Below are 55,499 nucleotides of genomic sequence, written 5' to 3'. Positions count from 1 at the left end.
CGTATGCAGGCAAAAAACGTCATCTACCCTGGTATCTGTTGGCGGCCAAATGCCTGGCGCAAAACGGCGTTCGTATTCTGATGCACGGCGGCGGCGCACATACCGCCGGGCGCCTGTACACCGAACAATTGCTGGGCGAACTTGGCATCCCGCTGTGCCGTGATTGGCACAGCGTTGAAACCGCGCTAAACACCACTCACTTGGCGTTTATCCCGTTGCAGGATTGGGCGCCGCAATTACAGCGCATGATTGATCTTCGCAACACTCTGGGCCTGCGCTCACCTATCCACTCATTGGCGCGCGTGCTCAACCCGCTTGGCGCCCGCTGCGGTTTGCAAAGCATTTTCCATCCTGGCTATCAGAGCGTGCACCGTGAGGCCAGTGGTTTGCTGGGCGACACCAGCATCGTGATCAAAGGCGACGGCGGCGAGATTGAAATCAACCCGGACACCGCCAGCCATTTGTATGGCACGACGGCAGGCGTCAATTGGGATGAAGAATGGCCAGCGCTGTCGGCCCGGCGCCATGTAAAGCCCGCCTCACTTGACCCGGAGCATCTCAAGGCGCTTTGGCGGGGCGACATCGAAGACAGTTACCCGCAATTGGCCCTGCTCTCGACTATGGCTCTGGCTTTGCGTGGGCTGGGCACTGCGCGAGAACAAGCGCTCGAGCTGGCTCAGCAGTATTGGGATAACCGCGACAAATCGATTTAACCGATCGTTAACCCCGAGGTTTTGCACTATTCGTCCGAACTCAGGCCCTTAGACTGGGCTCCAACGCACAATTGCCAAGGAGCACACTATGGGCCTGTTGATCGATGGACACTGGCATGACCAGTGGTACAAAAGCAGCAAAGACGGCGCCTTCGAGCGTGAACAAGCACAACGCCGCAACTGGGTGACAACCGATGGGGCTCCGGGCCCAACCGGCACGGGCGGTTTTGCGGCGCAAGCCGGCCGCTACCATCTGTATGTATCACTGGCCTGCCCATGGGCCCACCGCACGCTCATTACTCGCAAGCTCAAAGGCCTCGACGCCCTGGTCGATGTTTCGGTGGTCAGTTGGCTGATGCTCGAAGACGGCTGGACGTTCGATAAAGCGCATGGGTCAACGGGCGATAAACTGGACGACCTGCGCGTCATGTATCAACGCTACACCCGCGACACGCCCGACTACACTGGCCGCGTAACCGTCCCGGTATTGTGGGATTCGCAGCGCCAATGCATTGTCAGCAACGAATCCGCCGACATCATTCGTATGTTTAACAGCGCATTCAATGAGCTGACCGGCAATACGCTGAATCTGTATCCGCAGGCATTAGCCGTTGACATCGACCGTTGGAACGCCAGCATTTACCCGGCACTGAACAATGGCGTCTATCGCGCCGGCTTCGCCACGTCGCAATCTGCTTACGAGCAAGCCTATGATGATGTGTTTCATGAGCTTGAGCAGCTTGAGCGATACCTGGCAACTCATCGCTACCTGGCAGGTGAGTATCTGACCGAAGCTGACGTACGACTCTTCACAACGCTGATTCGCTTTGACGCGGTGTACTACAGCCACTTCAAATGCAATGAACGCCGCGTTGTCGATTATCCAAACCTGTGCAACTGGTTGCTTGAACTCTATCAATGGCCCGGGGTGGCGCAAACTGTGGACTTCACTCACATCAAAGGGCACTACTACGCCAGTCATCGCACGATCAACCCTACCGGGATCATTCCTAAAGGCCCTGCACTTAACTTCGACAAACCCCATGATCGTGCTCGACTCACGGGCAAAGGCATCTGGCAGCGCTAGCCAGACAGACACAATCAGCAGTGCAACGATGCTACAGGGCTAGCCGTACAGGCCTCAGGCCAGTAGCATCGCCCGGACTGTTTACGAGATCGCCCCATGCTTATTCCTTACGACCAGCTTGAACCAGACACCCTTACCCGCCTGATTGAAGACTTCGTCAGCCGCGATGGCACTGACAACGGTGATGACACGCCACAAGAGACCCGCGTCCTGCGGGTGCGCCACGCTCTGAGCAAAGGGCAAGCCGTTATTTTCTTTGATCTGGAAAGCCAGCAATGCCAATTGGTACCCAAGCATGCCGTACCCAAAGAGCTCTTTGATTAACGTTTGAGTAAAGGCTCGATGGTCAAATGACCAGCAAACTTGTTTTTGATCCGTTCAAAAATTTCGGCCCGGTGCACACTGACGTTCTTGGGGGCTTCAACCCCAAGACGCACGTGGCTGCCACTGACGCAAATGACATGAATGATAATGTCTTCGCCGATACAGAAATGTTCTCCGCTAACGCGTTTAAGTATTTGCATGGCTCTCATCCTTAAAGGTATGTGGCCACGAAGACTGAACCGCGCAAAACGCCACTTCAATCCCTACACAACAATTCAGTTGTGGCTTACTTTTATCGGAATTACACCCTACGCAATAAAGTTAAATGTCCTACAAGACACCTGTCGAAAATTCCTCATCAAAGGCACATTGTCCTACTGGGCGGAAAAACGTGGCCCCAGCAAAATGATCGTTGCTCCAATGACGCACAGCACCAGGCCAATCCAGTCAGACCCTAATGGTCGGACTCGTTCAACCACCGCCAGCCAGGCGATAGACGTTACGATGTAGATCCCGCCGTACGCGGCATAGGCCCGTCCCGCATAAGCCGCTTCGACCTTGGTCAAAAGCAGTGCAAACACCGCCAGGCTCAACACAGCCGGCACTACCCACAACACACTCTTGCCTTGGCGCAGCCACATCCAGAACCCGTAGCAGCCTGCAATCTCAAACAGGGCCGCTAAAAAAAACCAAACGTAATTAAGCATCGATATTTCCCTCCCTAGACAAGCGCGCCACCCTACCCGGCCGACTTTGGCCAGGCAATACCCCACGCTTAACAAGCCGCGCCAAATAAAAAGTTGAATTTTCCTCGCTCCATGCAAGTCGGACTTATTAAGAGCGTACGTAGCAGTGGATACAACGCCCACTGAGCGCCGTCCTTACTGACATCCATCAATGAGGAAATAGTCATGACCCTGATTCTTCTGATCATCCTGATCTTGCTGCTGGTGGGCGGACTGCCAGTTTTCCCTCACTCAAGAAACTGGGGCTATGGGCCCTCCGGCCTTATCGGCACGGTGCTGGTTGTGCTGTTGATACTGCTTCTGCTTGGAAAGATATAACGGCGCGACCACTGAAATACGCGCGAAAAAAAGAGGCCATAAGGCCTCTTCTTTTTTACATCGAGTTACTTCGGATCAACTACACCGGCTGTGTTATCCAACAAGCTCTTGGTCGCCGTCTGCAAGAAGGATTCGAGCTTCTTCTTGAGTTCGGCTTCGTCTGGCGAGTCGGTCACGACTTTAGCCCCCGGGTTAGGCCCCAAATTGTATTGCCAAACCTTGGCGGGCATGTCTTTAGGCTGAACCAGCAGATGATCGCCACTGATGATGGCCACGGTCTGATCGTTGCCCGACGGCTTGATCACGCCTGAACCCTTGTCGCCTTCCGGCAGGTTCAACAGGTCACGGCCCCAGCATTGCTGACGGAACTCGCCACCCAGACGGCCCATGATGGTCGGCACAATGTCGATCTGAGTGCCCACGGTATCAACCCGTGCACCGAACTTCTCCTGGATGCCCGGCCCGATCAACAACAGCGGAACGTTGAAACGTCCAAGGTCCATTTCCGAGATCTGTTGTTCGTTGCCAAAACCGTGGTCACCCACGATCACAAACAGGGTTTCCTTGAAGTACGGCTCTTTGCGCGCCTTCTCGAAGAATTGACCCAACGCCCAGTCTGAATAACGCATGGCGGTCAAATGTTCGTTCAACGAGCCACGGTCGGTTACGCGCTCAACAGGCAATGGAGTCGGCAAGGCGTATGGCGTGTGGTTGGACAGGGTTTGCAGCAATGCATAGAACGGCTCTTTGCCTTCACGCTTTTTCAGCTCCTCGAGGCCACGGTTGAACATGTCCTGGTCGGACACACCCCACGTAGGATCCGAGAACACAGGGTTCACGAAGTCGTTACGCCCTACGAAAGTGGTCATACCCTGGTTGCTGAAGAAACCAGACTGGTTGTCCCAGGCAAAATCGCCGTTGTAGACATACACATCATCGTACTTACGCGCACTGAGCAGTTCCGGCAGACCGGACAGCTTGTGGCTGCCTTCCGGGGTCTGCATCAGGTATTCAAAACCCGGCAGGTTCGGGAAGCACGCCATAGTGGCGAACATGCCCTGGTGCGTGTGCGTACCGTTGGAGAAGAAACGCTCGAACAGCAAGCCTTCCTTGGCCAGGTTGTCGAAGTAAGGTGTCACATTGCCCGGGCGGCCCAGTGCACCCACTGAGTGGCCGGCGAAGCTTTCCATCAGGATGACCACGACGTTCTTGATCGGCAGGGTCTTTTCTTCTGGCGGCGTGGTATCACGGCGCACAGGTGCCGTATCCGGGTCGACCAGTTTGTCGTTCTCGGTCAGCAGCATGTCACGCACGGTCTGCTGAGCCTCTGGTTGCGGCAGGTTGGCCTTCCAGATATTGCTGCGCTCGTCAGAGAAACGGCTCTGCGCTGCGGAGATCAGCGACAAGGAACCATTGAGGCCCAACTGGTTGGCGAAGTTGGAATCGGTTGTGTAGGCATCACCCCAGCGAAGTGGAGGACCTTGACGCAGCGTGCCACGAGCAGCGACCACACACACCACCAGAATCACCATGAACACGGCAATGCGCGCGTACCACGGGGCAACCGCACGCTTGGCGTCGGATGTCGCAGCGCCCTGGCTGGCCTGTGTACGGGTCAGACGGTCTGCACCTTTGAAGGCAAAATAAAGGATCACTGTACCCACGGCCCAGGCCAGCAGATAACGCACCACCGGGAAGCCGTACCACAGCATGCTCATCACGGTTTTCGGATCTTCCTTCACATACTGGAAGACCAGACCGTTGAGGCGCTGGTGAAACTCGCGGTAGAAGTCCAACTCCATCAGGCCCAGAAAAAACGCCAGGCTGGAGGCTGCAGTGAGCCAGAAACGCATGGTGCCGCGCAGGCGCATGGCATGCGCGCTGAGCAACGACAGCAGCAACGGAATGCTGAGATAAACCACGATGCGCAAGTCAAAGCGCAGACCATTGAAAAAGGCTTCTAGGAAAGTCGAGGCCGGGGTATCCAGGATCATTTCCCGGTTGTAAACCAGCAATGCCACCCGCAACAGGGTAAACATCAGCATCATGATCAAGGCGCTGAGCAGCGTAAACGCCAGATGCGATTTGACGGTCGGTTGCAACACTCGCTTGGCAGCGTTCTGTTGTTTTAAGGCGTCCGGGTTTGCCATGTCGTTAAAGGACCCATTGGTTCAAGTTGAAGTGGCTTTTCTGTGCACGGCCAGCACCTGCGCCAAGAAGGCACACATGCAGGGAGCTCATGCGCGGGCGGGCAAATGTTGCACGATCACCGGTGGTTTACCACTGATACTGCACCCTTAAATGCACAGGGTTTGGCTCGACATCTGAATGGGAAATCCAGATGGGTGTCTTCTGAGAAGCCATCGAGCCGAAATTTTGCACGCAAATTGTCAGGCACGGCACGTGAAAATTTTGTGCAAAAGCATAATTTGAAACATAAGAAAGGGCCTTTCGGCCCTTTCTGGTAGTTGCTGTGCGTTACGTGTTGCTTGGCTTGTTAATCGCCTGCAATACATATTGCGGCAAAGCGAAAGAGCCAATGTGCACTTCCGGATTGTAATAGCGGGTCACGATGCCACTGCCGGCGAAACGCTGACGCAAGGTTTCGAGCGGCAACTTACGGTAATCGCTGTGGGTCGAGCCCCAGGCAAACGTCATCGAACCACCGATATAAGTCGGTACGGCTGCTTGATAGAAGTGCCAGTCGGCAAACAGACCGCGCATGCGCTCGGCGGTAGTTTTAACTTCTTCCAGTTGCATGAACGGCGTACCGTTCTGGGTTACCAGAACACCGCCTTCATTCAGGCAGCGGTGACACGCCTGATAGAAGTTTTCCGAGAACAGAACTTCCGCCGGCCCGATAGGGTCGGTGGAGTCCGAGATGATCACGTCGAACTTTTCTTCAGTGGTCGCGACAAAACGCATGCCGTCATCGATCACAAGGTTCAGACGCGGATCGTCATAGGCCCCTTTGGAATGGTTGGGCAGAAACTCTTTGCACATCTCTACGACGGTACCGTCGATCTCGACCATGGTGATGTGTTCAATGTCAGCGTACTTAGTGACTTCACGCAGCATGCCACCATCACCGCCCCCGATGATCAGGACCCGCTTGACCGCGCCGTGAGCCAGAATCGGCACGTGGGTCAGCATCTCGTGGTAAATGAACTCGTCCTTTTCGGTGGTCTGAATGACCCCGTCCAGCGCCATCACCCGGCCCATCACCGGGTTTTCGAAGATCACCAGACGCTGGTGCTCAGTGCGCACTTCGTGCAGCAGCTTGTCCATACGAAAACGCTGGCCATAACCTTCATAGAGCGTTTCGAGATAGTCGGTGCTAAGTACTTCAGTCATGAGAAGTCCCTTTGAATGCTGATGGCAACGGACGGTCACCCGCCCATGATCGACAGTTGAGCTACGCACCACTTGCACGGCACATAGATTCAACTGCCCAAGAAAGGCGCGCATTCTACGTCGAGGAGCATGACAGGTCGAACCTTGACACTGACAAACTCAGTGGGTGACGACAATTCGGGGCATCACCACCCACTGATCGACGGCCTAAATGCGTACATTGCCCCGCGGCCCGGCGATGGCCCAAATAATCAGCCCAAGCACCGGCAAGAAGATAATCAACAGCACCCACAGGATTTTCATCCCGGTTTCGGCATTACTTTTGAGCACATTGATGATGGCCCAAATATCCAGCGCCAGAATAATCAGACCGATCAGACCATTAAACGTCGAACCCATGATGTTGCTCCTGAGTGAGTGCGTGTTTACTTAGGATAGTCAGCTCTACCAAGGGTTCCGTTTTTTATTGCATGCGCCCACCCATCAGACGTGAACAGCGACTTTCAACGCTTCCAGCGCCGGCGCGGCACTGATCCCTACTTCGGCGCACAACGCCAGCACCCGCGGCACGTCATTGCCATACACCAGCACCATTTGCAGCTCGTCATCAAGCGGCTGGCTCAGGTTAACCAGCACGTAGCCGCCGTTTTCACGGTTCATGCTGCCCATCTGGATCTGGATACGGTTGAGCGCAGTCAACGCTTCGGTTTTAGCGAGTTGCTTGGGTTTGATATTGAAAGGAACGTCAGGGCCGAACGAGGCCACAATCTGGGTAAACAACTCGACATAGGTGTCGGCCTGGAACAGCACCGTGTCCGGCAGGCTGCCGATCACCACCCATTCTCCCAGCGGAATAGGAAAAGTATCGTCGTAGTTGATGTCCGGATTGGCAGTTAGAAAAGCGTCCTGATCGGCGTAGGCCTGCGCCGCCTCATCAGCGATCTTCAGTATCTCGTCATCGCCCATGCACCCAGAGCTGATTTTGCTGATGAGTTCAACGAGAGTGTTTTTCATGGGCAAGGCCTGTCACAAGGAAAATTGAGGGCGCGCAGGATATATCAAATGCGCGCCTCAAGGGCATGTAATCAGCCCAGCAGCTCATCCAACAACGCGATGCTTTGCGTAGCACCCATGGTCTTGGCCGCATCCAGCGCAGTGATGCCGTTGGCATCCTTGGCTTTGGGATCAGCACCTTTGCTGACCAGGTACTTGATGATTTCTGTGCGATTGAACATCGCCGCCATCATCAGCGCTGTGCGGCCATCAGCCGAAGCACCCTCGACGTTCGCCCCACCCTCGACCAAGGTTTTAGTCATCGCCAGATCGCCCTTGAAGGCAGCGCCAGCAATGGGGCTTTGACCATTGTCATTGCGCATTTCAGGGTCAGCCTGGTGCTCAAGCAGCACCTTCACAGCTTCAACATGCCCGTGGTAACTGGCCAGCATCAACAAGGTATCGCCCTTGTGATTACGCAGGTTGGCCGGCAACCCCTTGCTCAACAGCGCTGCCAGCATGGCGGCGTCGCCTTCGCGAGCCTTGTTGAACACCTGCTCGGCAAAGTCTGCCGCTTCCTCGGGGGTCATCTGCCGCGATTGATCGACTGGCTTTTGGTCTGACATTTGAGGCTCCAGATTGACTACACAAAGCCCTAGTTTCCTGAGAGCAACTAAATGTGTCATCCCTTTTTTGCTCAAGGCCGTCATAGATACAATCAATCAACGTCACCGCTGACCTCAGTACGCTCAAACCATGATGCAAGTGGGCAAAATGCAGGATGCATGATGGCTATTCATGCAAAATGCACGAAATCCGCATTTTCAAAAACATACAAATCATTGATTTATAAGGAATTTTTCAAAACTGGATACTGGCACAATCGCTGCTACCTTTACTCCATGCAAGCACTTGATGAGCTAATGGAGCCTAATCACATGAGCCTGATCCAAGAAAAATTCGCGTCCCTGTTCTCGAACTACACCGTCAACGTAAAACCTCGCCCGGATGGCGGTGTGTTGCTGACGCTGTGTGACAGCGAAGGCAAACAGACTCAGCGCGTTATTTCATACGCGCAGCTGCACACAGCTGAACAGTTGACGTGGGTGATCAGTGCTATTCGACGCGATCTGGCGGGCACTGCCGATGAACTGCCAACGATTTCTCTGCTACAAAGCCAGCACCGTTTTGCCCTGCCGACCTATCACACCCGCTAATAAGCCTTTAGCCGCCTGCAGGAGCGAGTCTGTCTCGTGATCTTTTGGTTTTAAAAAGATTGCGAGACAAGTTCGCTCCTGCAGCGTTATGGATTAAATGTCCGTGGGATCAATCTCGGCAAAGCTACTCACGGTGAGATGATCACCCAGCTTCTTCCCACCGTCTCGCGCCAGCCCGCAGGTTTGCATTCCGGCTTCTTGCGCCGCATCCAGCTCCTCTACGATGTCGGACAAAAACAGGATCTTGCCCGCCGGGCAACCGATGGCTTCGCTAATGTGCCGATACGACTGGGCCTCACGCTTGGGCCCTGAAGTGGTGTCGAAGTAACCATTGAACAACGGGGTCAGATCGCCCGCCTCAGAGCAGCCAAAGATCAGCTTCTGCGCCTGGATCGAACCTGACGAATACACGTACAAGTCATACCCTTGCTCATGCCAGGCTTTAAGCGCCGCCACGGCATCCGGGTAAACGTGCCCTTTGAGCACGCCCGCTTCGTACCCCTGTTTCCAGATCAAGCCTTGCAGCGCCTTGAGTGGCGTAGCCTTGCGATCCTCGGCGATCCATTGCAGCAAAATCTTGATCACCCGCTCAACATCCGCCTCGGGCTCGCCACTGTCCAGACGCACCGCGCCCAGTTGCACTGCAACCTCAGGGTTATCCGCGTGTTTACGAATGAAGTCGGGTAGATGCTTGACCGCAAATGGAAACAACACGTCAATCACAAAGCTGACAGCGCTGGTGGTGCCCTCAATGTCGGTAAGGATGGCTTTGATCGGCATAGAGATTCCTTAGTCTTCCAGGCGCGGGAAACGGTTGGCGATGTCTTCACCGGTGAAATTGGCAACCCAGCCTTCAGGGTTGTTGAACAGGCGAATGGCCACGAAATGCGGATGCTCACCCATGTCAAACCAGTGCGGAGTGCCCGCCGGGACTGAGATCAGATCGTTTTTTTCACACAGCACTGCATACACATAGTCGTCGATGTGCAGGGTAAAGAGCCCACGACCAGCAACGAAGAAACGCACTTCATCTTCGCCATGACGGTGTTCATCGAGGAACTTGGCGCGCAACTCGGCTTTTTGTGGGTGATCGCTGTTCAGGCTGATCACATCGACGGTCACATAGCCGTGCTCTGTCATCAGACGGTCAATCTGCGTGCGATAAGCGTTGATGACTTCTTCCTGGCTGGCGCCTGGCTGGATCGGCACAGCGGCCTGCCAGCGTTCAAAGCGAACACCCTGCTCGGCCAGCGTGGAGGCGATGTCATCGACGTGGGTCAATACCTTGTTCGGTAGATCAGGGCTCGACACGTGGTAAACGGAAAGGCTGCTCATGGATCTAGTTCCTCAGCTTCGGCGTGCACTTTCGGCCTTTTCCAGGCAGTTCAGGCAGACCGTTCTAATCAGGCGGTGAGCTTCTTCGAAGTGAAGTCAGCGTTAACGGTTGAGCACGGCGCGAGTTTTCAGCTCACATTCAAATAGAAACTCGAAGGCTTCGATCTGCCGCAAGGCATCGCTCATGCGCGCCCCCCAGGTATACAAGCCATGGCCGCGAATCAGATAGCCCACACAGTCAGGGTGCGCATCCAGCCACGGCTGAACCTTGGCAGCGAGACGCTCGATGTCCTGGTCATTGTCAAAAATCGGCACCAGCACCTTCGACTCATGAGTCGAAATGCCACTGAAGGCCTTTTGCAGCTCGTAATCTTCAAACTCGATGCTGTCACCGGGCGTCAAACGCGACAACACCGTGGCATTCACCGAATGCGTATGCAACACCGCTCCGATCTCCGGGCGCCAGCTGTAAAGCTGAGTGTGCAACAGCGTTTCTGCAGATGGCTTCTTGCCAGGTTCCAGACTATTGCCTGACAAATCCGTGGCCAGTACATCGTCCATGCCCAACTGGCCTTTGTGCTTGCCGGAGACCGTCAGCAGCGCTTCGCTGGCCGATAGCCGAGCCGAATAGTTGCTGCTGGTGGCCGGCGACCAGCCGCGGCCATATAAAAAACGCCCGGCTTCAATGATTTCCAGGCTCAAGTGTTCACGGGTAAGGCTCATGCCCTGTCCTCTTGCAGTCGAGTAGCGATGATAACGGCTGCAGCCAGTGCTGCGAGGCTTGCAATACTAAAGGTGATAGTCGGCCCGAGGGTGTTCCAGCTGTAACCGGCATACAAGGCGCCAGCCGCCCCGCCCATACCGGCGAGAGTGGCGTACAGCGCCTGCCCCTGCCCTTGCTGACCGGGGCCAAAACTGCGCTGCACGAAACTCATGGCAGACGCATGGAAACTGCCGAAAGTGGCTGCGTGAAGCAACTGCGCCAGCAGCAACACCCACAGATATTCGGCAAACGATCCCAGCATAAGCCAGCGCAAGGCAGCCAGGGCAAAGCTGGCCATCAACACGCGACGCACCGAGAACGTCAGCAAAATGCGGCGCATGGCCAGGAACATCAATACTTCGGCCACCACCCCCAAGGCCCACAGCATGCCGATCACGGCGCGGCTGTAGCCCAAGTCTTCAAGGTGCAAAGTGATAAAGGTGTAATACGGGCCATGACTCATTTGCATCAGCGCAACGGTGACGTAAAAAGCCAGCACGCCGGGGCTGCGCAATTGCTTGAAAAAGCCGCCTTCGAGTGGTTTTCGGCCCTGGCTGGAAGGTTGCGCATTGGGCACCCACAGGCTGCACAACACAATGCCGGCCATGATCACCACCAGCGCTACCGGGTAAATGTCCAGGCTCAGCCCTTCAAACAGACGCCCTAGAATGACCACGGTGAGAATAAACCCGATCGACCCCCACAACCGCACCTGGCTATAACGCTCGGGCTGTTCGCGCAGGTGGGCGAAGGTAATGACTTCAAACTGCGGCAGCACGGCGTGCCAAAAGAACGCATGCAATGCCATGACCAACGCCAGCCAAGCGTAGCTCTTGCTGATGAAGATCAGGCTGAAACCGAGCAAGGTACAAAACGCCCCCAGCCTTACGATCAGCAGGCGCTTGCCGGTGTAGTCCCCCAACCAGCCCCACAGGTTGGGGGCTACGCAGCGCATCAGCATCGGAATGGCGACCAACTCGCCGATACGCGCACTGGAAAAACCGAGGTGATGGAAGTACAGCGCCAGAAAAGGCGCTGTAGCACCGAGTAATGCGAAGTAAAAAAGGTAGAACCCTGACAAACGCCAGTAAGGAAGAGGCGCCATCGTCGTCAGACCATGGCGCTCAACGGCCACTGAATCACAGCTGACCCAATACAGGCGTGCTCACGCGCACATCAGCGTTTTGCCCGCGGTGGCGCAGCAAGTGGTCCATCAGCACGATGGCCATCATGGCTTCGGCAATCGGGGTTGCACGAATGCCCACACACGGGTCATGACGCCCCTTGGTGATGACGTCCACCGGATTGCCCTCTTTATCAATAGAGCGACCCGGCGTGGTGATGCTGGACGTTGGCTTGAGCGCCAGGTGCGCAACAATCGGCTGGCCTGACGAGATACCACCCAGAATGCCGCCCGCGTTGTTGCTTAGGAAGCCTTGGGGGGTCAATTCGTCACGGTGCTCGGTTCCGCGCTGGGCAACGCTGGCAAAGCCGGCGCCGATCTCGATGCCCTTGACCGCGTTGATGCTCATCAATGCGTGAGCCAGGTCGGCATCCAGCCGATCAAAAATAGGCTCGCCCAAACCAGGAATCACGCCCTCGGCGACCACGGTGATTTTCGCGCCCACGGAATCCTGATCACGACGCAGTTGATCCATGTAGGCCTCAAGTTCTGGCACTTTGTCGGGATCGGGGCTGAAAAAGGCGTTTTCTTCCACCGAATCCCAAGTCTTGAACGGGATTTCAATCGGGCCCAACTGGCTCATGTACCCGCGAATCACGATGCCCTGGGTAGCCAGGTATTTTTTCGCGATGGCTCCTGCGGCTACCCGCATGGCAGTTTCACGTGCAGAACTGCGCCCGCCTCCGCGATAATCGCGTTCGCCGTACTTGTGATGGTAGGTATAGTCGGCGTGGGCCGGACGGAACAAGTCCTTGATCGCCGAATAGTCCTTGGACTTCTGATCGGTATTGCGGATCAACAAACCGATGGCGCAGCCTGTGGTGCGGCCTTCAAACACACCGGATAGAATCTCGACTTCGTCGGCTTCCTGACGCTGTGTGGTATGGCGGCTAGTACCCGGTTTGCGGCGGTCCAGGTCACGTTGCAGGTCTTCAAGAGACAGCTCGAGCCCGGGTGGACAGCCATCTACAATAGCGACCAACGCCGGACCATGGCTTTCGCCTGCGGTGGTAACAGTGAACAGCTTGCCGAAGGTATTGCCGGACATTCAGGGAGCTCCGTGAAAATCAGCCTATAAACTAAGCTTGGATAACTAAGCGCGCCAGTATACGCAGGCTGCCTCTGTAGTTCATCCTCCAACCTTACTCATCCGGTTTTGTGCGACCGGCACTTTAAACAATGATGGCGTGACGATGCTGCGAATACTCCTTCTGCTTCTAACCCTGTTTGGTACTCAGGCCTTTGCGGCTATTCAGTCCAACGTCTTGTTGCGCCCCATTGAGCTGGATACCGGGTCCGGCACTCTTTATGGCTCGTTGGTGTTGCCAAAAAGTGACAAGCCAGTGCCGGTGGTGCTGCTCATTGCGGGCTCAGGCCCCACTGATCGCGATGGCAACAATCCGATTGGCGGGCGCAATGACAGTTTGAAAAAACTCGCCTGGCGCCTGGCGCAAAACAACATTGCCAGCGTTCGCTTCGACAAACGCGGCATTGCCCAAAGCCAGCCTGCCGGGCCGGATGAGCGGCAGTTGAGCCTGGATCAATACGTCAACGATGCCGTGGCCTGGGGCGAAAAGCTCAAGGCAGACCCGCGTTTTGGCAAAGTGTTTCTGCTGGGGCACAGTGAAGGCGCACTGATCGCAACCCTGGCCGCACCGCGCATCGAAGCCGCTGGGGTGATCTCCATTGCAGGTTCCGGGCGCCCGGTCGGTCAAGTGCTGCGCGAGCAACTGCAACGCAACAACCTGCCGCCTGCCCTGCTCAAAAGCAGCCTTGAACTGATCAGCAGCCTGGAAGCCGGACACACCGACGACAACGTGCCGCCGGGCCTTGAAGCGATTTTTCGCCCGAGCGTGCAGCCATACCTGATCAGCCTGCTGCGCTACAACCCGGCCAAAGCTTTTGCTGCGTTGAAGATGCCGGCCATGATCATTCAGGGCACCCATGACATTCAGGTCGACGTCAAGGATGCACGCCTGCTTAAAGCCGCCAAACCGGACGCCTCCCTGACCCTGGTACATGGCATGAACCACGTGATGCGCATTGTGCCCATGGACATGAAGCGCCAGGTACTGTCCTACAACGACCCGAACCAGCGCCTCGCAGGTGAAGTCGGTGACCGGATTGTGCGCTTTATCGCAAAAGTGAATGCCAGTCAGCCCTCCAGTCCTGCGCATAACGGCCGATAAGTCATTGTCGGCCGTCTGAATTGAGCCGACATACCGGGCTTGCACAGGATTCTGCCGTTATGAGCGACACCCCAACACAACCGGCCGACTCACCCGAGTCGGCAACGCCCGAGGTACCGCCGCGGCCTTGGGCTGATGTGCAGCCCGAGCATTTCAAAATGCTGCGTCTGGCACCGTTGCCAACCGATCGCAGCACCGGCGCGCGGCCTTTACGGTTCGTCCAGTTCGGCTATGCCGAACGTCACAATAAAGAACTGAGCCTGCTTCGTCTGAGCGTTTCGTTGCCCGGACAACACCTGCGCAAAGAGCAGAACCAACTTGATGTGTGGCTGGACCACAGCACCCAGCGCGTGAACATCAGCCCCGAACGAGGCCTGCTGGTAGAGCCATTGAATCGGGGGATCGGGCGCTTTCTCATGGCCCAGGCCGCACAATGGATACAAAAAAGAGCGTCGCGCTATCGCTTTGACAGCCTGGACCTGCCGACCAAGGACGCCCTGCACGAAGACATGCGCCTGCGCCGCGATCACTGCCTGCGCACCCAAGGGTTTGATGTGGTCTATGAAGATGCTCTGCATCGCAAGGCGCGGATTGAAGCGGGTCTGGCTGCTGACTTGTACAACACCTGGAACAACGAAAAAATTCAGTTTATCGAGATCCTCGACGCCGCCCAGATGCTCCAGCAGGCCGAGCAGCACCTGCAGGAACAAGAACAGAAACTGCGCGAAAAAGATGAAAAGATCAGCAAGTTCCAGCGCGAAGACACTGGCTTGCGCTTTACCATCACCTGCCTGGTGGCGTTTGCCGTGTTTCAGGCCGGATTATTGATCTGGATCGCCACCCATCGCTGAAGGCAGGCACACTGGCAGTGCCTGCCGGGTTCCACCCTTTAAACGCGTGCAGCAAACAGCGCCTGATGCTCGCGGCACTGCTCAGCGGTCAGCATAAACACGCCGTGGCCGCCCCGTTCAAAGTCAAGCCAGGCAAAATCCACTTCCGGGTACAGTGCTTGGACGTGCACCTGGCTGTTGCCCACCTCAACAATCAACAAGCCTTTTTCGGTCAGGTGATCAGCAGCTTCGGCCAACATCCGGCGAACCAGGTTCAAACCGTCTTCCCCGCAGGCCAGCCCCAGCTCGGGCTCATGCTGATACTCAGCAGGCATATCGGCGAAATCTTCAGCGTCTACATACGGAGGGTTCGACACGATCAGGTCAAAACGCTGGCCAGGCAAACTGTCGAAGCCATCGCCCTGCACCGTGTACACGCGCTCATCCACACCGTGGCGCTCAATGTTCTGATTGGCCACTTCCAACGCTTCAAACGACAGGTCAGCCAGCACCACCTCGGCGTTCTGGAACTCATCGGCGCACGCGATACCGATGCAACCCGAGCCGGTGCACAGGTCAAGAATCCGTGCAGGCTCGGCGGCCAACCAAGGCTCGAAGCGTTTTTCGATCAACTCACCGATCGGTGAACGCGGAATCAGCACGCGCTCATCGACAATAAACGACATGCCGCAGAACCACGCCTCGCCCAGCAAGTAAGCGGTCGGCACGCGCTCTTCAATGCGGCGCTTGAGCAAAAGTTGAAGATTTACCAGCTCGTCGTCTTCGAGGCGGCAATCGAGGTAACTGTCAGCAATTTCCCATGGCAGATTCAACGCGCCCAACACCAACTGACGGGCCTCGTCCCAGGCGTTGTCGGTGCCATGGCCAAAAAACAGATCTTCCCTGTGAAAATGGCTAACGGCCCAGCGAATATGGTCACGCAGTGTGCGCAGTCGGGAAGTGATCAACGGTCTTACTCCTCTAAATCGACCCACGATTCTAACAGCCAATTTCCGACGCGGCCAAAGTTGTGCCCAGAGGTCATCGAGGGCGCAGATTTCTGTTCGTCGAAATACATTGTAAAAATCTTAAAATCGTTACATTTCGTAGGTTTATGCGCGCATGCAATCTTTCTTGACATCGCTGTAGGCCAACAACGACGTGGCTTACACGACTAGCCATTCACATAAACGCTCTGCCAGTGGAGAATGTCGCAAAAGCCCCACTCAAAGGAGCCCCCGAATGTCCGCTTTAAAGACGATGTTTCAACTCACTGGGCGTGGTTATGCCGCAGCTAATCTGAGCAATGCCAGCCTGCTGATCATCGATGCGCAAAACGAATACCTGAGCGGCCCGCTGGCACTGTCCGGGATGGACGCGGCGACGGCCAACATCGCCAAGCTGCTGGAAGCTGCCCGCAAGGCCAAGCGCCCCGTGGTGCATGTTCGCCACCTGGGCACCGTCGGCGGGCTGTTCGACCCCCAAGGTCCGCGCGGCGAGTTCATCACCGGCCTTGAGCCAATCGGTGACGAGGTGATCATCGAGAAGCGCATGCCCAACGCCTTCAACGACACCGGCCTGCAACGCGCGCTGGAAAAACTCGGCCCTCTGGATTTGATCGTCTGCGGCTTCATGAGCCACTCCAGCGTCAGTACTACCGTTCGCGCGGCCAAGGACTATGGCTTTCGCTGCACCCTGGTCGAAGACGCCTGCGCGACCCGCGACCTGCCGACCGCCAACGGCGTCATCAGCGCGGCAGACGTACAGAGAACTGAAATGGCGATCATGAATGACAACTTCGCCAGCCTGACCCGGACTCAAAATCTGATCTGAGCCCGCCACTGATAGGCGGCACCCTGCGACCGCCTATCTGCAACCTTGCTGTACGCTTGCTTGAACGCCGATTTAAGAGCACCTCAGGAACAACCCGCCCATGTTCCTGTCTGAAGGGCCGATACCCAATAAGGAAAAATCGGAATGAAGATCTCCGATGGTTTTGATGCACGACGCTTGCGCCCCAAAGAACACCGAAACTGGCGTGCGTGGCTGGTTCTGAGCCTCGCAGCACTGATTACACTGGCTGGCGTTGTAGTGTTATTGGCAGGCGCCAGCAGCCTGATTGGCCACCCGGCAGCCCTGGGTGACCTCAACGCCAACCCTACCGCCGCAGTGCTGGTACTGATTGCGGGGTTACTGGTTACCTGGTTGGGCGTCTGGATGTGGCGCCGCAGCCGTCGGCGCATGCGCGAGCCGTTTGGCTTGAACATGGCGCCCCATCTGATGAAAAAACGCGACTAAGGCACATCAGCCTGCCGATTGTCGTCGACTTGGGTAAACTGTGCGCCCTTCGCGGAGGCTGACATGCAAGACGACGACTTTTCCCTGTTCAAAAACGAGATTCGCGGTGTCAAACCGATCAAACACGATCGCGCTGACACCGGCAAACCCAAGACTGATCGCGCGCAACTGGCCAAATTGCGGCAAAACGCCATTGTGCGCAGCAACACTACGATCATAGATGGGTTGTCAGACCAATTTGTGATTGATGTCGGCCCCGAAGACCAATTGCACTGGGCACGTGACGGCGTCCAGGAAAGCCAGATGCGCAAACTCAAGCTGGGCCAGATCAGCTTCGAAGGCAGCCTGGACCTGCACGGCATGACCGTCGAAAAGGCCCGCGAAACACTGTGGGAGTTCCTCGGCGAAGCCACCCGCCTGGAAGTACGCTGCGTCCGCGTCACCCACGGCAAGGCCGTGCGCCTGGACGGTAAAAAACCCATGATCAAAAGCCACGTCAACACCTGGCTGCGTCAACACGCTCAAGTCCTGGGTTTCTGCTCTTGCCAGGCCAAACATGGCGGTGCCGGCGCGGTGTATGTGATGCTCAAACGCACCATGATGGAAGGCCGAGACGAGTAACCGCGCATCGTCCCACTTGCAGCGCCGAGTCAGCCCCCGTACCCTTGCCCTTTGCGAAAAATCCCACAGGTAGATTAATGTCCCTGGAACAAAACTACACCGCCATCCTCGGTCAGCTTGGCGAAGACGTCTCCCGTGAAGGTCTGCTGGACACGCCAAAGCGTGCCGCCAAAGCCATGAAATACCTTTGCCGCGGTTATGAGCAGACCCTTGAAGAAGTCACCAACGGTGCCTTGTTCAGTTCAGACAACAGCGAAATGGTGCTGGTCAAGGACATCGAGTTGTACTCGCTGTGCGAACACCACCTGCTGCCCTTTATCGGCAAGGCTCACGTGGCTTACATTCCGAGCGGCAAAGTACTGGGCTTGTCGAAAGTCGCACGTATTGTCGACATGTATGCCCGTCGCCTGCAGATCCAGGAAAACCTGAGCCGTCAGATCGCTGACGCGGTGATGCAAGTCACTGGCGCCCTGGGCGTTGCCGTGGTGATTGAAGCCAAACACATGTGCATGATGATGCGTGGTGTCGAGAAGCAAAACTCTTCGATGATCACCTCGGTGATGCTGGGTGAGTTCCGCGAAAACGCAGCCACCCGCAGTGAGTTTCTCAGCCTGATCAAGTGATCCGGGCACAAAAAACCGGCGTTCATCGCCGGTTTTTTTTCGCCCGCGCCTTTGAGCTAAGCTCGACCTTTATTTATTCGCCCGTGAGGCTTTTTACTGTGTTTATCAAAGCGCTTCGTATCGGTTTGGGTCAATTGATCATTGCCGGGGATTTCATTACCCGCCCGAGCAAAAAACAGCGCCCCGCCGCTGCCCAGGCCCAGGTTGACCAAGCGGCCAAAAGCCTGACCCTGTATCAGTTCCACGCATGCCCATTCTGCGTCAAGACCCGTCGCAACCTGCGCCGCCTGAACGTTCCCGTGGCCTTGCGTGACGCGAAAAACAACGAGCAAGACCGCAACACCTTGCTAGAGCAAGGCGGCAAGATCAAAGTGCCATGCCTGCGGATCGAAGAAGACGGCAAGACCACCTGGATGTACGACTCCAAAGTGATCATCGACTACCTGAATCAACGCTTTGCCAACATTTAATCGCTTAGAGCCAGCACAGGCTGCGATCTGTTGATCCTGACCATCAAAAGATCGCTGCCTGCGGGGGCACTCGCGGCTTAATCCAGCATCCCGACATACCGTGGCTGACTCGCCACCCGCTGTATCCAGGCCTGGATCCCCGGGTATTTCCCCAGATCAAACCCGCCTTGATGTGCCACGTGGGTGTAGGCATAGAGGGTCAAGTCAGCAATGGAAAAGTGCTCACCCACCAGGTAGGGCGTGCGGGTCAGTTGCTGCTCCATCACATCCAGCGCCTTGTACCCGCTTTTCTGCAGTTTGCGGTACTCCTCCAGGCGCTTATCCGGCAACCCCAGGTAAAACTGGATAAACCGCGCCACCGCGATGTAGGGCTCGTGGCTGTATTGTTCGAAAAACTGCCATTGCAGCACTTGGGTGCGCAAACGCGGCTCGGCCGGCAAAAACTCTGTGCCGTCCGCCAGGTAGTTGAGAATGGCGTTGGACTCCCACAAATAGGTGCCGTCTTCCAGCTCCAATACCGGCACTTTGCCGTTGGGGTTCTTTGCCAGAAATTCCGGGGTTTGTGTGTCGCCGTTAAGAATGTCTACCGAATGCCACTCATAGTCGCGGCCCAGCAAATGCAGCATCAGTTTGATCTTGTAGCAATTGCCCGACTGGTAATCGCCGTAAACCTTGAGCATCGCAACTCCCTAAACCGCCTCTGCGGCTTGTGCTTGACGGATAACGTTGGCCAGACGCTTGAGCCCTTCGTGCAGGCGCTCTGGATCGATGTGGCTGAAGTTTAGACGCAGACTACCAAGGTTCTGGTCCGGATTGGCGAAGAACGGCTCACCCGGCATAAACAGCACATTTTGCTCCAGTGCAGGCTTGAGCAAGGTCCGGGTATCCACCGGTTGCTTGAGCGTCAACCAGAAAAACAACCCGCCCTGTGGCACCTGCCAATCCGCCAGATCCGAGAAATGTTCTTCCAGCACAGCCTGAAAGGCATCACGACGCGTGCGATAAAAATCTCGCAACTGCGCCAGATGGCTGGCCATTTTCTCGGTACCGATCCATTGCAGCGCCTGCCACTGCCCCACACGGTTGGTGTGCAAGTCCGCCGACTGTTTAAGGCGCAGCAGGTGCTGAAACAAATCCGGGCTGGCGATCAAAAACCCCACCCTCAGGCCCGGCAGCAGGGTTTTCGACACAGTACCGGTGTAGATCCAGCTGGCCTTTTTCAACCGGCTGACAATTGGCGTGGCACTGCCGCCGTCGAAATTCAGTTCGCGGTACGGCTCGTCTTCAATCAAGGTCACACCAAACTCGTCCAGCAACGCCGCCACCTGGTCACGCTTGGTTTCGCTGTAACGCACGGCAGACGGGTTCTGGAACGTCGGAATCAGATAGATAAATGCAGGGCGGTGTTTGTCCAGTTGAACACGCAAGGCCGCCAGATCAGGGCCATCAGCCTGTAGCGGGAACGTCAGGCACTCAGCGCCAAACAGCTGGAATATCTGCAGCGCCGCCAGGTAGGTCGGTGCTTCGAGCATGATTTCAGTGCCCTTGTCGATGTACAGCTTGGCCGCCAGATCGAGCGCCTGTTGCGAGCCGCTAAGCACCATAACCTGGCTCGCATCACAGTGAACACCCAACGCGCGGGCTTGTGCGGCCAGCGCTTCACGCAGGGCTGGCTCGCCCTCGCTCATGCCGTATTGGCCGATGGCAACAGGCATGTCAGCCCAGTCAACCTTGGGCAACATCGCCTCGGCCGGTAGACCACCGGCGAAGGACATGACTTCCGGGCGCTGAGCCTCAGCCAGAATTTCACGGATCAAAGAGCTTTTCAGGCGGGAAACACGTTCAGCGAAGGCCATATTGATCACCGGTGGCAGAAGGCATTGAAAATAAGTCAAACTGATTGACCAAAATTACGCCGGCCCGACTGGATACGTCAATATGCTTGACCTTAAAAACCCGACCACTCAGCGTGACGCCATGCAAGCCTTCTTCTTTGGCTATCAGGCGTTTACCGCCAAGGCCGACGAGATGCTGGGCCGCCGGGGCCTGAGTCGGGTACACCAGCGCATCGTGTTCTTCATCGCTCACTACCCCGGCGCCAGCGTCAAGGAGTTGTTGGGCCTGCTGGGCGTGAGCAAACAAGCCCTCAACACACCGCTGCGCCAGTTGATCGAGATGAATCTGGTCCTCAGCGTGGCGCCACCAAGCGACAAGCGTAAGCGCCTGCTGGAGTTAACGCCCGAGGGCGTGCGCTTCGAAGCCAGCCTGCGCCGCGAGCAGGTCAAGTTGTTGCAACGGGTGTTCGCACAAGCAGGCGAAGAGGCCGTCAACGGTTGGCTGACGATCAATCAGGCCTTGGGTCAAAGTCGCTAGCCTCGCACAGCAAAATTGAAAACAATACTTGCTTTATTTGTATACAAACAGGTAAATCAACAGACCCCCGGTCGTGCACCGGCAAGCGCTTGTACCTGCCTATGGAGAGAGTGATGAGTCTGGAAACCTGGCTGCTGTTCAGCAGCGCGGCATTAATAGTGATCCTGATCCCGGGTCCGCTGTCGTTATTGATGATCAGCAACAGCCTGAACTATGGCTTGCGCCGTTCTTATCCGGCGTTTTTGGGCGGCGTGTTTGCCTCGATTTGCCTGCTCAGCGCCTCGGCACTAGGGCTGGGGGCTTTACTGCTGGCGTCAGAAAAGCTGTTCAGCGCACTGAAAATCGTCGGCGCGCTGTACCTCTTTTACCTGGCCTGGCAAAGCTGGCAGCAATCGCGGCAACCGGCCAGCGCTGCGAATGTCCCTGAGGCTGCGCCAAAACCGCGCTTCAGCGCACTGTTTGGGCGCGCTTTTGTGCTGGGCGCCAGCAACCCGAAAGACATTCTGTTCTTTGCCGCCTTCCTGCCACAGTTCCTTACCCCTGAGCAGCCCTTGCTCGGGCAACTGCTGGTGATGATCGCCACCTGGACCGTGCTCGACCTGCTGTGCAAGCTGGCCTACGGCCTGGGCGCCCATGGTGCAGCGAGCTACCTGCGCAGCGGCAAGGGCCAAAGCTGGTTCAACCGGATCAGCGCCGGTCTGTTCGGTGTGGCGGGTAGCGCGTCATTGTTGAGCCGTTAAGTTTCCCTGCCTCTGGAGCGAGCCAAGCTCGCTCCTAAACTGTTTTGCTCAAATCGCGGGCGAAAAAAAGCCCGCAGTGTGCGCGGGCAAACCATCTACCACGATGCGAACCTATAAACCCTAGCTGCCACGGTACGTCGAGTAACTGTATGGCGAGATCAACAACGGCACATGGTAGTGATCCTGCTCGGCACTGATCCCGAACCGCAGCACCACCACATCCAAAAAGGCCGGCTCCGGCAATGTCACACCCCGCGCGCGGTAGTAATCACCGGCACTGAACTGCAACTGATACACCCCGGAACGGTAGGCATCGCCCTGCAACAGCGGTGCGTCGCAGCGCCCGTCATCGTTGGTCACGGCGTTCGCCACCAGGGTCAGTTGAGCACCTTCAACCCGGTACAACTCGACCTTGATCGAGCTACCCGGACATCCGTGTGCGGCATCCAAAACGTGCGTAGTCAAACGTCCCATTGATTCTGCGACCTCCCCCAGCTCGGTAAAAAATTGGTTGGCCGTGCCTTTTTGATGCGTCTGAAAGGCACGCCGACGCAAGAATTAAGACACTAATTTAAAAAATTGTACACAATTAAAAATGCAGTTTTAAGCAACGCGTCTAACCTGAGGTTTGTGGAGCGCGAATGTTCGAAGCCATAGCATTTCGAGACTTTGTGTTCGCAAGCTGACTGATCAGGCAGGTTTTTTGCAAGTACCCATTCAACACAAAGCATGATAAAAATGCATAAATTTAGGGTTACAAATAGAATATTAAGTTGTATACAATCAGGTCATCGCAGTGACGCCAAGTCTGGCCAATCGACTGTTAACACCCACAATAAGGAAGACTGTAGTGAGCGCTGACTACCCACGCGACCTGATTGGTTACGGTCCCACCCCTCCCCATCCGCACTGGCCGGACAACGCCCGTATTGCCCTGTCTTTTGTGCTCAATTACGAAGAAGGCGGCGAACGCAGCATCCTGCATGGCGACAAAGAGTCCGAAGCCTTCCTCTCGGAAATGGTGTCGGCTCAGCCCCTGCAAGGCGAACGCAACATGTGCATGGAGTCGCTCTACGAATACGGTAGCCGTGCAGGCGTATGGCGCGTGCTCAAGTTGTTCAAGGCGTTCGACATTCCGCTCACCGTCTTTGCCGTGGCCATGGCTGCGCAACGCCACCCGGACGTGATCCGCCAGATGGTTGCCGCCGGCCACGAGATCTGCAGCCACGGCTATCGCTGGATCGACTATCAATACATGGATGAGGCGCTGGAGCGCGAGCACATGCTCGAAGCGATCCGCATCCTCACCGAAATCAGCGGTGAACGACCACTGGGCTGGTACACCGGGCGTACCGGCCCCAATACCCGGCGGCTGGTGATGGAAGAAGGCGGTTTTCTGTACGACAGCGACACCTATGACGACGACCTGCCCTACTGGGAGCCGAACAACCCGACAACCAGGCCGCACCTGGTGATCCCTTACACGCTGGACACCAATGACATGCGCTTCACCCAAGCGCAGGGCTTCAACACGGGCGAGCAGTTTTACCAGTACCTCAAGGACGCATTCGATGTGCTGTACGCCGAAGGCGCAGAGTCGCCGAAAATGCTATCGATCGGCCTGCATTGCCGCCTCATTGGCCGCCCTGCGCGTCTCGCCGCCCTCAAGCGATTCATCGAGTACGCAAAAAGCCACGAACAGGTCTGGTTCGCCCGCCGCGTGGACATCGCCCGCCACTGGCACGCCACCCACCCTTTTGTTGCCGAGACCGACCGATGAGCACCTTCAAGACTCTCAAGCCTTCAACCCTGAGCCGTGAAGCCTTTGTGGCGGCCTTTGCCGATATTTACGAGCACTCGCCCTGGGTTGCTGAAAAGGCCTACGACTTGGGCGTGGATGCCAGCGTCGACCAGATCGACACCCTGCACCAGCGCATGAGTGACCTGCTATTGAGCGCCGATCACGACCGCCAATTGGCACTGATCAACGCCCACCCGGACCTGGCCGGCAAAGCGGCCGTCCAGGGCCAACTGACCGAAGCCAGCACCCATGAACAAGCGGGCGCCGGTATTCACCACTGCACGGAAGAAGAGTTCCAGCGCTTCACCGAGCTGAACGAAGCCTACAAAGCCAAGTTCAAGTTTCCCTTCATCATGGCGGTAAAAGGCAGCGACCGGCACCAGATCCTCGCCGCGTTCGAAACCCGCATCCACAACCCGGCAGCCGCCGAGTTCAAGTGCGCGTTGGCAGAAATCAACAAAATAGCCCTGTTCCGATTACGCCAGCTCTAAGCCGAGCCGGCAGGTGCCGGTGACGTATCTCCAGCCACTTATTTAAAGGCAGATCAGAAGAATGAAAGCTTACGCCGTACCTTTCGAGAAGTTCGTCAACCTGGCCGATGCCCGTCTTGGCACCAAAATTGTTTCGGTGACCGATGACTGGTTCGCAGATGCCAACCGCCTGTTCCAGCCGACACCGGCCGTGTGGAAGGAGGGCGTTTTCGATGACAACGGCAAGTGGATGGACGGCTGGGAGTCCCGCCGCAAGCGCTTTGAAGGCTATGACAGTGCCGTCATCCGCCTCGGCGTGCCGGGCTCGATCAAAGGCGTAGACATCGATACGTCATTCTTTACCGGTAACTTCCCGCCATCGGCCTCACTTGAAGCCTGCTTTTTGGCCGAAGGCGAACCGACTGAAAACACCCAATGGGTTGAAGTGCTGTCGGCAGTCGAGTTGCAAGGCAACAGCCATCATTACCACGAGATCAATAATGACCAGGCATTCAGCTACTTGCGCTTCAACATCTACCCCGACGGCGGCGTAGCGCGTCTGCGTGTGTATGGCGTGCCTTTCCGTGACTGGTCTGCGCTGGGTGACAACGAACAGGTCGACCTGGCCGCCGCCCTCAATGGTGGCCGCGCCCTCGCCTGCTCCGACGAACACTTCGGCCGCATGAGCAACATTCTCAACCCGGGCCGCGGCATCAACATGGGCGATGGCTGGGAAACCGCACGTCGTCGTACCCCAGGCAATGACTGGGTCATCGTTGCGTTGGGTCACGCCGGTGAAGTTGAAAAAATCATCGTCGACACGCTGCACTTCAAAGGCAACTACCCAGACAGTTGCTCGATCCAGGGCGCGTTCGTCAAAGGCGGCACCGACAGCCAGATCGAAACCCAGAGCCTGTTCTGGCGTGAATTGCTGCCGAGCCAGAAGCTCGAAATGCACGCCGAGCACAGCTTCAGTGAACAGATCAAAGCCCTGGGCCCGATCACTCACATCCGCCTCAACCTGTTCCCGGACGGCGGTGTAAGCCGCCTGCGCGTACTGGGCAAGGTCGCCAAGTAACGCCACAACTGTAGTCGCTGCCCAAAGCTGCGATGGATTGCGCAGCGGCTCTGCTGTTTAAGGCCCTCGACCTTAATCCAGCCTGCGGCAGCGGCTACAAAAGCAAAACGGACAACTGACAGTCATTGAGAAAAAGAAGACCAACATGCGCACATTACAGATTGAACCGCTGACTAAAGAAGCCTTCGCCCCATTCGGTGACGTGATTGAAACCGATGGCAGCGACCACTTCATGATCAACAACGGTTCAACCATGCGCTTTCATCGTCTGGCCGAGGTGCAAACCGCCACGTCGGACTGCAAAGCGATCATCAGCATCTTCCGCGCCCAAGCGCAGGACATGCCGTTCACTGTGCGTATGCTGGAGCGCCATCCGCTGGGCAGCCAGGCCTTTATTCCGCTGCTCGGCCACCCCTTTCTGATCGTGGTCGCGCCACTTGGCGATGCACCTGTATCAGGCTTGGTCCGCGCCTTTGTCACTAATGGCAGGCAGGGCATTAATTACCATCGCGGCGTCTGGCACCACCCGGTGCTGACGATCGAAAAGCGGGATGACTTCCTGGTGGTTGATCGCAGTGGCTCAGGCAATAACTGCGATGAGCATTTCTTTAAAGAGGATGAGTACTTGATCCTAGCGCCTGTTGACGTTTGATTGCGAGCCGCGTCGCGGCCGCAATGAAACATCAACAGACCCTTGCCCCCCACCAATAAGAGAAGGTCTGATCATTCACACAAGAGTGACAGGCAAGAGGTAAAGACCGTGCAAGCACATCTGATGGAATGGCTGAATCTGAGCGTGCGCTGGATTCATATGATTACCGGTGTGGCCTGGATTGGCGCGTCGTTTTATTTTGTCTGGCTGGAGAACAACCTCAATCGAGCTAACCCCAAAGACGGCCTGTCCGGCGATTTATGGGCCATTCACGGGGGCGGTATTTACCACCTCGAAAAGTACAAACTGGCCCCGCCGACCATGCCGGACGATCTGCACTGGTTCAAATGGGAAGCCTACTTCACCTGGATGTCCGGCATCGCCCTGTTGTGCCTGGTGTTCTATTTCAACCCGTCGCTGTACCTGATTGCCCCCGGCTCCAGCCTGAGCGGCCCTGAAGCCGTTGCCATCGGCGTCGGCTCACTGGTAGCCGGCTGGTTTGTCTACGATTTTCTGTGCGACTCCGCCCTGGGCAAACGCCCGGCACTGCTGGGTTTTATCTTGTTTGTGTTGCTGGTGGCGGCCGCCTTCGGCCTGAGCCGAGTGTTCAGCGGGCGCGGCGCGTACCTGCATGTCGGCGCCATTATCGGCACCATCATGGTCGGCAACGTGTTCCGCATCATCATGCCCGCCCAGCGTGCACTGGTCGCAGCCATCAAAGAAGGCCGCACGCCCGATCCAAGGTTGCCAGCCAAAGGCCTGCTGCGTTCGCGTCATAACAACTACTTCACCTTGCCGGTGCTGTTCATCATGATCAGCAACCACTTCCCGAGCACCTACGGCAGCCAGTACAACTGGTTGATCCTGGCCGGGATTGCCGTGCTCGCGGTGCTGGTGCGCCATTACTTCAACACTCGCCACGACAGCCATAAATATGCCTGGACCTTGCCGGTCGCGGCGTTGGGCATGGTCTGCCTGGCCTATGTCACGGGCCCCAAACCTGCACCTGCGACGCCTGACGTGGCCAAGGTCATCAAATACCAACCGCTGCCAGAAACCGCTGTGGGCGGGGTTAAAGCAGCAGATGCCCCGCCAGCAGCAGCGCCCGCCCCTGCCGCTCCTGCAGCCCCGGTGGCCAGCATCGACTTTGAAAAAGTCCACGCGGTGATCCAGGAACGCTGCACGGTTTGCCATTCCGCCAAGCCCACCAGCCCGCTGTTCAGCGTGGCACCGGCCGGGGTGATGTTCGATACCGCGCAGCAGATCCAGCAGATGGCACCGCGGATTCAGGCACAAGCCGTCGCCACTCCGATCATGCCGCTGGGCAACATCACTCAGATGACCCAGCAAGAACGCGACCTGGTCGGTGCCTGGGTCAATTCAGGAGCCCAAATCAACTGATATCGACCCGTTGTGGCCGCAGCCGTGGGCGGCCACACCTCTTTTGACTCACAACAATAAAAAAGACCGAGGTGATGCATGTCCGACTTAACCGAACCGCGCATACCCGCTGTAACCGCGCCACCGCCCATCCAGCGGCTGCCGTTGTTGCAATTGATTCTGGTCGGTTTGCAGCACGTGCTGCTGATGTACGGTGGCGCCGTCGCCGTCCCCCTGATCATCGGACAAGCAGCAGGTCTGAATCGTGAGGAAATCGCCTTTCTGATCAACGCCGACCTGCTGGTGGCAGGCGTTGCCACCATCGTCCAGTCATGGGGCATCGGCCCCATGGGCATCCGCATGCCAGTGATGATGGGCGCCAGTTTTGCCGCCGTTGGCAGCATGGTGGCGATGGCCGGGATGCCGGGCATTGGCATGACCGGCATTTTTGGTGCAACCATTGCCGCCGGTTTCTTCGGGATGATCATTGCGCCGTTCATGTCCAAGGTGGTGCGCTTCTTCCCGCCGCTGGTCACCGGCACCGTGATCACCTCCATTGGCCTTTCACTGTTCCCGGTCGCCGTAAACTGGGCGGGCGGAGGTAGCGCGGCAGCGCAGTTCGGCTCACCCATCTACCTGTTTATTGCGGCGCTGGTGCTGGCCACTATTTTGCTCATCAATCGTTTTATGCGCGGTTTTTGGGTCAACGTTTCGGTACTGATCGGCATGGCGCTGGGCTATGCCCTGTGTGGTGCCATCGGCATGGTCAACTTGCAGGGCATCGGCCTGGCGCCGTGGTTCCAGATCGTCACGCCGCTGCACTTCGGCATGCCTGAGTTTCATCTGGCACCCATCCTGTCCATGTGCCTGGTGGTGGTGATTATTTTTGTCGAATCCACCGGGATGTTTCTGGCACTGGGCAAGATCACCGACCAGGAAGTCACCCCCCGGATGCTCCGTCGCGGCTTGCTGTGTGACGCCGGGGCGTCGTTTCTGGCGGGCTTTTTCAACACCTTCACCCACTCCTCATTCGCCCAGAACATCGGCCTGGTGCAAATGACTGGCGTGCGTTGCCGCTCGGTAACCATCGTGGCAGGGATCTTCCTGATCACCCTCAGCCTGCTGCCCAAGGCCGCGTACCTGGTAGCCTCGATTCCGCCGGCGGTATTGGGCGGCGCGGCGATTGCGATGTTCGGCATGGTGGCGGCGACGGGAATCAAGATTCTTCAGGAAGCCGACATTGCCGACCGCCGCAATCAATTGCTGGTAGCGGTAAGCATCGGCATGGGCCTGATCCCGGTGGTACGCCCGGAATTCTTCGCCCACTTGCCGGCGTGGATGGGCCCGATCACCCACAGCGGCATCGCCATGGCAGCGGTCAGCGCCGTGTCCCTGAACCTGCTGTTCAACGTACTGGGCGGTGCCGAGCGTGCTGCCATGAGCGGTCACGTGCATCAGCATTGATCATGCCCTCAATCATCCCCCTCTCCCGGCGGGAGAGGTTGGGGTGAAGGGCTTGTGATTCTCTGAACCGCATCAAAACAATAATAAAAAAGGAAGCATCCCATGCACTGCAAACACTGGGGCGTTACGCTCGCGGGTGGGCTTTTGGCTGCCGGTCAGGCCGTGGCCGGTGACCTGTTTTTATGGCAAACCAACAGCCTCACTTACCTGTACGGCAAGAACTTCGCGATCAACCCATCTATCCAGCAAACCCTTACGTTTGAGCACGCGGACAAATGGAAGTACGGCGATAACTTTCTGTTCGTCGACCGCATTTTCTACAACGGCAAACCCGACCCCAATAAAGGGCCGCACACCTACTACGGCGAGTTCAGCCCGCGTCTGTCATTTGGCAAAATATTTGATCGCACGCTCGCCTACGGCCCCGTCAAAGACGTACTGCTGGCCATGACGTACGAGTACGGCGAAGGCGACAGCGAGGCCTACTTGATCGGCCCGGGCTTTGACCTGGCGGTGCCCGGCTTCAATTACTTCACCCTCAACGTCTATCGCCGCCACACCGAAGGGCCCCGGCCTGGCACCGGTGTGTGGCAGATCACACCGTCGTTCTCCTACACGATCCCTCTAGGGAGGTCCAACCTGCTCATTGATGGTTACATGGACTGGGTGGTCGACAATGACCAGAACTCACGCGGCACGTATCACGCCAACCTGCACTTCAACCCGCAGATCAAATATGACCTGGGCAAAGCCCTTAACCTGGGCGAGAAACAGCTGTATGTCGGCGTTGAATACAGCTACTGGAAAAACAAATACGGCATCCAAAGCAGCAGCCGTCTGGACACCCAGCAAAACACCGCCAGCGCGCTGATTAAAGTTCACTTTTAAGCCAGTCCACATTGGCGTCATGACAGCGCACTTGAGTAGCGACGCAAGAGCCAGTATTCTCCGCGGCCGCTCAAAGATGGGCGCTGTTTTAAAGCTGACTTTGAAGCCAACTTTCAAGCATTTACGGCCTGTTACAGTCTTCTGTCACTCAACTGTCCACGGACAGCCGAGCGATGTTTACTTTCCGTTAAACAGGCCTTTTTAACGTTTTGAAGTTGACCTAAAAGACAAGTTTTAAAACAAAAGAACCAAGGCGCCACACAGAGTGCCGAGTTCTTACACATGCAGCATTGATTAATTTCTGGAGCAACCGAATGAAGCGCATTCTTACCAGCCTGGTGCTTGCGGGGAGCCTGCTGGGCGGGACAACGGCAGCCGCCGAAGACTTGCTGCAATGGCAAACCAACAGCCTGACGTACTTGTATGGCAAGGACTTCCAGGTCAATCCCAAGATCCAACAAACGCTGACGTTCGAGCACGCCGACAGTTGGAAATATGGTGATAACTTTCTCTTCGTCGACCGTATTTTCTACAACGGTAAAGAAGACAGTAACTTTGGCACCAACACGTACTACGGCGAGTTCACCCCGCGCTTATCGTTCGGCAAAATCTTCGACCAGAAGTTTGAATTTGGCCCAATCAAAGACGTGTTGCTGGCCCTGACCTATGAGTTTGGCGAAGGCGACTCGGACTCTTATTTGATCGGCCCCGGTTTCGACCTCAATGTGCCAGGCTTCGATTTCTTCCAGTTGAACTTCTACAAACGGTATCCGGAAGGCAATCGCCCGGGCCGCGGTGTCTGGCAGATCACACCCGTGTGGTCCTACACCTTGCCCGTGGGCAATTCCGACGTGCTGATCGACGGCTACATGGACTGGGTGGTCGACAACGACCAGAACGCGCGCGGCACTTACCACGCTAACCTGCACTTCAACCCACAGATCAAATATGACTTGGGCAAGGCGTTGCACTGGAGCGCGAAACAACTGTACGTCGGCATCGAATACGACTACTGGAAAAACAAATACGGCATCGAAGACAGCGGTTCTTTCAAAACCAACCAGGACACCGCGAGCCTGTTGATCAAGTACCACTTCTGATACACCCGCCTCAGCCACAGACACCCACGTGGCTGAGGACCTCCCCCCTCCCTGCTCTGTATCGTGTGCGCCCTGGCCACCTTTATTTGACATACGCAGCGCATGTGTATATTTCTACATACGGCGTGTATGTAAAGTATCTTTCTCACCCGACACGTTTCGGAGCTTGTATGGCCAACCCTTATCGCGAGATTTTCAGCGCCCCGGGCAGCAAAGCATTTTGCGCCGCCGGCATGATCGCCCGTATGCCAATATCCATGGCGGGTATCGGCATCATCACCATGCTGTCGCAGTTGAACGGCTCTTACTGGCTGGCGGGCGCGGTAGCGGCCACCTTTGCGATGGCGATTGCTCTGCTGGCTCCACAAATTTCCCGCGCGGTTGATCGTTACGGCCAAAGCCGGGTACTGCCCGGTGTCGCCGCCGTCGGCGTCTGCGGCATGCTGGCACTGCTGCTGTGCAGCCACTTGAACGCGCCCGACTGGACCCTCTTTGTGTGCGCCATCTTTGCCGGCTGCATGCCCAGCATGCCGGCGATGGTGCGGGCCCGCTGGAGCGAGCTGTATCGCGGCTCGCCCAAGCTGCACACCGCGTTCTCCTTCGAATCGGTGCTCGACGAAGTGAGCTTTATCGTCGGCCCGCCCATTTCGGTGGGCCTCAGCGTGGCCCTGTTCCCTCAGGCCGGACCGCTCGCCGCAGCGATCTTGCTGGCAGTGGGTGTAACGGCCTTTGTGCTGCAACGTAAAACCGAGCCGCCCGTCCACCCGCGCACACTGGAGAACGACGTCACGGTCTTGCGCCAAGGCGCGGTCCTGCTGTTGATGATTGCGCTGATCGGCCTGGGCGCCATTGTCGGCACCGTCGACGTGGTCAGCGTGGCCTTTGCCCAGCACCAGGGCGAACCGGCTGCCGCGAGCATCGTGCTGTCGGTCTACGCGCTAGGCTCGTGCATTGCCGGGCTGGTCTTCGGCAGCCTCAAACTGAACATGCCATTGCCCCGCCTGTTCCTGCTGGGCGCGCTGGCCACGGCCATCACCATGGTCCCGCTGATGTGGGCCAACAGCATCTTCACCCTGGCGACCGCCATGTTTGTCGCCGGGCTGTTCTTCGCACCTACCCTGATCACCGCCATGGCGCTGGTGGAAAACATCGTCGCCCCGGCCAAGCTGACCGAAGGGCTGACCTGGATGATTACCGGCCTGGGCATAGGCGTGGCGCTGGGCGCCGTAGTCGGCGGCTGGGTGATCGACGCCTACGGAGCACCGGCGGGCTTCCGAGTGTCGCTGGTAGCAGGCCTGAGCATGTTGCTGTTTGCCGTAATGGGCTATCGCTTGCTGTCCAACAGCACCTCACAACCCGCTGACGCCTTGGCTTAGCGCCCGCACCCTGCAATCTTGAGCCGTTTGCAAGCACGGTGCTACCATGCCCGACCGCCAAAACAGGCAAGGAAATACCGGGTTTATGAGTAGCATCCGCGAGCGCAATAAAGAACTGATTTTGCGAGCCGCCAGCGAGGAGTTCGCTGACAAAGGTTTCGCCGCCAGCAAAACCAGCGACATTGCGGCCAAGGCGGGGGTACCCAAGCCCAACGTCTATTACTACTTCAAGTCCAAGGAAAACCTGTACCGCGAAGTACTCGAAAGCATTATCGAGCCGATCCTGCGGGTATCCACACCGTTCAACGCCGATGGCGAGCCCAACGAGGTATTGAGCAACTACATCCGCTCGAAAATCCTCATCTCCCGCGAGTTGCCGTTTGCTTCGAAAGTGTTCGCCAGCGAAATCATGCACGGCGCCCCGCACTTGAGTGAACAGCAGGTTGAACTGCTCAATGACCAGGCCAAGCACAACATCGCCTGCATCCAGACCTGGATCGACCGCGGCCAGATTGCCCCAATCGACCCGCACCACCTGATGTTCAGCATCTGGGCGGCGACCCAGACCTATGCCGACTTCGATTGGCAAATCTCGGCTATCACCGGCAAGGCCAAGCTCGACGACATCGACTACGAAGCCGCAACCCAGACCATTATTCGTCTGGTACTCAAAGGCTGTGCACCGGACTGACTCCTGTCGCAAAAACCGTAGGCGCTTGCCTCGCGGTCTTTTAAAAGCTCAAAAGATCGCGAGGCAGTTGGCTCCTACCGTAAAACGTGATTAAGCCGCCACTCCCGCATCCGCCCGCAACCCTTGCCCTTCTATCGCACTGATGGCGCACTGCTCATCGATGTCTGAGGTATCGCCGCTGATACCGATTGCACCCAGCACCTTGCCCTGCTCATCGCGAATCAACACACCACCCGGCACCGGCACAATATCGCCCTGTCCCATGCCATTGAGCGCCGCGAAAAATGTCGGGCGCTGCTGCGCGTCCAGCGCCAACGCACGCGAGCCCTTGCCCAGGGCAATCGCCCCCCAAGCCTTGCCAATCGCAATGTTTGGTCGCAACAGACTCGCGCCGTCTTCTCGCTGCAACGCCAGCAAATACCCACCCGAATCGAGTACCGCGACTGTCAGTGGGGACGCATTGATGCTGCGCCCGGCATTCAAGGCTTGAGTCGCCAGGGTTAAAGCGATTTTCAAGGTTAAAGCACTCATGGTTGCCGTCCTTTTGTTGTTATTGAAAACCTTTTGGCCATTGGGCAAGGATTTTTAGATCGACAAATAGAACACAATAAATAATTAACTTGTATACAATTTTATCGATCAGAAAATCAAAAAACCGCAAAATCGTTCAAAACTGGGCATCCTAAGCACTCAATTATTGATTCATCAAAACCCATTGACCTGAGTGTCGAACCATGAATACACTCAGCACAAAGCCACTTGTATACAATTATAAAACGTAAGAGGCACAATCGCATGAGCAGAATGAGAGCAATCGAAGCCGCCGTCTTGGTGATGCGTCGTGAAGGTGTCGACACCGCCTTTGGGATTCCGGGCGCCGCCATCAACCCACTGTATTCAGCCTTGCAAAAAGTGGGCGGCATCGATCACGTCCTGGCTCGCCACGTGGAAGGCGCTTCACACATGGCCGAGGGCTACACCCGTACCCGAGCCGGCAACATTGGCGTGTGCATCGGCACCTCAGGCCCGGCCGGTACCGACATGGTGACCGGTCTGTACAGCGCCTCGGCCGACTCCATCCCGATTTTGTGCATTACCGGCCAGGCACCTCGGGCTCGGCTGCACAAAGAAGACTTCCAGGCCGTGGACATCACCAGCATTGTCAAACCCGTGACCAAATGGGCGACCACTGTGCTCGAGCCAGGCCAGGTGCCTTATGCCTTCCAGAAGGCCTTCTACGAAATGCGTTCCGGGCGCCCCGGCCCGGTATTGATAGACCTGCCATTCGATGTGCAAATGGCTGAAATCGAATTCGACATCGACGCTTACGAACCATTGCCGCTGGCCAAGCCTTCGGCCACCCGCATACAAGCTGAAAAAGCCCTGGCCATGCTCGATCAGGCAGAGCGGCCGCTGTTGGTCAGCGGCGGTGGCGTGATCAACGCTGACGCCAGTGGGTTGCTGGTGGAGTTTGCCGAACTGACCGCAATCCCGGTGATCCCTACGCTGATGGGCTGGGGCACCATCGCCGACGATCACCCGCTGATGGTGGGCATGGTCGGCCTGCAAACCTCGCACCGTTATGGCAACGCCACCCTGCTCGAGTCCGACCTGGTACTGGGCATCGGCAACCGCTGGGCCAACCGCCACACCGGCTCGGTCGAGGTCTACACCAAAGACCGCAAGTTTATTCACGTAGACATTGAGCCTACGCAAATCGGCCGTGTATTCACCCCCGACCTGGGCATCGTGTCCGACGCAGGAGCAGCCCTCGAGGTGCTGCTAGAAGTGGCTCGCGAATGGAAAACCGCTGGCAAACTGAAAGACCGCAGTGCCTGGCTGCAAGCGTGCCAGCAACGCAAAGCCACTCTGCACCGCAAGACCCACTTCGACAGCGTGCCAGTCAAGCCCCAGCGCGTGTATGAAGAGATGAACCAGGTGTTCGGCAAAGACACCTGCTATGTCAGCACCATCGGTTTGTCGCAGATTGCCGGGGCGCAGTTCCTGCACGTCTACAAGCCACGCCACTGGATCAACTGCGGTCAGGCCGGGCCATTGGGCTGGACCATTCCAGCGGCATTGGGCGTGGTCAAAGCCGACCCGAGCCGTAACGTGGTAGCCCTCTCGGGTGACTACGACTTTCAGTTCATGATCGAAGAGTTAGCCGTCGGCGCGCAGTTCAACCTGCCGTACATCCACGTAGTGGTTAACAACTCCTACCTGGGACTGATCCGTCAGGCACAGCGTGGTTTCGAAATGGACTACTGCGTGCAACTGTCTTTCGACAACCTCAACGCTCCCGAACTGAACGGCTATGGCGTCGACCACATCGCGGTGGCCGAAGGGCTGGGCTGCAAGGCCTTGCGCGTGTTCGAGCCAGATCAGATCCAGCCTGCGCTGCGCAAAGCACAAGCGCTGATCAAAGAATTCCGTGTACCGGTGGTGGTGGAGATTATTCTGGAACGCGTGACCAATATTTCGATGGGCACCGAAATCAACGCCATCAATGAGTTTGAAGATCTGGCGCTGGTGGGTAACGATGCACCGACTGCCATTTCCATGCTCGATTAACCGAGAAGCCTTAGGCCCTTTCTGCGGGAAAGGCCCTATAACAAGCAGGAGTCCACCATGCCGCGTTTTGCCGCCAACCTGTCCATGCTGTTCACCGAACAGGATTTTCTTGTCCGTTTCCAAGCGGCTGCCAACGCTGGGTTCCACGGCGTTGAATACCTGTTTCCGTACGACTACAGCCCTGAAGAAATCAAAAGCCACCTGGATGCCAACAAACTGACCCAAGTACTGTTCAACCTGCCCGCAGGCGATTGGGCCAAGGGCGAGCGCGGGATTGCCTGCCACCCAGACCGGGTCGAGGAGTTCCACGCAGGCGTCGACAAGGCCATCGCCTACGCAAAAGTACTGGGCAACACGCAGATCAACTGCCTGTCCGGAATCCGCCCACAAGGCGTAGACGAGGCTACCGTCGAAAGAACCTTCATCAGTAACCTCAAGTACGCCGCCGACAAACTGCAAGCGGTGGGTATCAAGCTGGTGATGGAAGCAATCAATACCCGCGACATTCCGGGCTTCTACCTCAACAACACCGCGCAGGCACTGGCGATTCAGGACAAGGTCGGCAGCGCCAACCTGTTCCTGCAATACGACATCTATCACATGCAAATCATGGAAGGCGACCTGGCGCGCACCATGCAAACGCACCTGGCGCAGATCAACCACATCCAGCTGGCCGACAACCCCGGCCGTCATGAACCGGGGACCGGCGAGATCAACTACCGCTTCCTGTTCGACCACCTCGACAGCATCGGCTATGAGGGCTGGGTGGGCTGCGAGTACAAGCCGCTGACCAGCACCGAAGCCGGGCTGGTGTGGCTCAAGACGCATAACGCGGTGTAAGACGTTGCTGGCTATTCAATAAAAACAAGAGGATTTGTCATGGCTAAAATCGGATTTATCGGCACCGGGATCATGGGTTCGCCCATGGCCAGCAACCTGCAAAAGGCCGGGCACAGCCTGTTCTTGTCGATCCATCGCGGCGCAGCACCTGCCGATCTGCTGTCTGCTGGCGCCATCGCCCTGGCCAGCCCGAAAGAAGTCGCTCAGGAAGCCGAATTCATCATCATCATGGTTCCCGACACCCCGCAGGTGGACGAGGTACTGTTCAGTGAAAACGGTATTGCCGCAGGCCTGAGCCCGAACAAAGTGGTGATCGACATGAGTTCGATCTCGCCCACGGCGACCAAAGCCTTCGCGGAAAAAATCAACGCCAAAGGCGCGCAATATCTCGACGCGCCGGTGTCTGGCGGTGAAGTCGGCGCTAAGGCCGGCACCTTGAGCATCATGGTCGGCGGCGACGAAAAAACCTTCGCCCGCGCCCTGCCCCTGCTGCAAAGCATGGGCAAGAACATCACCCTGGTGGGCGGCAACGGCGACGGTCAAACCGCCAAGGTGGCCAACCAGATCATCGTTGCGTTGAACATCCAGGCCGTGGCCGAAGCACTGGTCTTTGCCGCGAAAAACGGCGCAGATCCGGCCAAGGTTCGCGAAGCCTTGATGGGCGGGTTCGCATCTTCGAAGATCCTTGAAGTACACGGCGAACGCATGATCAAAGGCACCTTCGACCCGGGCTTTCGCATCAGCCTCCACCAGAAAGACCTCAACCTGGCCCTGGCGGGCGCCCGAGAACTGGGGATCAACCTGCCCAACACCGCCAACGCCCAGCAAGTCTTCAGCACCTGCGCCGCCCTGGGTGGCAGCAACTGGGACCACTCGGCGCTGATCAAAGGCCTGGAACACATGGCCAACTTCTCTATTCGCGACAAATAACCTCCCCCGCAACGTGTGTAGTCGCTGACGAGGCTGCGAAGCAGGCCGCATAGCAGCCCATCGCAGCCTCATGCCTCGTCAGCAACTACATGGGTGCTGCAAAACCCAAAAGCGGTGTCGATAGCGTGGTCCCTGCGGGGCATTTGTTCATCCTCAAAAAAGTTGAATGCGCCATGACTCATTGCTCCGACTGGGCCACGGCCCTGTGCAATGGTTTCAGCCAAATCTTCCTGCAACGTCATCCGCTCTGCGGCGTGCTGTGCCTGCTGGCTATTGTCGTCAGCGCACCGGCGCTGCTCGGCGGGGCGTTGCTCGGTGCGGTTGCAGGCTTGCTGACCGCGCAACGTCGCGGCTATGCCAAAACTGAACGTCAGGCCGGGCTCTACAGCTACAACGGTGTACTGCTGGGGCTGCTGCTGAGCCATCAACTGCCGTGGTCAGCCATGCTGCCACTGCTAATCATCGCCAGCGCCGGGCTCAGCAGCATGGTGGTCCATCAATGGCTCAAGCGTGCCACTCATCCCCACAGCCTGATGATTTACACCGCGCCCTTTGTCGCCATCGGCTGGGTGCTGCTCTGCCTGCAAGGAACGCCGGAGTACAGCGTTGAGCCGTACCCCCTCAACGCCTGGACGTTGCTGCAAGCCCTGTTCAAAGGGATCAGCCAAGCCATGCTGCTGAACCACCCCATCGCTGGGCTGCTGATTGTCATCGGCTTGTGCCTGAGCCACTGGCGGTCGGCCCTATGGGCGCTGACCGGCTCACTGGCGGGGCTGCTATGGAGCCTCTACCAACAAGACACCGGCGCCGCACTCAACGGGCTGGCGGGCTACAACCCGGCGCTGGCAGCATTGGCCTTGAGCCAGCAAGGGAGTCGGATCTGCAAACCATTGCTGGGCATCGTCGTGACCTTGGCGCTAGCGCCAGGCTTGAGTGCGCTGGGGTTGCCTCTGCTAACCGCGCCCTTTGTGCTCGGCTGCTGGCTTATCGGGGGCAGTGCTCGTCTATCAAGCCGCAAGAGCGCTGCCAGCGAAGCGCAAAGCAGGTTGCGCATCGAGCGCTAATACCCGAATCTTCTGTGTTTTGGGTATCGAGCAACCGACATGAAGAATCAGGATTGGCGTCAGCGCCTGTACGTGATGGTGTTTCAGTCCGACACACCTGCCGGGCGCCGTTTCGACACCACCCTGCTGCTGATCATCATGGCGAGCCTGGTGGTGGTCATTCTCGACAGCATCAACAGTATTCACCTTAAATACGGCGATCTGCTGGCCTACATCGAATGGGGCTTCACCTTTGTGTTTGCCGTCGAATACGGCCTGCGCCTGTACTGCTCGCCCAAACCCCTGCGCTACGCGTTCAGCTTCTATGGGCTGGTGGACTTGCTCGCCATCGTGCCGGGCATTCTGGCGATTTATTACAGCGACGCGCAGTACCTGTTGATTATTCGCGTCATCCGCATGCTACGGATCTTCCGGATCCTCAAACTGTTGCCCTACTTGAGCCAGGCCAATTACCTGCTCTCGGCCTTACGCGGCAGCAAACAGAAAATCATCGTGTTCCTGGTTGGGGTTTCTACTCTGGTTACCGTGTTCGGCACCTTGATGTACGTGGTCGAAGGCCCGGATCACGGTTTTACCAGCATCCCGGTCAGCATCTATTGGGCCATCGTGACCCTGACCACCGTCGGCTATGGCGACATCGTCCCGCAGACCATTCCCGGGCAAGTCATCTCGGCCATGGTCATGATCACCGGCTACTCAATCATTGCCGTACCCACCGGTATTTTCACCGCCGAACTGGCCAACGCCATGCGCGGCGAGCAGTTGGACCACACCTGTACCACCTGCAAGAAAGCCCAACACGAGGCCTCGGCGTCTTTTTGTTCTCGGTGTGGTAATGCGCTGTTCGTCAAAAACGTATAAACAAAGTGCTTTTTAATCTTTTAAGGACTATGCAGCACCCGCTATAGTCGCTGGCATATTGCCTCTTTTGCCCCCTATAACAAGGAATACGCAGTGAAAAAACTCTTTAGCGCCTCCTTACTGGTCGCAGGTCTTGCACTCAGCAGCCTGGCCCACGCCGACAACAAACCGTTGCTGAACGTGTCTTATGACGTGATGCGCGACTTCTATAAAGACTACAACCCTGCGTTCCAAAAGCACTGGGAAAAAGAGCATAAAGAAAAGCAGCCTGTGCAGATGTCCTTCGGCGGCTCGAGCAAACAGGCCCGTGCAGTGATCGACGGCCTGCAGGCTGATGTGATCACCATGAACATGGCCACCGACATCAACGCCCTCGCCGACAACGGCAAGCTGGTCCCTGAAAACTGGGTCACCCGCCTGCCGGACAACAGTGCGCCGTTCACTTCGGCCACCGTATTTATCGTGCGCAAGGGCAACCCGAAAGGTCTGAACGACTGGCCAGACCTGCTCAAGGACGGCGTACAAGTGATCGTGCCTAACCCGAAAACCTCGGGTAACGGCCGCTACACCTTCCTCTCGGCCTGGGGCTATGCGCAAAAACACGGCGCCGACGAAGAAAAAGCCAAAGAGTTTGTTGGCAAACTGTTCAAGCAAGCGCCCGTGCTGGATACCGGCGGCCGTGCCGCGACCACCACGTTCATGACCAACCAGATCGGCGACGTGCTGGTGACCTTCGAAAACGAAGCCGAAATGATTGCCCGCGAGTTTGGTCGTGACCAGTTCGAAGTGATCTACCCAAGCGTTTCCGCCGAAGCCGAACCGCCGGTTACCGTGGTCGACAAAGTTGTCGACAAAAAAGGCACCCGTGCTGTCGCCGAGGAATACCTGAAGTTCCTGTGGTCGCCTGAAGGCCAGGAAATTGCCGCGAAAAACTACCTGCGCCCGCGCGACCAGGCGATCTTGGCCAAATACAACGACCGTTTCCCGAAAGTCGACTTCCTGTCGGTTGAGAAAACCTTCGGCGACTGGCGTGAAGTGCAGAAAAAATACTTCAGCGATGGCGGCGTATTCGATCAAATTTACAGCGGTCAATAACCCCATCCCCGCGTAGGAGCGAGCTTGCCTCGCGATCTTTTGACGTTCTAAAAGCTCGCGAAGCAAGCCCGCCCTCACCACCTGTACAAAAACACAGTAAAAACGCTTGATCTCCAGCCAATGACTGCCCATGCTGCAGCTCTTCTGCGATGCATGAATGAGTGGAGCTATGCGGCTGTTTCTGTGTGAAAAACCTTCCCAGGCCAAAGATATTGCGGCCGTGCTCGGCGCCAGCCGACGCGGTGATGGCTGCTGGGTGGGCCCCAATGCAACTGTCACCTGGTGCATTGGCCACCTGCTCGAAACCGCCCCGCCAGACGCCTACGACGAGCGCTACAAGCGCTGGGTGCTGGCCGACCTGCCGATCATCCCGGAAAAATGGAAGATGCGGGTCAAGCCTAAAACTGCCAGCCAATTCAAAGCCGTCAAACGCCTGCTCGGTGAAGCCAGTGAACTGGTGATTGCCACCGACGCCGACCGCGAAGGCGAAATGATCGCCCGCGAACTGGTCGAGCATTGCCGCTATCGCGGGCCCATTCAGCGCCTGTGGCTGTCCGCACTGGACGACGCCTCCATTCGCAAGGCCCTGGCGGCACTCAAGCCCGGCGCCGAAACCTTTAACCTCTACCATTCGGCCTTGGGCCGCTCGCGGGCTGACTGGTTGATCGGCATGAACATGAGCCGCCTGTTCACTCTGCTCGGGCGCCAGTCCGGCTATCAGGGCGTGCTGCCGGTTGGCCGGGTGCAAACCCCGACGCTGCGCCTGGTGGTCGACCGTGATCGCAGCATCAGCGACTTTGTGCCGGTGGCATATTGGGCGATTGACGTGCAGCTCAAGCACGATGCCCAACTGTTCACCGCGCAATGGCGGGCCGATCCCGACACCTGTGACGACCAGGACCGTTGCCTCAACCAGCCGCACGCGCAACAGGCTTGCGCCGCAATCAGCAACGCCAGCCACGCGCGAGTCACCAAACTGCACACCGAGCGCATGCGTGAAGTCGCACCCTTGCCCTTCGACCTCGGCACCCTGCAAGAGGTGTGTTCCAAAAAGCTCGGCCTTGGTGCGCAAGAAACCCTCGACGTCGCCCAGGCACTGTACGAAACCTACAAGGTTGTGACCTACCCGCGCAGTGATTGCGGCTATTTGCCTCTGAGCCAGCACAGCGAAGCCAGCGCCATTCTGGCTGCCTTGCGCCAGGCCGACCCAAGCCTTGCGCCGCTGGCCGAACACCTCGACCCCAAGCGCCGCTCACGGGCCTGGAACGATGCCAAGGTCAGCGCCCACCACGGCATCATCCCCACGGCGGCGGCAAAGAACCTCGAACGCCTTAGCGGCAAGCACCGCGCGGTGTACACCTTGATTCGCGCACGCTATCTGGCGCAGTTTCTGCCCAACCATGAATACGACCGCACCCAGGCCGACTTCGATTGTGCAGGCCAGCACCTGCGCGCTGTCGGTAAACAAATCGTCGAGCCCGGCTGGAAGCGAGCCCTGCCCGAAGCACTGGCCCCGGCCAAAGGGCGCGAAGCCCCGGCCCCGCAACCCTTGCCCGCCTTGCGCGAAGGGCTCGACTGCGCCGTGGCCAACGTCAACCTCAAAGACCTGTGGACCCAGCCACCCAAGCCGTTCACCGAAGGCGACCTGATCAAGGCAATGAAAAACGTCGCCAAACTGGTCCAGGACCCGCGACTCAAACAAAAGCTCAAAGACACCACCGGCATCGGTACCGAAGCCACCCGCGCCGGGATCATCCAAGGCCTGATCGATCGCGGCTACCTGATCAAAAACGGCAAGGCGCTGGCCGCCACGCCACCGGCGTTCAGCCTGATCGACGCTGTGCCCCGAGCCATCGCAGACCCCGGTACCACCGCCATCTGGGAACAGGCATTGGACATGGTGCAAAGTGGCGAAATGTCTCTGGAGATCTTCGTCGCCAAACAGGCCGCATGGATGAGCAAGCACATTGAGCGCTGCAGCACCCTGAGCATGACCATCAGCGGCCCGGCCAGCCCGGCAGGGGTGGCACCGCCCTGGAAGAAAAAGCGCAAGAGCCCGGCCGGTAAAGCCAAACCCAAGCGCGTGACAAAAGCCAAAAGCGCTTAAAGATTAACCGTCCCCGAAATACAGGTCAGCGCGGCACCGCCGACCCAGATTTCCTGGCCAACCTGCTCGACGAATACCCGCCCTGCCCGGCCCATGGCCGTGCCCTGGCTAGCCACATAGCGTGAAGGGGCCAGGCCGTCGGCGATCAACCATTGCGCCAACCCGGCGTTCAAACTGCCGGTGACCGGATCTTCCTGCATCCCGTCACCTGCCAGAAACGCACGGACTTCAAACTGCGCCTCATTGCCATCGCGCTCAGGAGCCCAGGGCGCGACCACCCCTATGGCCAGGCCGCGTAACTGTGAGTAATCGGGTTTCAACGCCAGCACTTGCTCGCGATCAGCCAACAGCAAGGCCAGCCAGCCTGGACCGTTATCCACCCAGCGCGCCTGCTGCACGTCGTTGAGCTCAACCCCCAAACCCTGGCATACGCGGTGCAATACAGCATCGTCAACCGGCCCGGACCGTAACAACGGCGGCGCGGTAAACGCCAATTGCCCAGCACTACGACGGACCCGGATCAAACCCAGCGCACACTCCTGAATAATCTCCTCACCTCGCGGCTGACCACCAGCTTCCAACCAGGCATGGCAACTGCCCAGCGTCGGATGCCCGGCAAAAGGCAACTCACGCAGCGTGGTAAAAATCCGCAGCCGATAATCCGCCTTGGGGTTTAGTGGCTTTAGTACAAAAGTGGTTTCACTGAGATTGGTCCAGCGCGCGAAATCGGCCATTTGCTCATCGCTCAAACCGTCGGCATTCAACACCACAGCTACCGGATTGCCCTTGAGGGCCACCGTGCTAAACACATCAACTTGCTTGAAATCGAAGAGGCTCATCGCGGATTCCTTGGATAGTGAGTGGGCCATCCTACCGCTATGCAGGCACTTTTTTAAAAACATCAAAACATCGCAGCCTGCGGCAGCTCTTATTGGTTCCTAAGGCCCTGTAGGAGCGAGCTCGCCTCGCGATCTTTTGATCTTGATCGGCTCTTGATTTAAGAGCCCCCCTTAAACCACGCAGGCCGAACACAGGTTTTGAGCAATGGCCCCTCACCCTAGCCCTCTCCCGAAGGAGAGGGAACCGATTGGGGGATGCTGAAGATACTCGGTGGCCTGCTTGCTGCGCGACAGCGCGGCGTCGGGGCAATCGATCGGGTTACTTGAACTGCCGGCTCAACCCCGGCGGTACGCCGCTGGTATCGGTTTCTTCCCACGGCCCGTTCGGGCTGATCCCACGGCTCCAGCCGTTGTCCCAGCGATAGTAGGTACGCTGGCGATAGAAGATGTTGCTCTGGTCATCCAGCACATACACACCCAAGCGGGCGTCCCAGTGGCTGGGGCCGCCCGGTGGCGGGGCGAAGGTGGCCGAGGTGCGCGGCAGCGGTTTGGGCGGCTGCGGGATAGGCATGTCCGGCAACGGCTTGTCCGAAGGCTGCGGCTGCGGAATCGGGCTGGGCGGCGTGGGGGACGTGGATTCGTAAGGTTGATGAACCGAGCAGGCACTCAGGCCAATGGCCAGACTAAGCAGGGTGATTCGAGCAAGTGCGGCCATAACGAGGTCTCGTGCAAGTAGTAAGGGCCTGTGGGGGCGGGCTTGCTCGCGATGGGATCGACAAGGTGTAACAGGCACACCCCTCGTTTGCATCGTGAGCAAGCCCGCTCCCACAGATCATGCCCTGACGAATTTATTTATCCGGGCTGTCGATTGTCAGCTGTTGCAGGGTTTGACTGCTGTTGGGCAGCGGTTTGCCGCGCCCTACCCATTCGCCAGCGGTCGGCTGGCCCGCACGGGAGATGCGCGCAACCAGTTGGACTTCAGGAAAGTTGGACAGTTTCAATTGCGGCATCATGGCATCAGCATCGCTCAGTTCCACGGTGATCGGCAGATCCGCCACTGTCACCCGCTTGACCGCCAACGGAGCTGGTGGGCCCGACACGGCGCGGGCGAAGATGAACACGCTGTCGCCGGGCAACACACTGGCTTTGACAGCATCAGCCAAATCGACGCTGACCCTGATCGACGCCTGTGCGGCAGGCACGGGGGCGTTTTCAACCTTGCCGCCACTGGCCAGCAATTGCCCACGGGCACGCTCGATACCGCCCTCCAGCGCTTCGCGAGACGGGTCACCAATCGGCAACTCATTGAGCAAGCGCTGCCAGTAATTAATGGCCTCCTGATAACGCTTGCCTTCAAATGCCGCGATGCCGAGCAGGCCAAGGCTGGACACTTCATTGGGATCGACCTTCAAGGCTTCGTCGGTCAAGGCCTGGGTCTTGTCGCTCCACTTTTTATCGTCAGCAAAGTACTGCGCCTGCGCCCACTGGCCCAGCAACTCCGGCTGGCGACCGGCCAGCGCCACGGCACGTTCAAACGCCTTGGCTGCCTGGGCCGCGCGGTTTTGCGCCATGTAGGCGCGGCCAAGGAAATACCAGCTCTCAGCCGAGTCCGGCTGCGCAGCGGCAGCCCGCTCCAGGCGCGAGATCATTTGTTCGAGTGACTGCGGCGGGGTTGCAAACTCCTGGGTCAGCTCAACCTTGTCACTGGCCCCAAAGTGCAGATAAAGCCCCACAGCCAGCACCGGCACCATAAAGGCGGCCAGAATCGGCAGCGCCTTGCCCAGGCTGGAAGTACGCCCCGGCGCCACACCTTCGGTGTCCGCCAACAGCTCACGGGCCGCTTCGTCGCGACCGGCCTCCAGTTGTTCGGCGTTCAACACACCTTCTTCGCGCTGGGCCTGCAATTGCGCCACGCGCTCTTGATACAAGGCCACGTTGAGGGCCGTGCGGTCTTCTTCGCGCTGGGCACGGCGACCGCGCAATACCGGGATCAGCAAAAAACTGAGGGCAATCAGTAGCAGCAAACCGGCTGCAAGCCAGAAATCAATCATCTTTGTTTTTATCCAGCAAGGTGGCGAGGCGCGCACGCTCCTCGGCAGAAAGAGTGTCTGAATCTTCGCCCTGCGTAGTACGACGTCGACGCCCGACAATCACCCCGATCACCACAATCCCGCCCACCAACAGGGCCAGCGGGCCAAACCACAGGATCACCGTCTTGCTGGTCAAGGCCGGCTTGTAGCGAACGAAGTCACCATAACGATCGACCATAAAGTCGATGATCTGCTGGTTGTCCTTGCCCTCACCCAGCATGCGGAAGATCTCGCGGCGCAGGTCGGTAGCAATCGGTGCGTTGGAATCAGCGAGGTCCTGATTCTGGCATTTGGGGCAACGCAGCTCCTGGGTCAGTTCGCGAAAGCGCGCGCGCTCTGCGTCATTGGCAAACTCATACGTGTCGATGGCCGCGTGGGCGATGCCGGTCACACTCAACCCCAGCACAACAGCCGCTAACCAGCGCTTCATGGCTTGGCCTCGTCGACCAGCGCCTGATACTTGCCGGCCAGTTGCTCACGCCACACGCGCTCGTCGATCACACCAACGAACTTGTGACGAATGATGCCCTGGCTATCGATCAGGAAAGTTTCCGGGGCGCCATATACGCCCAGGTTCAGGCCCAGCGAACCGGCTTCATCGTTGATGTCCAGCTGGTATGGGTTATGAAATTCCTTGAGCCACTTTTTTGCGTCCGCATTGACGTCCTTGTAGTTGACGCCATAAATCACCACGCCCTGCTCGGCCAGTTTGGTCAGTACCGGGTGCTCGACCTTGCACGAGATGCACCAGGTGGCCCAGACGTTGACCAGCGCCGGCTTGCCCTTGAGGTCGGCTTCGGTCAGGGTTTTATCGCCCTCGACCGACGGCAGGCTGAAGGCCGGGAACGGCTTGTCGATCAGGGTCGACGGCAACTCGGTCGGGTCCAGGTACAAGCCTTTGTACAGAAACCACGCCATGCCCAAAAACACCGCCAGCGGGACCAGCATTAGCCAGCGTCTCATGCTGTTTCTCCTTTCATGCCCAGCGCGTCACGCACACGGGTTTTGACCTTGACTCGATAACGTCGATCCAGCGCCGCCAGCAAACCGCCAAAACCGGTGAGCAAACCGCCCAGCCAGATCCAGCGCACAAACGGTTTAACGTGTACCCGCACCGCCCAGGCCCCCTCGCCCAGCGGTTCTCCCAGCGCTACATACAGATCGCGGGTGAAACCGGCGTCGATACCGGCCTCGGTCATCATCGAACTTTGCACCGTGTACAAACGTTTTTCCGGGTGCAGCACGCTCACTTGGTTGCCATTGCGCATCACCCGCACCGTGCCTTTGTCCGAGGTGTAGTTCGGCCCTTCAAAATGTTGGGCTCCGTCAAAAATGAACTGGTAACCGGCCAGTTCCATCGACTCGCCCGGCGCCAGGCGCAAATCGCGTTCGGCACTGTTCTGGCTCGACAACACCACGCCCAATGCGCACACCGCGATGCCCAGGTGCGCGATCTGCATGCCCCAATAACTGCGGGTCAGGCTGCGCATGCCTTTGATCAGGCCCTTGTGCCGAGTCTTGTCGCCAATGTCGCGCACTCCGGCCAGCAACACCCAGGCCGCCAGCATAAAGGTAGCGAGCACCGCCCAATTGAAGTCGCCGTAGGCCACACCGGCAATCACCGACAGTGCTGCGCTGCCCAGCAACACCGGGGTCAACATACCCAGCAGCCATTTGACCGGGGTGTCTTTCCAGCGCACCAGCACACCCACCGCCATGACCACCATCAGCAAGGCCATCAACGGGATGAACAGCGCATTGAAGTAGGGTGGGCCGACCGACATTTTCGCCCCGCTCATCGCGTCGACAATCAACGGGTACAAGGTGCCGAGCAGAATCATCGACGCCGCCACCACCAGGATCAGGTTATTGCCCAGCAGCAACGTCTCACGGGACCACAGATTGAAACCCACATGGCTTTTGACCACCGGCGCACGCAACGCAAACAGCGTCAGCGAGCCGCCCACCACAAACAGCAAGAAGATCAGGATAAACACGCCGCGCTCAGGGTCGGCGGCAAAGGCGTGCACCGAGGTCAGCACCCCGGAACGCACGAGGAACGTCCCGAGCAGGCTCAACGAGAACGCGGCAATGGCCAGCAACACCGTCCAGCTTTTGAACACACCGCGTTTTTCGGTGACCGCCAGCGAGTGAATCAGCGCCGTGCCGACCAGCCATGGCATAAACGACGCGTTTTCAACTGGGTCCCAGAACCACCAACCGCCCCAGCCAAGCTCGTAGTACGCCCACCACGAACCCAAGGTGATGCCGATCCCGAGAAACGCCCAGGCCACGATGGTCCACGGCCGTGACCAGCGCGCCCACGCGGCATCCAGCCGACCACCGAGCAAGGCAGCAATGGCAAAGGCAAAGGCCACCGAGAAACCGACGTACCCCATGTACAGCATCGGCGGGTGAACGATCAGGCCGATGTCTTGCAGCAGCGGGTTGAGGTCGTTGCCATTGGCAGGCATTTGCGGCAGCAGGCGTGCAAACGGGTTGGAGGTGAGGATCAGGAACAGCAAAAAGCCGACGCTGATCATGCCCATGATCGCCAGCACGCGGGCCAGCATCACTTGCGGCAACTGCCGCGAGAACACCGACACGGCGAAGGTCCAGCCGCCTAGAATCAACGCCCACAACAGCAACGAGCCTTCGTGGGCGCCCCACACGGCACTGAACTTGTAGTACCACGGCAACGCGCTGTTGGAGTTGCTGGCCACGTAGCGGACCGAAAAATCATCGGTCATGAAGGCATAGGTGAGGCAGCCGAAGGCAAACAGCAAAAAGGCAAACTGCCCCCAGGCCGCTGGCTGCGCCAGATTCATCCACAATTTGTCGCCACGCCAGGCGCCCAGCAGCGGGACGCTGGCCTGCACGATGGCAAAGCACAGCGCCAGAATCATGGCCAAGTGGCCCAATTCAGGAATAAACAGTCCAGACATCATCACTTAACCTCGTTAGCCGGTGCCGGGGCGGACTGGCCGCTCTCCTTCAGCGCCTTGGTCACCTCGGGCGGCATGTACTTCTCGTCATGCTTGGCCAGCACTTCGTCGGCCACCACTACGCCCTGGGCGTTGAGCTTGCCCAACGCAACAATGCCCTGCCCCTCGCGGAACAGGTCCGGCAAGATGCCGCGGTATTGAATGGTCACGTCCTTATTGAAGTCAGTGACCACAAATTCGACGTCCAGCGAATCGCCAGAGCGTTTCAGCGAGCCGTTCTGCACCATGCCGCCCGCACGGATTCGCGTGTCCAATGGAGCCTCGCCATTAGCGATCTGGGTCGGGGTATAGAACAGGTTGATATTCTGCTGCAGCGCACTCAGGGCCAACGCAACGGCCGCGCCGATGCCCACCAGAATTACCAGGATGATGATCAAACGTTTCTTACGCTGCGGATTCACTTGGAATTCTCCCGGCGCAAACGACGCGCCTCCTGTTGCAGATAACGCCGACGCGCCAGGATCGGCAGCGCCACGTTAAGCGCTAAAACCGCGAGGCAAATGCCATAGGCCGACCACACGAACAGGCCATGATGCCCCATGGCGACAAAATCGCTGAACGAAGTAAAACTCACCGCGAACCCTCCAGCGCTTTTAACACTTCTGCCTTGGCCCAACTGCTGCGGGCTTCTCGCTTGAGCACCTCAAGGCGCATGCGCAGCAACAGCACCGCGCCAAAAAAACAATAAAAACCCAGCACGGTGAGCAGCAACGGCAGCCACATTTGCACGGGCATCGCCGGTTTTTCAGTAAGGGTAAACGTCGCGCCCTGATGCAGGGTGTTCCACCACTGCACCGAGTACTTGATGATCGGGATGTTGATCACGCCGACAATCGCCAGCACGGCACAGGCCTTGGCTGCACTGTCACGATTGCTGATGGCATTGCCGAGGGCGATCAGGCCGAAGTACAGAAACAGCAGAATCAGCATGGAAGTCAGGCGCGCATCCCAGACCCACCACGAGCCCCAGGTCGGCTTGCCCCAGATAGCTCCGGTCACCAGCGCCACGGCGGTCATCCAGGCACCGATGGGCGCGGCGCATTGCAGGGCGACATCGGCGATTTTCATTTTCCAGACCAGCCCGACCACCCCGCACACGGCCAGCATCACATAGCATGACTGCGCCAACATGGCGGCTGGCACATGGATATAAATGATCCTGAAGCTGTTCCCTTGCTGGTAGTCCGGCGGCGCAAAGGCCAGGCCCCAGATCACGCCAGTCACCAACAGCAACCCGGCGGCGATGCTCAACCAGGGCAGCAAGCGGCTGCTGATGGCATAGAACCATTTGGGTGAGCCGAGTTTGTGAAACCAAGTCCAGTTCATCACGCTGTTTCCATCACGGTGCCTTGACGCAGCCTGTGTACGGCCTTATCAACGCGCGGGTCTTTACTGGCCCTGCTGGGCCAGACCTCATTATTCATTCGCCGACGCTGATCTTCAGGCCGGCCGCTATAGCAAAAGGTGTAAGCGTTACAGCCAGCACGGTCAGGCTACCGAGCCACAGCAGATAACCCGTCGCGGGCATGCCTTGCAAGGCCGCCTGCAACGCCCCGCTGCCCAGAATCAGCACCGGGATATACAAGGGCAGAATCAGCAACGCCAGCAGCAAGCCGCCGCGTTTAAGCCCCACGGTCAGCGCGGCACCTACAGCACCGAGCAAACTCAGCACCGGAGTACCGAGCAACAACGACAACAACAGCACCGGCAAACAGGCCACCGGCAATCCCAGCATCAGCGCCAGCAAGGGTGACAAAATCACCAGCGCCAGCCCGCAAAACGCCCAGTGTGCCAGCACCTTGGCCAACACCAGAAGCGCCAGCGGGTGCGGCGAAAGGACCCACTGTTCCAGTGAGCCGTCTTCAAAATCACTGCGAAACAGCCCGTCCAGCGAGAGCAAAACCGCTAACAGCGCCGCCACCCAGAGCAGTCCCGGAGACAAGGTTTGCAACAATTGAGACTCAGGGCCAACCGCCAGCGGGAACATCGCGATCACAATCGCAAAGAACACCAACGGATTGGCCAACTCGGCCGGGCGCCGAAACAACAAACGTGCCTCACGGGCCAGCAACGAAGCAAACACGCTCATACAGCCCAACGCCCCAAGTCGATATCGCGATAACCCGCCGGTGTGCGGGACAACGTATGGTGTGTGGTCAACACCACCATCCCGCCTCGCTCACAGTGGCTGGCCAAGTGTTCTTCAAGGGCCGCAACGCCTTGTTTATCGAGCGCGGTAAACGGCTCGTCGAGAATCCACAGCGCAGGGCTGTCCAGATGCAAACGGGCCAGGGCGACACGCCGCTGTTGCCCGGCCGACAAGGTGTGGCACGGCACATCCTCAAATCCCTGCAACCCCACGGCAGCCAGCGCCGCCCAAATCGCCTCTCGGCTCGCCGGGCGATGCAGGGCGCAGAGCCAAAGCAGGTTCTCTTCGGCCGTCAGCAAGTCCTTGATCCCGGCGGCATGACCAATCCACAGCAGGTTGCTGGCCAGCGCCGCACGCTGCTCGCTTAACCGTTGCCCGCTCAGCCGTACCTCGCCCTCGGTCGGCTGCATCAGGCCCGCCAACACACGCAGCAGGCTGGTCTTGCCGCTGCCGTTGGGGCCGCTGATCTGTAGCATGTCGCAGGGACTGAGTCGCAATTCGAGATTTTCAAATAACAGGCGACCGTCACGCTCACAGGTCAGCGATGCGGTTTCTAGAAGAGGGCTGGTCACGTAGTTGAGGCCTTCACGGTTCAAGTCGGCTCGGGCGTGGCCGTTAAAGTGATGCAGGATAGATGCATTTGCGGCCTGTTTAAGAGAGCTGGATCAAAGAATTGTGTTGTTTTTAAGCACCTTAAACGATGGGGCAGCATTATACATGCCATGTCCTACTCTAAAGAGGGCATATTCATAAGGTTGTAACAATGAAAAGCGACATGACTATTCCACCCATCCCACCTGCTGCGTCCAATCCCGTACGCCCAGGCGCAGTTGGCGGTGAAGTGCTCAAGTTGCTGCAACCGCTTGAGGGGCTGATCAGTCCTGGGCAAAGCGCCCAGGCGCAAGTCATGTCGCTTAAACAGGGCGATGCAGTGTTTCAGCTCCTGCTTAAACTGACCCTGGACAGCGGCCGCCAAACCAATGTCCAGGTCAGCAGCAACCAACCGTTGCCTCTGGGCACGTTATTGTCGGTGACACAACCCTCGCCCGGCAGCCTGGCGGTCAGCCTGCAACAAACCCTGAGCAGTAATGCCAATGCCCTCACCCGCCTTGATCCACAGCAACTGCCGGTGGGCACGCTGTTGCAAGGCAAAGTGCTGAGCACCCAGGTGTTACCGCAAGCGGGCGGACAGCCAACGCTGTATCGCTCGTTGGTCACCTTGATCAACAGCGCCTTGAGCGGCAGCACCCTGACCGTCGACAGTCCGCGACCTTTGCGCGTCGACAGTTTGCTGACCGCGCAAGTGCAAGGCAGCCAGACCCTGAACTTCGTGCCGCTGAGCGGCCGGCAAGACCAACTGGCGATTACCCAGCAACTGGCCGCCCAGCAAAGCCGTCAGGGCTCGCTCGACGGCTTGTTGAACGCCCTGCAGAAACTTGCGCCCAACCAGAGCCTGCCCGACCCCTTGCGCGCCTCTATCGACACGTTGTTGAGCGGTTTACCTACACCACAACAACTGAGCAACCCAGCCACACTCAGTAATGCCCTGCTCAACAGTGGCGCTTTTCTCGAAGCAAAACTGCTCGGTGGGCAGATGCAAACCCTGGCCCCCGACATGAAAGCCAGCTTATTGCGGCTGATTGCGCAGATCTTGCCCGGCGTCCCGGCCAACCCCAACTTCAACCCCGGTGTCGCCGCCAGCGCCCAGGCGCAAGCGCTGCCGACTTTTGTGCGTAATGCCTTGGGCATGCTGGGACAAGTCAGCGCCAAACCGCAACCCGGGGGTTTTCCGCTGCTGCCGCGCCTGCTGCAACGTGGCGAAGGCGAAGACAGCCTGGAAAACCTGCTCAAGCTCGCTGCCGCAGCCATTTCGCGCCTGCAAAGCCATCAATTGTCGAGCCTGGAACAAAGCGGGCGCACCGCAGACGGCAATCTGCTGACTACCTGGCAACTGGAAATCCCCTTGCGCAACGCCCACGACATCGTGCCGTTGCAGGTCAAGTTCCAGCGTGAAGATCCACCCGAGCAAAAGCCTGAAGACACACGCGAACACCGCGAAAGCAAGGATCAACTGTGGCGCGTTGAACTGGCCTTCGACCTGACTCCGCTGGGCCCGCTGCATGTGCAGGCGCAATTGCTGCGCGGCAACCTGTCCGGCCAGTTATGGGCACAACGCAGCGCCACCGCCGAACTGATCGCCAGCCAATTGGGCGAGCTGCGCCAACGGCTGAACGACGCGGGGCTGAGCGTGACCGATCTCGATTGCCATCAAGGCACCCCGCCCCACAATGGCCACACCCCCCTTGAACAACGCTGGGTCGACGAAACCGCATGAACACAGCTCCCGAGCCGCGCCAGGCGATTGCCCTCAAATACGATGGCCAACAAGCGCCCACCCTGACCGCCAAAGGCGACGACGCACTGGCCGAAGCAATCCTCTCGCTGGCCCGCGAATACGAAGTGCCTATTTATGAGAATGCTGAGCTGGTCAGATTATTGGCGCGCATGGAACTGGGTGACAGCATCCCCCAGGAGCTATACCGCACTCTGGCCGAAATCATTGCTTTTGCCTGGCACTTGAAAGGCAAATACCCGCAAGGTTTTGAGCCCCAGCCAGAGCCCGATGAGCGCGATATAACCCCGCACCAGGGCGAGCACACGCGGTGATAGCTGCGACTGCTGTGAGGCACGAAAGCTGCGATTTTTTGGTCTAGATAGCTCGCAGCCTTCGCTTTTTGTCACTGACTACGGAGTGTGAATCGACACACAGGCCTTGAGCACAGTCTCAAGCTCAACCTGGCCTTTGCGCGCAGTGCCTGCAAATTCAATCCAGCCTTCGTTGAAGCCGTCAATCATCTGCATCCGCGGCAACGGGTTGCGCATGCCTTGGGCGCTGAACAGCTCGTGCCAGTTGTCACGCGGCACCACGCTCATGCTCACGGGTTTGCCAAGCAACCGCGCAAAAGTCTCGGCAAGCTCATGGGGCGTGATGCGCCGGGGGCCTTCTAGCTCAACAATGCGCTGCCCTTGCCAGGTTTCCTGCAACAACTCGGCTGCCAGCCGGCCCACATCCGCCGTGGCAACCATCGGAACCGGCTTGTCCAACGGCTGCAGGAAGCTTGGGATCACCCCGCTCTCAATGGCCGGTGCGATATCCCACACCGAATTCTCCATAAACCAGCCCGGACGCAGAAAAGTGACCGGCATATCCAAGGTGCCCAGCGCTTGCTCCAACAGTTGCAACTGGTTCAGCAAATTGGGTTGTGTGGCCTGAGCACCAATGGTCGACAGGCACACCACCTTGCTCGGCCGGGCGCATTGCAATGCCTGGCGAATGTTATCGACCAACGCTCGCGCTTCAGGGAACCCCGGTGAAGGGTCGAAATTGGACGGCAGCATGATGAACACCGCCTCTGCCCCGCTAAACGCCTGCGCCATGGCCTGAGCATCGTCGACTTCAGCCAGCGCCACCTCACAGCCCTGTTGCGCCCAGCGCAGGCCTTTATCGGCACTGCGCACCACGGCCCGCACGGGCTGCCCGGCACTGAGCAAGGCCCGCGCAACCGCGCCACCCACTTTGCCGGTAATGCCTGTGACTGCGTACATACCCCTCTCCTCTGTTCATACGACGGCTGTCGTGTTGAGAGAAATTATCCAGCGCAGACACCTCGTTCTTCGATAGCATCAGTGTCAATGCATACATGACGAGAGATCACCAATGAGCTTTGATCCGGGGTTGGCCAGCGGCATGGGGGTGTTGAGCGCAGTGGTGGACAGTGGCAGTTTTGCCAAAGCCGCCGACAGCCTGGACATCACGCCCTCCGGGGTAAGCCGGGCGATCTCACGCCTGGAAAAACGTCTGGGCATTCGCCTGTTCGATCGCACCACGCGCTCGGTACAGTTGACCGATGAGGGCCGACGCTTCTATCAGGAAGTCGCCCCGCTGCTGGCCGGTCTTGAAGACGCGGCCAATTCGGCAGCGGACAGTGCGCTGACGGTACGCGGCCGCTTGCGGGTCAATATCGACCCTTACTTCTCAAGGCTAGTACTGGGCCCGGTGCTGGGTGAGTTCATGATTGATCACCCACAACTGCAACTGGATCTGCACACCAAAGACCAATTGGGCGACTTGGTCGCTGACGGCTTTGACCTGGCCATCCGCTTCGGCCACCCACAATCATCCTCACTGGTGGCGCGCAAGTTAATGGAAGTACGGGTACTGACCGTCGCCGCCCCCGCGTATTTCCAGCGCTATGGGCGCCCCGCTGTTCCGCAGGATCTTGAACACGGTCAGCACGTGTGCATCGACTTTCGCGACACACAGACTGGGCGGCCGTTTGCGTGGGAGTTTCATCGCGACGGGCAAATACTCATCGTGCCCACCAATGGCCGGTTGATCATCAATGACGCCAGTACTTTGTACAGCGTGTGCGAACACGGCCACGCGGTGGCGCAAATGCTCGATCTGGGGCTGGCGCCTGCGCTCAAAGATGGACGCTTGGTGGACCTGTTCCCGGAGTGGCCCGATGAGCGTTTTCCACTGTATGCGTTCTACCCGTCGCGGCATTTACCGGCGGCTAAAGTGCGGGCGTTTCTGGAGTTTGTGCAGGGTTTGTGTTGATTCACAGCATGGCTCGCGCCTTCGCGCTTCGCGCAGCAAATGAGCACCGAGAATCTTCCATATCCCGCAATCAGTCTCCTCTTCCTCTGGGAAAGGGCTCTTGATTTGAGGGTTTGTGTACATATCCGTTGCTGCGGCAACGGCCACTTAAGGTTACGGCCTTACGCCGTGAGCCCGCCTAAGGGCGAAACACGTAGATCGCCGTTGCGCATCCAATGGATATGTACGCCGGCGGCAATGTAAGAATAAC

General features: G+C 58.0%; 63 protein-coding genes (1 of these 63 running past the window's edge). 34 read left to right on the top strand and 29 right to left on the bottom strand.

Annotated elements, in window-relative coordinates; translation table 11 throughout:
- The 3 genes from NTD86_RS13840 to NTD86_RS13830 all read left to right on the top strand — a co-directional run.
- Positions 1 to 713: the 3' portion of a glycosyl transferase family protein gene (locus NTD86_RS13840; protein ID WP_262203032.1), read on the top strand. It extends 292 nt beyond the left edge of the window; only the last 713 of its 1,005 coding nucleotides appear in the window; its start codon lies beyond the left edge, outside the window; it ends in the stop codon at positions 711 to 713.
- A gap of 88 nt (positions 714 to 801) precedes the next feature.
- On the top strand, positions 802 to 1,800 hold the full coding sequence (locus NTD86_RS13835) for a glutathione S-transferase family protein (protein ID WP_262203031.1): 999 nt from the start codon (positions 802 to 804) through the stop codon (positions 1,798 to 1,800).
- Between the two features lie 96 nt (positions 1,801 to 1,896).
- Positions 1,897 to 2,124: a YheU family protein gene (locus tag NTD86_RS13830; protein ID WP_262203030.1), complete on the top strand. Its 228-nt coding sequence runs from the start codon at positions 1,897 to 1,899 to the stop codon at positions 2,122 to 2,124.
- Here NTD86_RS13830 and NTD86_RS13825 read toward each other — a convergent pair.
- Together NTD86_RS13825 and NTD86_RS13820 are read right to left on the bottom strand one after the other, a co-directional pair.
- Positions 2,121 to 2,324 carry a carbon storage regulator gene (locus tag NTD86_RS13825; protein WP_262203029.1) on the bottom strand — a complete coding sequence of 68 codons (204 nt, stop codon included), beginning with the start codon at positions 2,322 to 2,324 and terminating at the stop codon, positions 2,121 to 2,123. The two genes, NTD86_RS13830 and NTD86_RS13825, sit on opposite strands and share 4 nt — an antisense overlap.
- Positions 2,325 to 2,498: 174 nt before the next feature.
- The gene (locus tag NTD86_RS13820; protein WP_262203028.1) at positions 2,499 to 2,831 is read right to left on the bottom strand and encodes a YnfA family protein; all 333 of its coding nucleotides are present in this window, start codon (positions 2,829 to 2,831) and stop codon (positions 2,499 to 2,501) included.
- Between the two features lie 204 nt (positions 2,832 to 3,035).
- Between NTD86_RS13820 and NTD86_RS13815 the strand changes: the two genes are divergently transcribed.
- Positions 3,036 to 3,188 (top strand): DUF3309 family protein, encoded by a 153-nt coding sequence (locus NTD86_RS13815; protein ID WP_410016981.1) that lies wholly within the window; start codon positions 3,036 to 3,038, stop codon positions 3,186 to 3,188.
- Positions 3,189 to 3,253: 65 nt separating this feature from the next.
- On the opposite strand, the gene NTD86_RS13810 is transcribed toward NTD86_RS13815, so the two are convergent.
- The 5 genes from NTD86_RS13810 to NTD86_RS13790 all read right to left on the bottom strand — a co-directional run bounded on the left by NTD86_RS13810 (position 3,254) and on the right by NTD86_RS13790 (position 8,161).
- Positions 3,254 to 5,338: an LTA synthase family protein gene (locus NTD86_RS13810; RefSeq protein ID WP_262203027.1), complete on the bottom strand. Its 2,085-nt coding sequence runs from the start codon at positions 5,336 to 5,338 to the stop codon at positions 3,254 to 3,256.
- 328 nt (positions 5,339 to 5,666) lie between these two features.
- Positions 5,667 to 6,542 (bottom strand): polyamine aminopropyltransferase, encoded by an 876-nt coding sequence (speE, locus tag NTD86_RS13805; protein WP_262203026.1) that lies wholly within the window; start codon positions 6,540 to 6,542, stop codon positions 5,667 to 5,669.
- 207 nt (positions 6,543 to 6,749) lie between these two features.
- Positions 6,750 to 6,941, bottom strand: a complete 192-nt coding sequence (locus tag NTD86_RS13800; RefSeq protein ID WP_262203025.1) for a PLD nuclease N-terminal domain-containing protein — start codon at positions 6,939 to 6,941, stop codon at positions 6,750 to 6,752.
- A gap of 84 nt (positions 6,942 to 7,025) precedes the next feature.
- Positions 7,026 to 7,556, bottom strand: coding sequence for a hypothetical protein (locus NTD86_RS13795; RefSeq protein WP_262203024.1), 531 nt, complete (start codon positions 7,554 to 7,556; stop codon positions 7,026 to 7,028).
- Between the two features lie 71 nt (positions 7,557 to 7,627).
- Complete coding sequence (locus NTD86_RS13790) at positions 7,628 to 8,161, bottom strand: ankyrin repeat domain-containing protein (protein WP_262203023.1); 534 nt, start codon at positions 8,159 to 8,161, stop codon at positions 7,628 to 7,630.
- Positions 8,162 to 8,473: 312 nt separating this feature from the next.
- On the opposite strand from NTD86_RS13790, the gene NTD86_RS13785 reads away from it, so the two are divergent.
- Positions 8,474 to 8,752: a DUF3509 domain-containing protein gene (locus NTD86_RS13785; RefSeq protein WP_262203022.1), complete on the top strand. Its 279-nt coding sequence runs from the start codon at positions 8,474 to 8,476 to the stop codon at positions 8,750 to 8,752.
- A 93-nt stretch (positions 8,753 to 8,845) separates the two neighbouring features.
- Here the strand turns inward: NTD86_RS13785 and mtnC are convergent, their stop codons facing one another.
- The 5 genes from mtnC to aroC all read right to left on the bottom strand — a co-directional run bounded on the left by mtnC (position 8,846) and on the right by aroC (position 13,081).
- Positions 8,846 to 9,532: an acireductone synthase gene (mtnC, locus tag NTD86_RS13780; RefSeq protein WP_262203021.1), complete on the bottom strand. Its 687-nt coding sequence runs from the start codon at positions 9,530 to 9,532 to the stop codon at positions 8,846 to 8,848.
- Positions 9,533 to 9,541: 9 nt separating this feature from the next.
- On the bottom strand, positions 9,542 to 10,087 hold the full coding sequence (locus NTD86_RS13775; protein WP_262203020.1) for a 1,2-dihydroxy-3-keto-5-methylthiopentene dioxygenase: 546 nt from the start codon (positions 10,085 to 10,087) through the stop codon (positions 9,542 to 9,544).
- 102 nt (positions 10,088 to 10,189) lie between these two features.
- Complete coding sequence (locus NTD86_RS13770) at positions 10,190 to 10,810, bottom strand: methylthioribulose 1-phosphate dehydratase (protein ID WP_262203019.1); 621 nt, start codon at positions 10,808 to 10,810, stop codon at positions 10,190 to 10,192.
- Positions 10,807 to 11,955, bottom strand: a complete 1,149-nt coding sequence (locus NTD86_RS13765) for an MFS transporter (RefSeq protein WP_262203018.1) — start codon at positions 11,953 to 11,955, stop codon at positions 10,807 to 10,809. The genes NTD86_RS13770 and NTD86_RS13765 overlap by 4 nt, the downstream gene beginning before the upstream one ends.
- A gap of 34 nt (positions 11,956 to 11,989) precedes the next feature.
- Positions 11,990 to 13,081 (bottom strand): chorismate synthase, encoded by a 1,092-nt coding sequence (gene aroC / locus NTD86_RS13760; protein ID WP_262203017.1) that lies wholly within the window; start codon positions 13,079 to 13,081, stop codon positions 11,990 to 11,992.
- A 145-nt stretch (positions 13,082 to 13,226) separates the two neighbouring features.
- Here aroC and NTD86_RS13755 point away from each other — a divergent pair, with 145 nt between their 5' ends.
- Both NTD86_RS13755 and NTD86_RS13750 read left to right on the top strand, forming a co-directional pair.
- Positions 13,227 to 14,222, top strand: a complete 996-nt coding sequence (locus tag NTD86_RS13755; protein WP_262203016.1) for an alpha/beta hydrolase — start codon at positions 13,227 to 13,229, stop codon at positions 14,220 to 14,222.
- Positions 14,223 to 14,281: 59 nt separating this feature from the next.
- A complete protein-coding gene (locus tag NTD86_RS13750) occupies positions 14,282 to 15,073 on the top strand; it encodes a hypothetical protein (protein WP_262203015.1) in 792 nt (263 codons plus the stop codon).
- A gap of 38 nt (positions 15,074 to 15,111) precedes the next feature.
- Here the strand turns inward: NTD86_RS13750 and prmB are convergent, their stop codons facing one another.
- Positions 15,112 to 16,020: a 50S ribosomal protein L3 N(5)-glutamine methyltransferase gene (gene prmB, locus NTD86_RS13745; protein WP_262203014.1), complete on the bottom strand. Its 909-nt coding sequence runs from the start codon at positions 16,018 to 16,020 to the stop codon at positions 15,112 to 15,114.
- A 274-nt stretch (positions 16,021 to 16,294) separates the two neighbouring features.
- Here prmB and NTD86_RS13740 point away from each other — a divergent pair, with 274 nt between their 5' ends.
- The 5 genes from NTD86_RS13740 (at position 16,295) to NTD86_RS13720 (ending at position 19,064) form a co-directional block, all read left to right on the top strand.
- The gene (locus tag NTD86_RS13740; RefSeq protein ID WP_262203013.1) at positions 16,295 to 16,885 is read left to right on the top strand and encodes a cysteine hydrolase family protein; all 591 of its coding nucleotides are present in this window, start codon (positions 16,295 to 16,297) and stop codon (positions 16,883 to 16,885) included.
- Between the two features lie 144 nt (positions 16,886 to 17,029).
- A complete protein-coding gene (locus NTD86_RS13735) occupies positions 17,030 to 17,350 on the top strand; it encodes a hypothetical protein (RefSeq protein ID WP_262203012.1) in 321 nt (106 codons plus the stop codon).
- A 63-nt stretch (positions 17,351 to 17,413) separates the two neighbouring features.
- A complete protein-coding gene (locus NTD86_RS13730) occupies positions 17,414 to 17,971 on the top strand; it encodes a Smr/MutS family protein (protein WP_048371278.1) in 558 nt (185 codons plus the stop codon).
- Between the two features lie 77 nt (positions 17,972 to 18,048).
- Positions 18,049 to 18,594, top strand: coding sequence for a GTP cyclohydrolase I FolE (gene folE / locus NTD86_RS13725; protein ID WP_048371280.1), 546 nt, complete (start codon positions 18,049 to 18,051; stop codon positions 18,592 to 18,594).
- Positions 18,595 to 18,692: 98 nt separating this feature from the next.
- The gene (locus NTD86_RS13720) at positions 18,693 to 19,064 is read left to right on the top strand and encodes a glutathione S-transferase N-terminal domain-containing protein (protein ID WP_262203011.1); all 372 of its coding nucleotides are present in this window, start codon (positions 18,693 to 18,695) and stop codon (positions 19,062 to 19,064) included.
- Positions 19,065 to 19,141: 77 nt separating this feature from the next.
- On the opposite strand, the gene NTD86_RS13715 is transcribed toward NTD86_RS13720, so the two are convergent.
- Positions 19,142 to 19,744 (bottom strand): glutathione S-transferase family protein, encoded by a 603-nt coding sequence (locus tag NTD86_RS13715; protein WP_262203010.1) that lies wholly within the window; start codon positions 19,742 to 19,744, stop codon positions 19,142 to 19,144.
- 9 nt (positions 19,745 to 19,753) lie between these two features.
- Positions 19,754 to 20,920 (bottom strand): PLP-dependent aminotransferase family protein, encoded by a 1,167-nt coding sequence (locus NTD86_RS13710; RefSeq protein ID WP_262203009.1) that lies wholly within the window; start codon positions 20,918 to 20,920, stop codon positions 19,754 to 19,756.
- Between the two features lie 82 nt (positions 20,921 to 21,002).
- Here NTD86_RS13710 and NTD86_RS13705 point away from each other — a divergent pair, with 82 nt between their 5' ends.
- Entirely contained in the window at positions 21,003 to 21,437 is a 435-nt protein-coding gene (locus tag NTD86_RS13705; protein WP_262203008.1) for a MarR family winged helix-turn-helix transcriptional regulator, read from the top strand.
- A 113-nt stretch (positions 21,438 to 21,550) separates the two neighbouring features.
- On the top strand, positions 21,551 to 22,177 hold the full coding sequence (locus NTD86_RS13700) for a LysE family translocator (RefSeq protein ID WP_262203007.1): 627 nt from the start codon (positions 21,551 to 21,553) through the stop codon (positions 22,175 to 22,177).
- A gap of 120 nt (positions 22,178 to 22,297) precedes the next feature.
- On the opposite strand, the gene uraH is transcribed toward NTD86_RS13700, so the two are convergent.
- Positions 22,298 to 22,651: a hydroxyisourate hydrolase gene (uraH, locus tag NTD86_RS13695; RefSeq protein ID WP_262203006.1), complete on the bottom strand. Its 354-nt coding sequence runs from the start codon at positions 22,649 to 22,651 to the stop codon at positions 22,298 to 22,300.
- Positions 22,652 to 23,027: 376 nt separating this feature from the next.
- On the opposite strand from uraH, the gene puuE reads away from it, so the two are divergent.
- From puuE to NTD86_RS13645, 10 genes are all read left to right on the top strand, one after another.
- A complete protein-coding gene (gene puuE / locus NTD86_RS13690) occupies positions 23,028 to 23,957 on the top strand; it encodes an allantoinase PuuE (RefSeq protein ID WP_262203005.1) in 930 nt (309 codons plus the stop codon).
- Positions 23,954 to 24,469 carry a 2-oxo-4-hydroxy-4-carboxy-5-ureidoimidazoline decarboxylase gene (gene uraD / locus NTD86_RS13685; protein ID WP_262203004.1) on the top strand — a complete coding sequence of 172 codons (516 nt, stop codon included), beginning with the start codon at positions 23,954 to 23,956 and terminating at the stop codon, positions 24,467 to 24,469. Before puuE ends, uraD begins: the two co-directional genes overlap by 4 nt.
- A gap of 61 nt (positions 24,470 to 24,530) precedes the next feature.
- The gene (gene alc / locus NTD86_RS13680; RefSeq protein WP_262203003.1) at positions 24,531 to 25,526 is read left to right on the top strand and encodes an allantoicase; all 996 of its coding nucleotides are present in this window, start codon (positions 24,531 to 24,533) and stop codon (positions 25,524 to 25,526) included.
- 145 nt (positions 25,527 to 25,671) lie between these two features.
- A complete protein-coding gene (locus NTD86_RS13675; RefSeq protein WP_262203002.1) occupies positions 25,672 to 26,178 on the top strand; it encodes an ureidoglycolate lyase in 507 nt (168 codons plus the stop codon).
- Positions 26,179 to 26,286: 108 nt separating this feature from the next.
- A complete protein-coding gene (locus tag NTD86_RS13670; protein ID WP_262203001.1) occupies positions 26,287 to 27,579 on the top strand; it encodes a urate hydroxylase PuuD in 1,293 nt (430 codons plus the stop codon).
- Between the two features lie 78 nt (positions 27,580 to 27,657).
- Positions 27,658 to 29,022: a nucleobase:cation symporter-2 family protein gene (locus NTD86_RS13665; RefSeq protein WP_262203000.1), complete on the top strand. Its 1,365-nt coding sequence runs from the start codon at positions 27,658 to 27,660 to the stop codon at positions 29,020 to 29,022.
- A gap of 102 nt (positions 29,023 to 29,124) precedes the next feature.
- Positions 29,125 to 29,910 carry an outer membrane protein OmpK gene (locus NTD86_RS13660; protein WP_262202998.1) on the top strand — a complete coding sequence of 262 codons (786 nt, stop codon included), beginning with the start codon at positions 29,125 to 29,127 and terminating at the stop codon, positions 29,908 to 29,910.
- 314 nt (positions 29,911 to 30,224) lie between these two features.
- Positions 30,225 to 31,010 carry an outer membrane protein OmpK gene (locus NTD86_RS13655; protein ID WP_262202997.1) on the top strand — a complete coding sequence of 262 codons (786 nt, stop codon included), beginning with the start codon at positions 30,225 to 30,227 and terminating at the stop codon, positions 31,008 to 31,010.
- Between the two features lie 170 nt (positions 31,011 to 31,180).
- A complete protein-coding gene (locus NTD86_RS13650) occupies positions 31,181 to 32,386 on the top strand; it encodes an MFS transporter (protein ID WP_262202996.1) in 1,206 nt (401 codons plus the stop codon).
- 85 nt (positions 32,387 to 32,471) lie between these two features.
- Positions 32,472 to 33,077: a TetR/AcrR family transcriptional regulator gene (locus NTD86_RS13645; protein ID WP_262202995.1), complete on the top strand. Its 606-nt coding sequence runs from the start codon at positions 32,472 to 32,474 to the stop codon at positions 33,075 to 33,077.
- 90 nt (positions 33,078 to 33,167) lie between these two features.
- Here the strand turns inward: NTD86_RS13645 and NTD86_RS13640 are convergent, their stop codons facing one another.
- Entirely contained in the window at positions 33,168 to 33,608 is a 441-nt protein-coding gene (locus tag NTD86_RS13640; protein WP_262202993.1) for a GlcG/HbpS family heme-binding protein, read from the bottom strand.
- Between the two features lie 264 nt (positions 33,609 to 33,872).
- Here NTD86_RS13640 and gcl point away from each other — a divergent pair, with 264 nt between their 5' ends.
- From gcl to NTD86_RS13605, 7 genes are all read left to right on the top strand, one after another.
- A complete protein-coding gene (gcl, locus tag NTD86_RS13635) occupies positions 33,873 to 35,648 on the top strand; it encodes a glyoxylate carboligase (protein ID WP_262202991.1) in 1,776 nt (591 codons plus the stop codon).
- A 57-nt stretch (positions 35,649 to 35,705) separates the two neighbouring features.
- Positions 35,706 to 36,488, top strand: a complete 783-nt coding sequence (gene hyi / locus NTD86_RS13630; RefSeq protein WP_262202989.1) for a hydroxypyruvate isomerase — start codon at positions 35,706 to 35,708, stop codon at positions 36,486 to 36,488.
- A 39-nt stretch (positions 36,489 to 36,527) separates the two neighbouring features.
- Positions 36,528 to 37,418: a 2-hydroxy-3-oxopropionate reductase gene (locus tag NTD86_RS13625; RefSeq protein ID WP_262202987.1), complete on the top strand. Its 891-nt coding sequence runs from the start codon at positions 36,528 to 36,530 to the stop codon at positions 37,416 to 37,418.
- A gap of 173 nt (positions 37,419 to 37,591) precedes the next feature.
- Entirely contained in the window at positions 37,592 to 38,482 is an 891-nt protein-coding gene (locus NTD86_RS13620) for an urea transporter (protein ID WP_262203054.1), read from the top strand.
- 39 nt (positions 38,483 to 38,521) lie between these two features.
- Entirely contained in the window at positions 38,522 to 39,343 is an 822-nt protein-coding gene (locus NTD86_RS13615; RefSeq protein ID WP_262202985.1) for an ion transporter, read from the top strand.
- Positions 39,344 to 39,436: 93 nt separating this feature from the next.
- Positions 39,437 to 40,438 (top strand): sulfate ABC transporter substrate-binding protein, encoded by a 1,002-nt coding sequence (locus NTD86_RS13610; RefSeq protein ID WP_262202984.1) that lies wholly within the window; start codon positions 39,437 to 39,439, stop codon positions 40,436 to 40,438.
- 169 nt (positions 40,439 to 40,607) lie between these two features.
- Entirely contained in the window at positions 40,608 to 42,545 is a 1,938-nt protein-coding gene (locus NTD86_RS13605; protein WP_262202982.1) for a DNA topoisomerase III, read from the top strand.
- Here NTD86_RS13605 and NTD86_RS13600 read toward each other — a convergent pair.
- The 11 genes from NTD86_RS13600 to ccmA all read right to left on the bottom strand — a co-directional run bounded on the left by NTD86_RS13600 (position 42,542) and on the right by ccmA (position 51,200).
- Positions 42,542 to 43,384: a PhzF family phenazine biosynthesis protein gene (locus tag NTD86_RS13600; protein ID WP_262202981.1), complete on the bottom strand. Its 843-nt coding sequence runs from the start codon at positions 43,382 to 43,384 to the stop codon at positions 42,542 to 42,544. The two genes, NTD86_RS13605 and NTD86_RS13600, sit on opposite strands and share 4 nt — an antisense overlap.
- A gap of 319 nt (positions 43,385 to 43,703) precedes the next feature.
- Positions 43,704 to 44,099 (bottom strand): hypothetical protein, encoded by a 396-nt coding sequence (locus tag NTD86_RS13595; protein ID WP_262202979.1) that lies wholly within the window; start codon positions 44,097 to 44,099, stop codon positions 43,704 to 43,706.
- A gap of 133 nt (positions 44,100 to 44,232) precedes the next feature.
- Positions 44,233 to 45,435: a c-type cytochrome biogenesis protein CcmI gene (gene ccmI, locus NTD86_RS13590; RefSeq protein ID WP_262202977.1), complete on the bottom strand. Its 1,203-nt coding sequence runs from the start codon at positions 45,433 to 45,435 to the stop codon at positions 44,233 to 44,235.
- Positions 45,428 to 45,904, bottom strand: coding sequence for a cytochrome c-type biogenesis protein (locus NTD86_RS13585; protein ID WP_262202976.1), 477 nt, complete (start codon positions 45,902 to 45,904; stop codon positions 45,428 to 45,430). Before NTD86_RS13585 ends, ccmI begins: the two co-directional genes overlap by 8 nt.
- Positions 45,901 to 46,437 (bottom strand): DsbE family thiol:disulfide interchange protein, encoded by a 537-nt coding sequence (locus tag NTD86_RS13580; protein WP_262202975.1) that lies wholly within the window; start codon positions 46,435 to 46,437, stop codon positions 45,901 to 45,903. The genes NTD86_RS13585 and NTD86_RS13580 overlap by 4 nt, the downstream gene beginning before the upstream one ends.
- Entirely contained in the window at positions 46,434 to 48,422 is a 1,989-nt protein-coding gene (locus NTD86_RS13575; protein ID WP_262202973.1) for a heme lyase CcmF/NrfE family subunit, read from the bottom strand. Before NTD86_RS13575 ends, NTD86_RS13580 begins: the two co-directional genes overlap by 4 nt.
- Entirely contained in the window at positions 48,422 to 48,880 is a 459-nt protein-coding gene (gene ccmE, locus NTD86_RS13570; RefSeq protein ID WP_262202971.1) for a cytochrome c maturation protein CcmE, read from the bottom strand. Before ccmE ends, NTD86_RS13575 begins: the two co-directional genes overlap by 1 nt.
- The gene (gene ccmD, locus NTD86_RS13565; protein ID WP_262202969.1) at positions 48,877 to 49,053 is read right to left on the bottom strand and encodes a heme exporter protein CcmD; all 177 of its coding nucleotides are present in this window, start codon (positions 49,051 to 49,053) and stop codon (positions 48,877 to 48,879) included. The genes ccmE and ccmD overlap by 4 nt, the downstream gene beginning before the upstream one ends.
- Entirely contained in the window at positions 49,050 to 49,808 is a 759-nt protein-coding gene (locus tag NTD86_RS13560; protein ID WP_262202968.1) for a heme ABC transporter permease, read from the bottom strand. The genes ccmD and NTD86_RS13560 overlap by 4 nt, the downstream gene beginning before the upstream one ends.
- A gap of 91 nt (positions 49,809 to 49,899) precedes the next feature.
- Complete coding sequence (gene ccmB / locus NTD86_RS13555) at positions 49,900 to 50,568, bottom strand: heme exporter protein CcmB (RefSeq protein ID WP_262202966.1); 669 nt, start codon at positions 50,566 to 50,568, stop codon at positions 49,900 to 49,902.
- Positions 50,565 to 51,200, bottom strand: coding sequence for a cytochrome c biogenesis heme-transporting ATPase CcmA (gene ccmA / locus NTD86_RS13550; RefSeq protein ID WP_262203052.1), 636 nt, complete (start codon positions 51,198 to 51,200; stop codon positions 50,565 to 50,567). Before ccmA ends, ccmB begins: the two co-directional genes overlap by 4 nt.
- 191 nt (positions 51,201 to 51,391) lie before the next feature.
- On the opposite strand from ccmA, the gene NTD86_RS13545 reads away from it, so the two are divergent.
- Positions 51,392 to 52,963 (top strand): flagellar hook-length control protein FliK, encoded by a 1,572-nt coding sequence (locus NTD86_RS13545; protein WP_262202964.1) that lies wholly within the window; start codon positions 51,392 to 51,394, stop codon positions 52,961 to 52,963.
- A complete protein-coding gene (locus tag NTD86_RS13540; protein ID WP_262202962.1) occupies positions 52,960 to 53,295 on the top strand; it encodes an EscU/YscU/HrcU family type III secretion system export apparatus switch protein in 336 nt (111 codons plus the stop codon). The genes NTD86_RS13545 and NTD86_RS13540 overlap by 4 nt, the downstream gene beginning before the upstream one ends.
- A 78-nt stretch (positions 53,296 to 53,373) precedes the next feature.
- Here the strand turns inward: NTD86_RS13540 and NTD86_RS13535 are convergent, their stop codons facing one another.
- Entirely contained in the window at positions 53,374 to 54,234 is an 861-nt protein-coding gene (locus NTD86_RS13535; RefSeq protein WP_262202960.1) for an NmrA family NAD(P)-binding protein, read from the bottom strand.
- A 112-nt stretch (positions 54,235 to 54,346) separates the two neighbouring features.
- Between NTD86_RS13535 and NTD86_RS13530 the strand changes: the two genes are divergently transcribed.
- Complete coding sequence (locus NTD86_RS13530; protein ID WP_262202957.1) at positions 54,347 to 55,249, top strand: LysR family transcriptional regulator; 903 nt, start codon at positions 54,347 to 54,349, stop codon at positions 55,247 to 55,249.
- Positions 55,250 to 55,499 lie beyond the last annotated feature (250 nt).

Source organism: Pseudomonas sp. 7P_10.2_Bac1 (assembly GCF_025465935.1).
Taxonomy (GTDB): domain Bacteria; phylum Pseudomonadota; class Gammaproteobacteria; order Pseudomonadales; family Pseudomonadaceae; genus Aquipseudomonas.
This window is presented reverse-complemented; position numbering and strand designations above follow the sequence as displayed.

Coding starts and splice junctions, on each gene's coding strand:
- NTD86_RS13835 (WP_262203031.1), top strand. CDS start 802: ATGGGCCTGTTGATCGATGGACACTGGCATGACCAGTGGTACAAAAGC.
- NTD86_RS13830 (WP_262203030.1), top strand. CDS start 1,897: ATGCTTATTCCTTACGACCAGCTTGAACCAGACACCCTTACCCGCCTG.
- NTD86_RS13825 (WP_262203029.1), bottom strand. CDS start 2,324: ATGCAAATACTTAAACGCGTTAGCGGAGAACATTTCTGTATCGGCGAA.
- NTD86_RS13820 (WP_262203028.1), bottom strand. CDS start 2,831: ATGCTTAATTACGTTTGGTTTTTTTTAGCGGCCCTGTTTGAGATTGCA.
- NTD86_RS13815 (WP_410016981.1), top strand. CDS start 3,036: ATGACCCTGATTCTTCTGATCATCCTGATCTTGCTGCTGGTGGGCGGA.
- NTD86_RS13810 (WP_262203027.1), bottom strand. CDS start 5,338: ATGGCAAACCCGGACGCCTTAAAACAACAGAACGCTGCCAAGCGAGTG.
- speE (WP_262203026.1), bottom strand. CDS start 6,542: ATGACTGAAGTACTTAGCACCGACTATCTCGAAACGCTCTATGAAGGT.
- NTD86_RS13800 (WP_262203025.1), bottom strand. CDS start 6,941: ATGGGTTCGACGTTTAATGGTCTGATCGGTCTGATTATTCTGGCGCTG.
- NTD86_RS13795 (WP_262203024.1), bottom strand. CDS start 7,556: ATGAAAAACACTCTCGTTGAACTCATCAGCAAAATCAGCTCTGGGTGC.
- NTD86_RS13790 (WP_262203023.1), bottom strand. CDS start 8,161: ATGTCAGACCAAAAGCCAGTCGATCAATCGCGGCAGATGACCCCCGAG.
- NTD86_RS13785 (WP_262203022.1), top strand. CDS start 8,474: ATGAGCCTGATCCAAGAAAAATTCGCGTCCCTGTTCTCGAACTACACC.
- mtnC (WP_262203021.1), bottom strand. CDS start 9,532: ATGCCGATCAAAGCCATCCTTACCGACATTGAGGGCACCACCAGCGCT.
- NTD86_RS13775 (WP_262203020.1), bottom strand. CDS start 10,087: ATGAGCAGCCTTTCCGTTTACCACGTGTCGAGCCCTGATCTACCGAAC.
- NTD86_RS13770 (WP_262203019.1), bottom strand. CDS start 10,810: ATGAGCCTTACCCGTGAACACTTGAGCCTGGAAATCATTGAAGCCGGG.
- NTD86_RS13765 (WP_262203018.1), bottom strand. CDS start 11,955: ATGGCGCCTCTTCCTTACTGGCGTTTGTCAGGGTTCTACCTTTTTTAC.
- aroC (WP_262203017.1), bottom strand. CDS start 13,081: ATGTCCGGCAATACCTTCGGCAAGCTGTTCACTGTTACCACCGCAGGC.
- NTD86_RS13755 (WP_262203016.1), top strand. CDS start 13,227: ATGCTGCGAATACTCCTTCTGCTTCTAACCCTGTTTGGTACTCAGGCC.
- NTD86_RS13750 (WP_262203015.1), top strand. CDS start 14,282: ATGAGCGACACCCCAACACAACCGGCCGACTCACCCGAGTCGGCAACG.
- NTD86_RS13740 (WP_262203013.1), top strand. CDS start 16,295: ATGTCCGCTTTAAAGACGATGTTTCAACTCACTGGGCGTGGTTATGCC.
- NTD86_RS13735 (WP_262203012.1), top strand. CDS start 17,030: ATGAAGATCTCCGATGGTTTTGATGCACGACGCTTGCGCCCCAAAGAA.
- NTD86_RS13730 (WP_048371278.1), top strand. CDS start 17,414: ATGCAAGACGACGACTTTTCCCTGTTCAAAAACGAGATTCGCGGTGTC.
- folE (WP_048371280.1), top strand. CDS start 18,049: ATGTCCCTGGAACAAAACTACACCGCCATCCTCGGTCAGCTTGGCGAA.
- NTD86_RS13715 (WP_262203010.1), bottom strand. CDS start 19,744: ATGCTCAAGGTTTACGGCGATTACCAGTCGGGCAATTGCTACAAGATC.
- NTD86_RS13710 (WP_262203009.1), bottom strand. CDS start 20,920: ATGGCCTTCGCTGAACGTGTTTCCCGCCTGAAAAGCTCTTTGATCCGT.
- NTD86_RS13705 (WP_262203008.1), top strand. CDS start 21,003: ATGCTTGACCTTAAAAACCCGACCACTCAGCGTGACGCCATGCAAGCC.
- NTD86_RS13700 (WP_262203007.1), top strand. CDS start 21,551: ATGAGTCTGGAAACCTGGCTGCTGTTCAGCAGCGCGGCATTAATAGTG.
- uraH (WP_262203006.1), bottom strand. CDS start 22,651: ATGGGACGTTTGACTACGCACGTTTTGGATGCCGCACACGGATGTCCG.
- uraD (WP_262203004.1), top strand. CDS start 23,954: ATGAGCACCTTCAAGACTCTCAAGCCTTCAACCCTGAGCCGTGAAGCC.
- alc (WP_262203003.1), top strand. CDS start 24,531: ATGAAAGCTTACGCCGTACCTTTCGAGAAGTTCGTCAACCTGGCCGAT.
- NTD86_RS13675 (WP_262203002.1), top strand. CDS start 25,672: ATGCGCACATTACAGATTGAACCGCTGACTAAAGAAGCCTTCGCCCCA.
- NTD86_RS13665 (WP_262203000.1), top strand. CDS start 27,658: ATGTCCGACTTAACCGAACCGCGCATACCCGCTGTAACCGCGCCACCG.
- NTD86_RS13660 (WP_262202998.1), top strand. CDS start 29,125: ATGCACTGCAAACACTGGGGCGTTACGCTCGCGGGTGGGCTTTTGGCT.
- NTD86_RS13655 (WP_262202997.1), top strand. CDS start 30,225: ATGAAGCGCATTCTTACCAGCCTGGTGCTTGCGGGGAGCCTGCTGGGC.
- NTD86_RS13650 (WP_262202996.1), top strand. CDS start 31,181: ATGGCCAACCCTTATCGCGAGATTTTCAGCGCCCCGGGCAGCAAAGCA.
- NTD86_RS13645 (WP_262202995.1), top strand. CDS start 32,472: ATGAGTAGCATCCGCGAGCGCAATAAAGAACTGATTTTGCGAGCCGCC.
- NTD86_RS13640 (WP_262202993.1), bottom strand. CDS start 33,608: ATGAGTGCTTTAACCTTGAAAATCGCTTTAACCCTGGCGACTCAAGCC.
- gcl (WP_262202991.1), top strand. CDS start 33,873: ATGAGCAGAATGAGAGCAATCGAAGCCGCCGTCTTGGTGATGCGTCGT.
- hyi (WP_262202989.1), top strand. CDS start 35,706: ATGCCGCGTTTTGCCGCCAACCTGTCCATGCTGTTCACCGAACAGGAT.
- NTD86_RS13625 (WP_262202987.1), top strand. CDS start 36,528: ATGGCTAAAATCGGATTTATCGGCACCGGGATCATGGGTTCGCCCATG.
- NTD86_RS13620 (WP_262203054.1), top strand. CDS start 37,592: ATGACTCATTGCTCCGACTGGGCCACGGCCCTGTGCAATGGTTTCAGC.
- NTD86_RS13615 (WP_262202985.1), top strand. CDS start 38,522: ATGAAGAATCAGGATTGGCGTCAGCGCCTGTACGTGATGGTGTTTCAG.
- NTD86_RS13605 (WP_262202982.1), top strand. CDS start 40,608: ATGCGGCTGTTTCTGTGTGAAAAACCTTCCCAGGCCAAAGATATTGCG.
- NTD86_RS13600 (WP_262202981.1), bottom strand. CDS start 43,384: ATGAGCCTCTTCGATTTCAAGCAAGTTGATGTGTTTAGCACGGTGGCC.
- NTD86_RS13595 (WP_262202979.1), bottom strand. CDS start 44,099: ATGGCCGCACTTGCTCGAATCACCCTGCTTAGTCTGGCCATTGGCCTG.
- ccmI (WP_262202977.1), bottom strand. CDS start 45,435: ATGATTGATTTCTGGCTTGCAGCCGGTTTGCTGCTACTGATTGCCCTC.
- NTD86_RS13585 (WP_262202976.1), bottom strand. CDS start 45,904: ATGAAGCGCTGGTTAGCGGCTGTTGTGCTGGGGTTGAGTGTGACCGGC.
- NTD86_RS13580 (WP_262202975.1), bottom strand. CDS start 46,437: ATGAGACGCTGGCTAATGCTGGTCCCGCTGGCGGTGTTTTTGGGCATG.
- NTD86_RS13575 (WP_262202973.1), bottom strand. CDS start 48,422: ATGATGTCTGGACTGTTTATTCCTGAATTGGGCCACTTGGCCATGATT.
- ccmB (WP_262202966.1), bottom strand. CDS start 50,568: ATGAGCGTGTTTGCTTCGTTGCTGGCCCGTGAGGCACGTTTGTTGTTT.
- NTD86_RS13545 (WP_262202964.1), top strand. CDS start 51,392: ATGAAAAGCGACATGACTATTCCACCCATCCCACCTGCTGCGTCCAAT.
- NTD86_RS13540 (WP_262202962.1), top strand. CDS start 52,960: ATGAACACAGCTCCCGAGCCGCGCCAGGCGATTGCCCTCAAATACGAT.
- NTD86_RS13535 (WP_262202960.1), bottom strand. CDS start 54,234: ATGTACGCAGTCACAGGCATTACCGGCAAAGTGGGTGGCGCGGTTGCG.
- NTD86_RS13530 (WP_262202957.1), top strand. CDS start 54,347: ATGAGCTTTGATCCGGGGTTGGCCAGCGGCATGGGGGTGTTGAGCGCA.